Genomic DNA, 57,671 nt, shown 5'->3' with positions numbered 1-57,671 from the left:
TCGATGAGGCGGCGGTTGTCGCGCTGGTGCAGGCCGATGGAGGGCTCGTCGAGCACGTAGAGCACGCCGACCAGCCCCGAGCCGATCTGGGTGGCCAGGCGGATGCGCTGGGCCTCACCGCCGGAGAGCGTACCGGCGGAGCGTGAGAGGGTCAGGTAGTCCAGGCCCACGTCCAGCAGGAACTGCAGGCGCGCGTCAATTTCTTTGAGGACCTGCTCGCCAATCTTGGCTTCGCGGGCGCTGAGCTGCAGACCACGCACGAAGGCGAGCGCGTCGGCCAGGGACAGGTCGGTAACCTCGGCGATGGACTTGCCGCCGACCTTCACGCCGAGGATGGTCGGGTTCAGGCGCGCGCCGCCGCAGGAGGGGCAGGCGACCTGGCGCATGTACTGTTCGTAGCGGTCGCGGGCGAAGTCCGATTCGGTTTCTTCGTGCTTGCGCTTAATGTAGGCCTTCACGCCCTCGAATCCGGAGGTGTAGCGGCGTTCGCGGCCGAAACGGTTGCGGTAGGAGACCTCAACCTTGTAGTCCTTGCCGTCCAGGATGGCGGCGCGGGCCTTGGCGGGCAGGTCCTTAAAGGGAGTGTTCAGGTCGAAGCCGAGCTCCTCCCCCAGGCCGGCGAGCAGGCGTAGCCAGTATTCGGTGGTGGCCTTGCCCTGCGACCAGGGGGCGATGGCGCCCTCGCCGAGGGTCAGGTCGGGGTTGGGCACGAGCAGGTCGGTGTCGACCTCCAGGCGCGAGCCGATGCCGTCGCAGGCGCTACACGCGCCAAACGGCGAATTGAAGGAGAAGGAACGCGGCTCGATGGTGTCAATCTGCAGCGGGTGGTTATTGGGGCAGGCGAGGTTCTCGCTGAAGGAGCGGGTGCGCTCGGGGTCGTCCTGCTCGCGGTCCACGAAGTCGATGAGCACGCGGCCGTCGGCGAGCTTGAGAGCGGTTTCGACGGAGTCAGTCAGGCGCTGGTGAATACCGTCCTTAATGACGATGCGGTCGACGACCACCTCGATGGTGTGCTTGTACTGCTTGGCGAGCTTGGGCGGATCGGAGAGCTGCACGGTTTCGCCGTCCACACGGGCGCGCGAGTAGCCCTGGGTGAGCAGGTCCTTGAAGAGGTCCACGAACTCGCCCTTGCGTGCACTGACGACGGGCGCAAGAATCTGCAGTCGGGTGCGTTCGGGGTATGCCTGCAGGATGTCCACAATCTGTTGCGGGGTCTGCCGGGTGATTTCCTCACCGCAGACCGGGCAGTGCGGGTGGCCGATGCGCGCCCAGAGCAGACGCATGTAGTCGTAGATTTCGGTGATGGTACCGACGGTTGAGCGCGGGTTCTTGGAGGTGGACTTCTGGTCGATAGACACCGCCGGCGAGAGGCCCTCGATGAAGTCTACGTCGGGCTTGTCGACCTGGCCCAGGAACATGCGGGCGTAGGAGGAGAGCGATTCGACGTAGCGGCGCTGACCCTCCGCAAAGATGGTGTCGAAGGCGAGGGAGGACTTACCGGAGCCGGAGAGGCCGGTGAAGACGACCATCGCATCACGCGGGATGGTGAGGTCTACGTTCTTGAGGTTGTTTTCGCGGGCACCCTGAACCCGGATACTGGTCAGATCGTTCGCTTTGAGTGCGGTGCTACCGTGTGCTGGGCGGGGTGTCATCGAAAATCCTTTCGTCTTATCTTCGAATTTAAATTCTACACCTTAGCGCCCTGTAGCCGGCGGGATTAAGTTGCCGGCGTACGGGGCGTAAGGGTGCAGTGCGAAGCCGCACGGCGAGCCCGAAGCATCCGCAAAAACGCGCGGAAGGAGGGGCGTCGCGCACGCACGAAGAGACATTCCAAATTCGCGTGGCGGCGAGAGCGCGCCGGGGCCGAGCTACCAGCCGCGGGTGCCCCACTCCTCCAGGTGCGGGCGCTCGTCACCGAGTGTCGTGGAACGACCGTGGCCGGGCAGCACGATTGCGTCATCATCGAAGCCGCCAAAGAGCTTTTCGAGCACGTTGGAGAAGAGCTCACCGAATTGCTGCGGGGAGTCGGTTTTGCCCACGCCGCCGGGGAAGAGCGCATCGCCGGTAAAGAGTAACGTGACGGGGGTGCCGTCCTCCCACGCGGTTTCGAGCACGTAGACGATGGATCCGGGGGTGTGGCCGGGCACATGCAGGGCGCGCACCACGGTGTCGGAGAGGTAGAAATCGAAGACCTCACCACCGTGCAGGCGCTCCTCCACTTCGAAGTTCTCCTGCTCCTTAATGGCGTCGGCATCGGCATCCCCGGCGGAGGTGATTGCGCCAGTGAGCTTCTCGAGCTCGGCAATGGCGCGAATGTGGTCCCAGTGGCCGTGGGTAACCAGGATGCCGGTCAGGCCGATTGCGCGGGGTTTGAGGGCATCAAAGTCTTCTTCCTTCTCCATGACGCGCACGCGGCGGTCCTCGGCATCGGTGAGTTCCAGCTGCGGGCAGTCCTGAAGTAGTGCATCGAGGGTGAAGGCGTAGAGCTCCTCGGCTTCTGCGGCCGGGTCGATGAGTACCTGTTCGCCCGTGGCGCGCATGGTGATGAGGTAGACGCTATTGTCCATCTCGGAAACACTGAGCGCGCGCACGGTCAGTTCGGGGTTCTCGAAGATGAGGGTGGATTCGGGGTATGTAGTCATACTTCCAGTGTAGGGGGTGTTCCAGTTTAGGAGGTGCCGGGGTACTCCCCTGCGGGATGCGCCTCGGCGGTTTCTTGGGTGCGCTCGACTTTGAACGCACAGCCTTTGCCCGGGACGGGTGCAGCTCGGATGAGGTTCCGGTCGAGGCACCGCATGAATTTTAAAAGTTAAACAGAGAAGCGACCGTGCATCGATACACAGTCGCTTCTCATGACACCCAGGGGTATCTATCACTCACTCAAACACAAGCAACCCGAGGACTTTGGAAATCTCACGATTACTTGATGCATCCATCATAGCGGAGTTTTTTCACCCTGTCCGGCGAGTCATTTTGGTACGGAACGCCAATTTAAGTGACCGGAGCCTCACTGTAACCGTTCTGTAATAATTCCACCCGTTTTTTAGGATATACATACGTACCAATTTTATTTTTCTGCTCCAATAAGTGAGCCATATCACTGAAAAAAATTTTTAGCTTTCCCTCAATTTGACACTCAGGTGCATCTTTCTCAGGGGGTCCCGCTGAGACATTTACGAGGGTTGAATACCCCGTTTTCCCTTGATATTCCGCGGAATATCAACCTAAACCTAAAGAAACTTTCTAGTTGAAGCAACTACTTTTCACCTCGTTTTGACCACATCCCTTCGCATTGCCCGCCACAAAACAGCCCACAAAAGCCTCTAATGGGAAATCTTATTGGTCTGCTCCACTCCTAAAAACACCCAGTTGGCCAACGCTTTTATAAACAAAGGCTTCATCATCCACCCTTCCATGGACCCGAAAGTGCAACCTCGAAAATTTTCACAAAAAAGAAAAAATACTAGTCAAAGCCATATTTTCACAAAATGCAGGTGTATGACTCGCTTAAAAATCAACCTCCAGAGGGTGTTTAACGAAAGATAAGGCTCAAGCAAATATCGAGGAGGAAAAATAACACATACAGACCAATTTAAGATTTACAGACCCCGAAAGGGCCCCTCATGGCAACCCCTTACAGTCCGTATATCACCCCGTAAATAAACCCTCCAGCTCATAGTGAGGGTGGTCTTCAAGCCACCTAGCGGAGCTCTCCACAGACGACGAGCGGCGAAAACAACCGACGAATCAGCATCACCGACGGGGCTAGATCACCCCCCGGCAGACCCCATATCGGCACACGGCGCGCAGAAAGGCGGCGCCCCTCCCCCGCTCTAGGGAAGGAACGCCGCCTCTTACCAGCTATAGATTAGCTGAAACAGCCGTCTTAGGACAGGCCGACCATCACGCCGTTCTCGTCGAAGCCGATGCGCTCAGCCGCGGGGCTCTTGCTCAGGCCCGGCATGGTGCGCATGGTGCCGCAGATTGCGTAGACGTAGCCGGCACCGGCAGCCAGGCGAACCTCACGCACGGGCAGGGTCCAACCGGTCGGAGCGCCCTTCAGCGATGCATCCGAAGAGATGGACAGGTGGGTCTTCGCGATGACCACGGGCAGGTGCGAGTAGCCCAGCTCCGCAAAGCGCTTGAGCTGCTTAGCGGCGGCCGGAGCAATCGAGATGCCGTCCGCGCCGTAGACCTTGGTTGCGACCTTCTCAATCTTGGTCTCGATGGAGTCCTCAAGATCGTAGGTGTACTTCAGGTCCGAAACGTCGTCGCAAGCCTCAGCCACAACGTTCGCCAGGTCGATAGTACCCTTACCGCCCTCGGCCACACCGTGGTGGATGGCCACGCGAGCGCCGGCCTCCTCGGCGATACGGCGAATCGTCTCGTGCTCGGAATCGAAGTCGGTCGGGAAGGCGTTAATGGCCACGACCGGCTGAACACCGAAGTCGCGCACAATCTCGATGTGCTTCTTCAGGTTCTCCGCGCCCTTCTCCACATCGGAGGGGCTTTCCTGCAGCATGCCCTCGGGCAGGGGCTTGCCCGGAACGATCTTGTACAGGCCGGAGTGGGACTTCAGGGAGCGCACGGTCACGACCAGCACTGCGGCGTCCGGCTTCAGGCCGGAGACGCGGCACTTGACGTTGAAGAAACGCTCAGCACCCATGTCGGCGCCGAAGCCAGCCTCGGTAATCACGTAGTCGGAGTACTCCAGGCCCACGTAGTCAGCAACCACGGAGGAGTTACCGGTTGCGATGTTGCCGAAGGGGCCGGCGTGAATCAGGGCCGGGGTGTGTTCCAGGGTCTGCAGCAGGTTCGGGTTGATGGCGTCGGCCAGAATCACGGACATTGCGCCGTCAGCCTTCAGGTCGGCCGCGGTGACGGGCTCGCCGTCATAGTTCAGGCCAATCACGATCTTTGCCAGGCGCTCGCGCAGGTCCTTGAAGGAGGTGGCCAGCGAGAGAATCACCATGATTTCGGAGGCGCTGGTGATGTCGAAACCGGTCTCGCGGACCACACCGTCCATGCGCTCGCCCAGGCCCACGACGATGTTGCGCAGGGAGCGGTCGTTCATGTCGATAACGCGGCGCCACTCGATTGCGCGCGGGTCGATGCGCAGCTCGTTGCCGTGGTGCAGGTGGTTGTCAATCATGGCGGCGAGCAGGTTGTGGGCCGCGGTGACGGCGTGGAAGTCGCCGGTCAGGTGCAGGTTCAGCTTCTCCATGGGAACGATCTGGGAGTAGCCACCACCTGCGGCACCGCCCTTGATGCCGAAGGTCGGGCCCATTGCGGGCTGACGCAGAGCCAGCGCAGCCTTGCGGCCGGTCTGTGCGAAGCCCTGTGCGAGGGAGACGGAGGTTGCGGTCTTGCCTTCGCCAAGCGGGGTCGGGGTCACCGCGGTCACCACGATGTACTTGGAGCCGCGCTTGCGGGCGGTCTCTGCGTTGGTGCTTTCGTCGAGCAGAACCTTGGCGACGTACTTGCCGTAGGGTTCGAGGCGATCTTCGCTGATGCCGCTCTCTGCTGCGATCTTGCTAATCGGCCACAGATCGGCAGCAAGCGCGATTTCGAGGTCGGAGGGGAAAGGCTTCTTCGTCATTGTCATCCTTCGAGTTGTACGAATCATGCTCTTTCATTCTATGTGTTAGCTCACGCATTTGTCCCTCACCTCGCCGTCCCGCGCATCAAGAAAGTGGTTTTTAACGAAAGTCATCCCCGCCTCCGGTACCCTACGCTCACATGGGGTGGGCAGGGTCGGATGCGGGGATGAGTAACGCGTACATGCCGGATTGCCGGTACAGGAACCGGCTCTACGACCAGCTATTACGGCATGGTCAGCAGCACCTTGGTGGCGGTGCGCTGGTCCATTGCCTCGTAGCCCTTGGGGGCCTCGTCGATGGGCAGGACCAGGTCGAAGACCTTACCGGGCTCAATTTCGCCCTTGTAAATCAGGTCGATGAGGGTCGGCAGGTACTTGCGCACGGGGGCGGGGCCACCCTCCAGGTGCACCTGCTTGCCGAAGAGAGCATCGGTACCGATGGAGCTGTCGTGCGGCACGCCCACGAAGCCGATGTAGCCGCCGTGGCGTACGCATCCAAGAGCCTGGTCGAAGGACTGCTGGGTGCCGACAGCCTCCGCCACGCCGTGTGCGCCCACGCCGTCGGTGAGCTCCATGACCTTGGCGATGCCCTCTTCGCCGCGCTCCTCCACGATGTGGGTTGCGCCGAATTCCTTGGCGAGCGCCTGACGTTCGGGGTTGCGGGACATGATGATGATCTTCTCCGCGCCGAGCTGCTTAGCGCCGATAACTGCACTCAGGCCGACCGCGCCGTCGCCGACGACGACAATGGTCTTGCCGGGGCCTGCCTGCGCTGCGTCTGCTGCGTACCAGCCGGTGCCGAGCACGTCGGAGGCCGCCATGAGGTGCGGGATCTGCTCCGCGGTGGGGGTTGCGGGGGTCTTGACGAGGGTGCCGTCCGCGAAGGGTACGCGAGCGTATTCTGCCTGGGTGCCGTTGGAGCGCATACCGATGAAGGCGTCGCCTGCTGCGATTGCCTTCAGGCAGCGGGAGGGGTAGCCTGCGGTGCAGGTTTCGCATTCGCCGCAGGAGATGCAGAAGGAGCCTACGACAAAGTCGCCGGGGGCTACGGTGGTGACCTCGGAGCCTACTTCGACGACCTCGCCGATGTATTCGTGGCCCATTGCCCGGTGGTCGACAGGCTGTGCGCCGCGGTAAGACCACAGGTCGGAGCCGCAGATGCAGGAAGCCGCGAGCTTGATGATGGCGTCGGTGGGTTCGAGCAGGGTCGGCTTGTCGACCTCGTTGACGACGACCTTACCGGGGGCTTCCATGACGACTGAACGCATGATGTTCCTTCCAGGATTTGGGGATAGTGGTTCCACAGTACGCCCCGCACCCCGATATATCAACAGTCTTTTATGCTACGGGGTGAAGAGTTTGTAGCGAGGTGCCCACAGCTGGAACCAGGGTGCCGCTCCCCCGCTTCCCTAGCGCTTGCCCACTGCATCCTGGCAGGTTAAATGGCCCGGTTAAACGGCGGAACCCCCGCGCATCCACAGTGGACACGCGGGGGTTCCGCTCGGTTTGTCAAGCCTTATATCTCAAGGCAAGAAAGGGTGCTTAGAAGTCCCAGTCCTCGTCCTCGGTGTTCACGGCCTTACCAATCACGTAGGAGGAGCCGGAACCGGAGAAGAAGTCGTGGTTCTCGTCAGCATTCGGGGACAGTGCCGAGAGGATGGCCGGCGAAACGTTGGTCACGGTAGCCGGGAACATTGCCTCGTAGCCCAGGTTCATCAGGGCCTTGTTGGCGTTGTAGTGCAGGAACTTCTTCACGTCCTCGCTCCAACCCACGCCGTCGTACAGGGAGTGGGTGTAAGCGATTTCGTTCTCGTACAGTTCGTACAGCAGGTTGAAGGTGTACTCCTTCAGCTCTGCCTGACGCTCCGGGGTCTCCTTGGCCAGGCCACGCTGGAACTTGTAGCCGATGTAGTAGCCGTGCACAGCCTCGTCACGAATAATCAGACGAATCAGGTCGGCGGTGTTGGTCAGCTTTGCGTGCGAGGACCAGTACATGGGCAGGTAGAAGCCCGAGTAGAACAGGAAGGACTCGAGCAGGGTCGAGGCGACCTTCTTCTTCAGCGGGTCGTCACCGGTGTAGTAGGCCAGAATAATCTTGGCCTTCTTCTGCAGGTGCTCGTTCTCAGAAGCCCAGCGGAATGCCTCGTCAATCTCCTTGGTGGAGGCGAGGGTCGAGAAGATCGAGGAGTACGACTTCGCGTGCACGGACTCCATGAACGCGATGTTGGTGTACACGGCTTCCTCGTGTGCGGTCACGGCATCGGGCAGCAGGGAGACGGCGCCGACGGTGCCCTGGATGGTGTCCAGCAGGGTCAGACCGGTGAAGACGCGCATGGTCAGCTGCTTCTCTTCGTCGGTCAGGGTCTTCCAGGAGGGCACGTCGTTGCTCAGCGGCACCTTCTCCGGCAGCCAGAAGTTACCGGTCAGGCGGTCCCAAACCTCGAGGTCCTTCTCATCCTCGATGCGGTTCCAGTTGATAGCCTCAACGACGTGGTCGACGAGCTTCACCTTTTCGCTCATGATAATTCTCCGATTCTTGGGGGCGGTGACGGCTCATCTGGGCCGCGTCGGGCTCCGCGCGAGTCACCCTGAATCGCGCGGAGCCGCGGGCCGGCCGCCCCGCCCCTCTAGTAGTTATGGTGTGTCAGCTCAGGCTGAATGTCTCCAACATTCGAGCCTAGAGCATGCAGGATACGCAGCCTTCAACCTCGGTACCCTCAAGAGCCATCTGACGCAGACGGATGTAGTAGATGGTCTTGATGCCCTTACGCCATGCGTAAATCTGGGCGCGGTTGATATCGCGGGTGGTTGCGGTATCGCGGAAGAAGAGGGTCAGCGACAGGCCCTGGTCCACGTGCTGGGTTGCCACGGCGTAGGTGTCGATGATCTTCTCGTAACCAATTTCGTACGAGTCCTGGTAGTACTCCAGGTTGTCGTTGGTCATGTACGGTGCCGGGTAGTAGACGCGGCCGAGCTTGCCTTCCTTGCGGATCTCAATCTTCGAAGCAATCGGGTGAATCGAAGAGGTCGAACCGTTGATGTAGGAAATCGAGCCGGTCGGCGGAACAGCCTGCAGGTTCTGGTTGTACATGCCGTGCTGTGCGACGTCGGCTGCCAGCTGAATCCACTCCTCGCGGGTGGGGATGTGGTGCTTGGCGAACAGCTCGCGGGTACGCTCGGTCTGCGGTGCCCATTCCTTCTCGATGTACTTGGCGAAGAACTCACCGGAGGCGTACTTCGAGTTCTCGAAGCCCTCGAAACGCTCACCGCGCTCCTTAGCGAGCAGCATGGAGGTGCGGATTGCGTGGTAAGTCACGGTGTAGAAGTACATGTTGGTGAAGTCCAGCGCCTCTTCGGAACCGTAGAAGACGTGCTCGCGTGCCAGGTAGCCGTGCAGGTTCATCTGGCCCAGGCCCACGGCGTGGCTCATCTTGTTGCCACGCTCGATGGACGGCACGGAGCGGATATCGGACTGGTCCGAGACGGAGGTCAGCGCGCGGATTGCGGTCTCCACGGTCTTGCCGAAGTCGTCGCCGTCCATGGTGAGGGCGATGTTCAGCGAACCGAGGTTGCAGGAAATATCCTTACCGACGGTCTCGTAGCCGAGGTCGGCGTGGTAGGTGGACGGCTCGGAAACCTGCAGAATCTCGGAGCAGAGGTTCGACATGATGACCTTACCGGCGATGGGGTTCGCGCGGTTGACGGTGTCCTCGAACATCACGTACGGGTAACCGGACTCGAACTGAATCTCCGCGATGGTCTGGAAGAACTCGCGAGCGTTAATCTTGGTCTTGGTGATGCGTGCATCGTCGACCATCTCGTAGTACTTCTCGGAGACGTTGATGTCGGAGAAGGGCACACCGTAGATGCGTTCCACATCGTACGGGGAGAAGAGGTACATGTCCTCGTTCTTCTTGGCCAGCTCGAAGGTGATATCGGGGATCACGACACCCAGGGAGAGGGTCTTGATACGAATCTTCTCGTCGGCGTTCTCGCGCTTGGTGTCCAGGAAAGAGTAGATGTCGGGGTGGTGTGCGTGCAGGTACACCGCGCCGGCGCCCTGACGTGCACCCAGCTGGTTAGCGTAGGAGAAGGCGTCCTCCAGCAGCTTCATGACGGGGATAACGCCCGAAGACTGGTTCTCAATCTTCTTGATGGGCGCGCCGGATTCGCGCAGGTTGGTCAGGGCGAATGCCACGCCGCCGCCGCGCTTGGAGAGCTGCAGGGCCGAGTTGATGGAACGACCGATGGATTCCATGTTGTCTTCCATGCGCAGCAGGAAGCAGGAGACCAGCTCGCCGCGCTGCTTCTTGCCCGCGTTGAGGAAGGTCGGGGTGGCCGGCTGGAAGCGGCCCGAGATAATCTCGTCCACGATCTCCTCGGCCAGCTTCTCGTTACCCTCTGCCAGCAGCAGCGCCACCATGCAGACGCGGTCCTCGAAGCGCTCCAGGTAGCGCTGACCGTCGAAGGTCTTGAGCGCGTAGGAGGTGTAGAACTTGAAGGCACCCAGGAAGGTCGGGAAGCGGAACTTCACGGCGTAGGCGCGCTTGAACAGGTTCTTGATGAACTGGAAGTTGTACTTCTCGAAGAGCTCAGGCTCGTAGTACTGGTTCTCGATCAGGTACTCAATCTTCTCTTCCAGGTCGTGGAAGAACACGGTGTTGTTGTTGACGTGCTGCAGGAAGTACTGACGTGCTGCCTGGCGGTCGGCGTCGAACTGAATCTTGCCGTTCTCATCGTAGAGGTTCAGCAGAGCGTTCAGCTCGTGGTAGCTCATACCCCGGAACTTCTCGGGTACGGTGTTGCCGGTGTGGCTCGCACCGAGCGTCTCTAGTGCTGAGGGCAGTTTTGCGTCCAAAATGCTTCCAATCCTTCGTTGACTTTTTCTACATCTGCTTCGGTACCCATGAGCTCGAACTTGAAGAGCACGGGCACGTTGCATTTCTTCGCGACGATATCTGCCGCGATGCCGAAGAGCGGGCCAAAGTTAGTGTTGCCGGATCCAATCACACCGAGCATGTTCGCGCGATTCTGATCCACGTTTAGGAACTTTACCACCTGCGGGGGAACATTGCCTGCGCCTTCGGGCTTGCCGTAGGTGGGAACGATCAGCACGAAGGGCTCATCAAGCACCAGGGTGTCTTCGCCGGTGCGCAGGGGCAGGCGGAGACGGCGAGCACGAAGCTTCTCCACGAACTTGTGGGTGTTGCCGGAGATGGAGGAGAAATACACGACGAGTGGCGCGGATGCGTCCGCCAGAGCCTCGGTCGCTCGACCCTCAGAGGAGTTACGCGCATCCATGAGAATCTTGCGGATTTCTGCGTGTTCATCTGCGGGGTTGGGCGTGAGGACGGTACTCAACGTGAGCTCCTTACTTCGTATGTGCCGGTATGGCTGTGTGACGCCGATTCCGTTTATGTGGGTTTCGGCTGGATTTACGCTTCCAAAGCGTTGATCTTATCGGGACGGAAACCGGACCAGTGCTCCTCGCCTGCGATGACGACGGGGGCCTGCAGGTAGCCGAGGGACTTAACCATCTCAAGGGCCTGAGTGTCTTCGGTGATATCAACCTTGGTGTAGCTGATACCCTTCGCGTCGAGGGCGCGGTAGGTCATGTTGCACTGAACGCACTGGGGCTTGGTGTACACGGTCACTACCATGAGAGTGCCTCATACTTTCTCCCGCTCAGGCGGGTTTATCTTGTGAATGATTCTGGCGTGTTTTCCTAGGGGCTCCACCGTCGTACCTCTACCCTGCCGGGGCGGTGCCGCCCGTCGTGCGGGGGCGGATCTGTTGCCTCGCGGTTCTGCGGGGAGGGCCCCGAGGGGCCTAAGCGGTGGAACCGAGTATTAATACTACATCTAGTGCCAAGAAATTTCTGCACCACAAGATGATGTGGTGCGCGGGTCGTGTTTCGTTCGATAAACCCACAGCCGAACCCACTTAATGGGGTGCCTCGCGGGCTTATCCACACCCGCCCGGTGGTGGAGTTCGCCGGATTTTCGGGGACCTCGCGGGGTTATCCACAGGTGGGGTTTAAGTTGGGTGGCATTTTGGTTGGCCCTCCCCGTTCGTTTCTTAGGGTGCTTTTAACCCCTCTGACGTTTTAAGACGTCCGGGGCCGTATTCCTCGGGCTTGATTTAAGCGCAGGTTTAACACTCGCCCATCATGACGCGGAACGACGGGGTTTTAAAGACGAACAGGTTTTCTTAATGAGCCCTTAATCCGGGGGCTGACCGCGACGAAGGGGTGTGATTAAAGCTGTACAAAAGATTTTTAACTCTTCGCGACTGGCCGGTGTGTCGTTGGTTTAAGTTGGTTAAGCCTTAAACACCCCACAGCCCCGATGGACGAACCGGAATCTTCGGGGCAGGGTCCGGGGCGGGCTTGGAGCCTACAGAGCTCAGTACGCAGAGAAGGCCGACCACCCGTGCTGGAGTGGCCGGCCTTCGCCGTATATAGGGTATGCGTGGGCGCAAAAGCGCGCAGCTGTGCGTCTAGAAGTCGATGATTCCCAGATCGCGGAGCTTCTTGCTGAGCGTCACGCCGTCGGTGGCTTCAATCCACAGGGGCGAGCGCATCATTTGCTCGGCGCGGTGATCGCTCCACACGCGGCCCGAGGCGAGCACGGACTCCCCCACCGTCAGGTTACGAATCACGATGGCCGCCACGTTGTCCGGGTAACGCACCGCGAAGCCGTTATAGATGTACGGGTCGCGCTGCCCGTCGTCACCAACCAGGATCCACTTCATCTGCGGGAACTCCTCAACCAGGCGCTGCAGGGAATCCACCTTGTGCTTGGTGCCGGACCGGAACCAGCGGTCGGGGGTCGGCCCCCAGTCGGTAAGCAGGAACGTGCCGCGCGGGTAACCGTTACGGCTCAGGAATCGGCGCAGGGTCGGGGTAATGTTCCACGCACCGGTGGACAGGTACATGAACGGCGCGTTCGGCTCACTACGGCGAATACGGTCGGTCATGACGGCCATGCCGGGGGTCGGGATGCGCGCGTGCTCGTCGAGCACGAAGGAGTTCCATGCGGCTACGAGGGGGCGCGGCAGCATGGTCACCATGACGGTGTCGTCGACGTCCATGATGACGCCTAGCTTCTGCGACTCCGGCACGATGTAAACGCTGGTGGCTACGGCGCGCGACCCGGGCACGTACATGATGACCTCGTGCATGCCGGGTTCCAGGTCAATCTCAAGCTTCACGTCGAGCACGCCGCCGCGGTCGGTGTACGCCTCGTACTTGGTACCGCCGATAACGATGGTGACCGGGGCATCCGACATAGCGATCGCGGTGAAGGCACGCCAGCCTCGCATGGGATTAGCGGTGTCTTGGGTACCCTCCACGACCTGCAGGAGTCGCTCAAGGTCGACCGTGTTGTAGAGGGCTCGGGCGATGATACGAACCCAGCCCGGGTTCCCCTCGGATGCAACTCGCCCGTACCCCTCGCTGGGAACAAGAATCGGCTCGCGGCCGGCGGCGATAGCGCGCTTCTCACGCCAGCGGTGCAGGCGGTCGGCCACGCGGTAACCGATATTAACCGCCTCGTCAGCGGCGTCATTGACTAGGTTGCGCAATTCGTTATCCCCTCAGACTCTTACCCCACTAGTGTAACTGAGCCCGTCCCCTCGCGGGCCGAGCCCAGCACGTCGATACCTTTAAATACGCGGGTGAGGACGAGACCCCGCTGTGATATGCGCATTATTTGGGGTGGCGGGGCCGTTCAGGTTCTTGTAGGACCCACGCGGGCGTTATCCTGGAAGGTATGATCCACTCACAGCCTAACCGCCGACTTTTTGTGCTCGGCACCGCTATGCTTCCGCTCATCGCAGCCTGCTCGAACAAGTCGAATAACGACTACGACAGCACGAGCGGCAACTTTACTCCCTACCAGGCCGGTAGCGATAGCCCCTCCGTTACTCCCCGACCTGTAGCCACGAACTCGCCGACCCAGTCCGTCACCGGTAACCCGATTGATAAGCCGCGCGAGTGGCCCGGCGTGGGCAACGCTCTCGTGGGTGAGGGCAAGTACATCGCGTGGACGGTTGACGACGGTGCCAGCCCCGAGGCTATTCGCGGCTATGCCGAGTTCTCCAAGCGTACGAATACTCGCCTGACCTTCTTTATTAACGCCTCGTACGTGGGTTTCAAGAACAACGTTGATATTCTCCGTCCGCTGGTTCAGAGCGGGCAGATTCAGATTGCGAACCACACCTACAACCACACCGACCTGACCACCCTGGACGCCGAGGGCGTGAAGGAGGAGTTGCAGCGCAACGAGGACGAGATTATGAGCATCTTCGGTGTCTCGTCTAAGCCCTACTTCCGCCCGCCGTACGGCCGTTATAACGAGGCCGTGCTGAAGGCCGCCGGTGAGATTGGCTTTACCCGCCCGGTCATGTGGAACGGCACGACCGGCGACGAGGCAAAGACCAGCGCCCGCGTAATTTACATGCGTTCGCTGCGCTATATGCTTCCGCAGCAGATTGTTCTGGGCCACCTGAACTACGAGACGATTATTCCGATTCTGGATAAGATCAAGGGCCTGCTGGACGAGCGCGGCCTGACCCCGGTCACGATTCGTGACTACTACGGCGACGCCTCGGAGGAGGAGATTAAGGCCGCGGCTCCCAGCCCGACCGCAACCCCCGAGCCGAGCGAGACTCCCTCCGCGGAGGCAACAACCGAGGCTCCCTCGCCGACCCCCACCCCCACTCCGGCCCCAACCCCGCGGTACGAGGATGAGGTAGCCGCAACCAGGACCCCCTCGCAGCCGGCCGCCACCACGCGCGCATCCCAGCCGGCTCAACAGCAGCCGCCCCAGCCCGCGGCTTCGCGTTCGACCACGGCCTCGGCCACTGCGGGTGCCCCCGCCGCGGCAAACCGCTAGGCCGGTTCGGATCGGGTGATTCCGAGAGGTGCACTCGAGGCTGTGATTATTGGAAGCCCCTTCTCTCCCTGCGCGGGAGGGAAGGGGCTTCGCCGTGCCCGCCGCTGCCGGTTTTCTTTCCCCGACTCGCTGAACATCGGGCGGGTAGCGCAGGAATAAACAGGGTGGTCCGTGCGTTGGGTGAGCATACAGGGCGGCAGCGTGCCGCATCCGAGTATGAAAGGAATAGATAACATGCGTATTGATATTTGGTCCGATATTGTGTGCCCCTTCTGCTACGTGGGCAAGCGTAACCTGGAGCAGGCGCTCGCCGAGTTTGAGCACCGTGACGAGGTTGAGGTGGTGTGGCATAGTTTTGAGCTGGACCCGTCGGCTACGGAGCATCCTGCCGGTTCGCTGCCTGAGATGATTGCCGGTAAGTATCAGATGTCGTTGGAGCAGGCGATTGCGAGCCAGGAGTCGTTGGCGGAGCGTGCCCGCGAGGTGGGTTTGGATTTCAATTGGCGTCAGGCACGCTACGGTAACACGTTTGATGCGCACCGTGTGATTCACTATGCGGCGGAGCAGGGCTTGGCGTCGGCGGCGCAGGAGGCGTTTAAGCTGGCGTACTTTACGCAGGGCCGTTCGGTGCAGGATCACGAGTCGATTCTGGATATTGCTTCTGAGATTGGCCTGGATACTGCCGAGGTTGAGGCGGTGCTGAAGAGCGACCGTTACGCGGCGGATGTGCGTGCCGATGAGCAGTTGGCGCGCCAGCTGGGCATTAACGGTGTGCCGTTCTTCTTGATTGAGTCGAAGTGGGCGGTCAGTGGTGCGCAGCCTGCGGAAATGCTGGTGCAGGCGCTGCGTCAGGTGTGGGAGGAGACTCACCGTGTTGAGTTTTTGAACCCTCTGGCGGGCGCGGCTGGTGACGCGGCAGGTAACAATGCTGCGGAGGCGGGCCCCTCCTGCGATATGAACGGTAACTGCTCCTAGCGGCGGCTCTGGCTAGAGCTCTGACTAGAGCTGTCCGGTCGGGGCGCTACTCTCCCAGCGCCCCTAACTGATGTAGACACCTTAATAGAGCGAAGCCCCCTTGTGCCGGTTCTTGCGTGAACCGGCATGAGGGGGCTTCGCTATGCCTGCAGGTTGCATCTTCCCTTGTCAGATTGTTTGATGCGGTCCAACGTTGTCCACAGACTGGGTGGTTTTCCTTTACACTGGAGTGTGTGTTCTACGGTGAACACGCTTATCCACTCACTTTATAAAGGAATATTGTGTTGAAAATTCACACCGCGACCGCTGGTGTTCTTGCGGGTGCTCTGCTGCTGACCGGTTGCTCTTCGTCTGTTCGCGTTCCGAAGCCTGTGCCGTCTGTGTCTTCGTCGGCTTCTGCTTCGGTTAGCCCCTCGGTTTCAGCTACTCCTAGTTCTTCTCCGACGCCGAGTGCGTCCGCGACTCCTTCGGAGTCTCCTACCCCGACGGTAACCCCGTCTCCGGTTCCGACGACTGAGGCTCCCGTGCAGGCACCGGCTACTGAGGCTCCTTCTGCGGAGGCGCCGGCGGCTCCGGTTTCTGAGGCGCCGGTAGCTACGGAGGCGCCCGCGCAGCAGGCGCCCGCGCAGGCTCCGGCGACTGAGGCTCCTGCTCAGCAAGCTCCCGCGCAGCCGGTTCAGCAGGCTCCGGCGCAGTCGAGTGTTTACTACGAAACATGCGCTGATGCTCGTGCGGCTGGTGCGGCGCCGTTGCATCGTGGTGATCCGGGTTACCGCCCTGGTCTAGATAAAGACGGTGATGGCGTGGCGTGCGAGCCGAAGAAGAAGCACTAAGCTTCTACCCCCAGGTATAGCGGAGCCCCCTCGTACTATTTCTAGTACGAGGGGGCTCCGCCGTGCCCGGAAGGCCCACGTCAGTTGGCGTGAACTCAATCGGGGCTGAGGCAAGTAAGCTTAGCCGGTCGGCGCTACGGCAACCTAACCGTAGTAGTCGCGAATCGTAACAGTCGTGAGCCCCATACGGTCCATCAGGCCCCTAATCTCATCCATCACCGAAATCACCCCGGGGTGATTCAGGTGACCAATAATGATGCGTTGCGCATCCACGTACTCCTTCGCAAAACGAAGCACCTCCTGCGAGGGAATATTCGAAGAATCAGCTAGGGAGCCATACCACAGCACCGGGCGCGTGAAACCGCACGAGGCTGCAGCCGCCAGCACGCGCGCATCATAATACCCGTACGGGGGGCGGAAATACGGCTTCGACGACACCCCAAAAAGCCGCTGAATCTTCTCATCATTGCGCGTCAGCTCCCGAACGATCTGCTCATCGCTGAGTTTGGTCAGCGCGGCGTGACTATACGTGTGGTTCGCAATCTGCAGTTGCCCGCTCTTCACTAGCGGAAGCAACAGGTCACGATGCTGCTCAAAAGAGGGGTACTGACCGTTGATAAAGAAGGTGAGGCGCGTGCCGGTGCGGCGAGCAAACTCGGCGTACGCGCGCACCACATCAGGGTTGGCGCCGTCATCAACCGTCCAGGCGACGTACTTGCCCTCACCAACAAGCCCCGTCTGCGGTCCATCCCAGGGGCGGGGCTTCGGCACAGGGTTACCGGGGGCCTGCGTGCTGCCGGAACTCGGAGTAGTGGAAGGGGTCGCGGAACCGCTCGGCGCGGCGGAGGAGGTGACAGCAGGGCTACCGGATGCGGAGGGACTCTCCGACGGGCTCGCGGTGGGTTGTCCCGTTGCGTTGCTTGCCTCGGCCTTAGCGGAGCAGGAGGTGAGGGCGAGCCCCAAAGCGCCCAGGCCTAGGGGTCCCATGCCCAGGAGTACGCCGCGGCGGGTCGTTGCGGAATGGACGGTGTTTCTATTGGCCCGATGTACCTCGAATAGCATCGGATTTTGAGCGGTGTTCATGCTCCCAGTGTAAAATAACAGCCCCTATAGGTATCTGAGAAATCGAAAGATTACGTTAAAACCCTTAAAGAGATGTTTATTAATGTTTTATGCGTAAACCTTCTCTTGGACTATCGGAACCCCCAACCGCCGCCGCCAGAACACCGTCAGAACGTGCAACGCCTCAAACCCGCGTACCCCACCGACCGTATTCAACGTAGCCCTAGAACCCCACTCAACCCCGGCGCAGCATCCGGTTCGCTAGACCCCGCTTCCACAACGAACTTCCGCGACAAAGCCCCCTGCACTATTCAGCACAGGGGGCTTCTATCACTTCAGCGTTGATCAGCTCGGGCACCCGCGGCACAGCGTGCAGGTTGCCCTCGGTTAGCGCGGCTGGTAGGTGCGGGCACGCTCCGCACGCGCACGGCGCGCCTCGGCATCCCGAAGAACCGGAACCATAAGACGCACCAGCTGCTTAATCCCACGCATCACCAGCTCAATCCACAGCGCCGCAGACAGCACACCCGCCGCACGCGGGTGACGGCGACGCACCCACCTCAGCGACAGCAGCGAAAACACGAAATACGCCGGGTACAGGAGAGCCTCACGAAAACGGTGAGCCTGCCGAACAACGGGATTCTGAGAAAGCTTCTTCATACCACCAGTATATCCAGCCGCACGGCACGGCCACGCCGGAGCACCGACTAGGCCCCAGACTCGCCCTCCAGCTCACCCGAAGGCTTAACCGACGCACCCTCCACTGGTGCAGAAGCCGCGGCGCTACCCGACAGCTCAACCACGGAGTCCTCCCCCACCAACTGTGAGGGAGAGGAGCCCTCGGGGCCCGACAGGATCGTCACGTTCATGCGGCGCAGCGCATCCGTATCGGTAATCGTGTCGTCGTTATCAATCAGGTACACCCGGTAGCCGTCTGCGGTCAGGCGACGCATCAGCTCCAAGAGCATATTCTGCGCCACCTCATCCACCGCGTACACGCGCGTCACGTCCAGGGCGATCTTCGAGCCCTCCATCGGGGCGTCCACAATCTCGCGAATCACGCGCTCCACACCCGCGAAACGAATACGGCCCTGCAGCTGAATCAGGCGCATGGCCTCGGGGCCGGAACCAATCTGGTAGTCCGCGCGCAAGGCCGAGCGCGCCACCGTCGGCACGTTCATCACGTGCATGCCCATGTCTTCGGAGAACTTCTCGAAGAGCTCCACACCGCGCACGCTATTGCCGTGCTTATCCAGGCGCGGGGAGAACGTCGCCACACCCAGCTGACCCGGAACCGCGCCAATGATGCCGCCGCCCACGCCGCTCTTCGCCGGAACGCCCACCTGGGTTGCCCAGTCACCCGCGGAATTGTACATGCCGCACGTGAACATGACGCTCAGCACCTGACGCACCACGCCCTTCGGCACAACCTGCTCCCCCGTCACCGGATGCACGCCGTAGTTCGCGAGGGTCGCGGCCATCAGCGCCAGGTCCTTGACAGTGACCATGAGCGAGCACTGGCGCGTGTACCCCTGCACCGACACCTCCGGGTCACCCGTCAGGATGCCGTGGCCGCGCAGCATGTGCGCAATCGCGTAGTTGCGGTGCGCGTGCTCCAGTTCGGATTCGTACACGCGCTCATTCACCGACAGGCGGCGGCCCGCAAAGGCCGACAGACCCGAAATGACGCGCTCCATGCGCTCACCCTGCGTGGCCCCCGGAGGGCCCACCAGCGAATGGGTGGTGATAGCACCGGCGTTAATCATGGGGTTCAGCGGCTTGCCCGAACCGTCCTCCAGGGACAGCTCGTTGAAGGGCTCGCCCGAGGGCTCAACGCCGACCTTCGCCAGCACATCGTCAAAGCCGCGGTCGGCCAGGGCCAGCGCGTACACGAAGGGCTTGGAAATCGACTGGATCGTGAACTCCACGTCGCTGTCACCGGCGGCGTACTGCTCGCCGTCCACCATCACGATGGACGCGGCCAGCTTATCCGGGTCCACGGCGGCCAGCTCGGGAATGTAGTTCGCCAGCTCCCCGGAGGTATCGGAGACGACCGTCGTCAGGGACTCGGTGAGGTACGTGGCGATGGGTGAATGCATGGTCTCCTCCGTGATGCTGATTCGGTGTTCGGGGTACGTTCCCGGATGCGCCGGAGAACCCGGGCATACCCCATCTACGAGTGTATCTTTTGCCGCCAAAAGCTACCAACTACTGCCGAGAATGACGACGGAGTGGACAGCGTGGGCTAACGCGCGGCGCCCGCGCGCACGACCGGGTTCTGGGTGCCGGGGACGTAAAGCCGGCTAGGGGTGGCGGACCGACTGCGGCTCCTGGCCGCCCAGCTCGGCGGTCTCCAGCTGGAAGGTCGAGTGCTCCACCGACACCTCAAAATGGCTCGCCACGCAGGAGCGAATACAATCCAGAATCGCCACAGCAGACCCGTCGCGGAAGCAAGAATCCGCAACCACCACGTGCGCGGTCACGACCGGCAAACCCGTCGCCACCATCGAGGCGTGCACATCGTGCACCTCCACCACACCGTCGACGCGCAGCATGTGCTCGCGCATCGCATCCAGGTCCAGGCCATCCGGGGTGAACTCCATGAGCACCGCCGTGGTCTGCTTCATCAGGCGCACCGCACGCGGCACAATCAGCGCCGCAATGAACAGACCCGCAAGGGCGTCCGCCCGGTAGAAGCCGGTCAGCCAAATCACGATAGCCGCCACAATCACACCCAGCGAACCCAGGGCGTCATTGAGCACCTCCAGGAACGCGGCACGCATATTGAAGTTCGCGTTTCGGCCAGAGGCCAGCACCGCAATGCCGATAACGTTCGCCACCAGGCCGACCACGCCGAAGACCAGCAGCTCGGCGCCGGGCACCTCCGGCGGGGCGAACAGGCGATGCACGCCCTCTACCGCCGTGTAGATACCCACGGCCAGTAGCAGCACCGACTGGCCCAGGGCCGCCAGCACCTCAATGCGTCGGAAGCCCCACGTGTGGCGCGAGGTTGCCGGACGCGTCATGAGCGAAGCCGCGGTGAGCGCCACCAGCAGCCCGGAGGCATCCGTAATGGCGTGCGCCGTATCGGTCAGCAGGGCGAGACTTCCGGTGACCAGCGAGCCAACCGCCTGCGCCAGCACGATAACGAGCGCCAGGGTAAAAGCCACCAGCAGGCGCGGACGCATCGAGGCGGCCTCCTCCGGGCTGTGCATATGAGAGTGGTCGTGGTGACCGCCGTGGTGAGAGTGTGTGTGCTCTCCCATTAACCTTCTCCTTGGGGGTTGTGGCCGGTGCGGGGTCGCCGGGGCGAGAAGACCGGCACGGACCGGCGGGCGACGCAACCGAGTGAGGGTTCGTCGCCTCCAAAGTGAAACCGCGATGCAGAGTCTAGAGATAGCAAAATCGCCCGACTCTTACGAAGCGGGCGATTAGCACCTCAAACGAGGTTTCCGTGGAGATAAGGGGACTCGAACCCCTGACCCCCTGCATGCCATGCAGGTGCGCTACCAGCTGCGCCATATCCCCATATTCTGTTACGTTCCTCAACGAGGCAACATGAATATATTACACACACCTCAGAGGGCTACGCAAATCGAGGACGGCTCAAATTCAAAAAATTTTCCAAAAACTTTAGGGGCTCCGAGCCGCCCCGCCCGAGGCCCGCAAAGCACCGCGAATACGGCGAAGGGGCGGGCCCGTGCGCCCCGCATGTGCACCACATGCAAGGCGCCAAACCCGCCCCTCACTCAAACGCTACAGAACGCGCACCGCGAAAACGTTGCGCGTCGAGCGACAGCCCGAAGGCCTAAGCCTCGTCCTGCGCCGGGATGATGCGCGCGGCCTCTTCCTCGGACTCAGCCTCGATATCGAAGGGAGCCTCGTTCTCAACACCCAGCTCGATGCGCGGGGCCTGAGCCCACAGGCGATCCAGGGCGTAGAACTCGCGGTCCTCCTCGTGCTGAACGTGAACCACGATATCGCCGAAGTCCAGCAGAATCCAACGACCCGAGGAGCGGCCCTCGCGGCGCACCGGCTTCAGGCCGGCCTGCTCGCGCAGGGCGTCCTCCACCTCGTCAGCCACGGCGTTCACCAGGCGCTCGTTGTGAGCGGAGACCACCAGGAAACCGTCAATCAGGCCCATGGCGTCGGAGGCATCCACAGCGAACAGGTTCGTTCCCTGCTTCTCCTCCGCCGCGCGGGCGGCAATGCGCAGAGCCTCAACCGAGGACTGTGCAGCAGTCATATCTTCCTTTCTTGCCGGTCATTCCCACCGGCAGCACCCCGCGGGGTGCGTTCTCACGGCCTACTTCGGGCCAAAAATCATAATCAAGCCGACAACAACCAGGGCCAGCAACAGAACCATCCACAGCCAGGCCAGGGAGGTCTTCTGGGCCGGCTTCAGCACCTCGTGCTCCGACTGGTTCTCGGTAACCTTCTCGGCGAAGGACTTATCGGAGTCCTTCTTCTGAGCGCCGCTGTTCTGAGATCCACTGTCCGCGCGCTCCACCGATGCCACCGGTGCGCTCTTCGACTCGGCGGACTCCTCTGCGGCGAGCTCGGCCATCGCCACGGAGTCCTCGGGATCCTGGCGGTCCACCATGCGCTGCAGCAGTTCCTCCACCTCGTCCGGGCTCAGGGCCACGGTCGGGTCGCCGTCCACCGAATCCACGGTGTCGCCAGAAACCGAGCCGTCCAGAACGCTCAGGTCCAGGCCCTGAGCGTTCACGGCGCTCACGCGGGTGGGCAGGTTGGAGGATGCGTCGTCCTTCTGCGCCTCGGCAGCCTCGGGCTTCTGAGCTTCCTTGGGCTCCTGGGCGTCCTTGGGCTCGGGGGATTCCTCGTCCTCAGCCGGCGCGGAGGCGTAGCCGACGACGCTCTCGTCAACCTTCGGCTCATCGCGCACGAGGTACTCGTGCATCTTCGGCTCGGGCTCCTCCTCCTTGACCACGGTAATCACCGGAATGGAAGAGGTCAGCGGGCTATCCACCGCCGAGGGACTGGTGGCATCTACACGGTTCTTCGCGATCTCGTCGGGACGCAGAACGCGCAGGCTACTGGTCAGAGGGGCCGGCTCGTGCAGCTTCTCCTCGTCGTTCGCCTCGGTCTCAATCTTGCCCTGAGCCGCCAGCGCCGCGAAACGACGCTGAACCGCCAGAACCTGCGGATCAATCGCGCCGGTGTTCACCACGGAACCCATGTTCTCAACGGGCTTCGGGTTCTCCCCGCGGCGGTGTGCGCGCAGGTACTCGGCGACTTCCTCACGGTAACGGGCGAGACGGCGCGGACCCATCACCTTAGTCGGCGGCGGCACCTCAATGCCGTCTTCGGTCACGTACGTCTCGTAGAGGTACGCTTCGTCCTCGCTATAGGGCTTCGAACCCGCAGCTTCACTCATGTGTTCCCTCATTATTCGTCGATTCGGGTGACTGCTCCGCCTCATCCTTAACTCGAGGCAGGCCGTCACGGTAGGCCGTCAAAGCGTCCTTCTTATACAGCCCGTACTTCGCAATGTACTGCACCACGCCATCGGGTACCAGGTACCAGATGGGGGCGCCCTCAGCCGCGCGGCGGCGAATATCGGTCGAAGAAATCGCCATCGCGGGGATCTTCAGCGTCGTAATATGACGCCCCTCCGCAAGGGGAGGATCCAGCGTGTGATCGGGGCGGGTCACGCCCACGAACGTCGCGAGGTCCCACAGCTTATGGGCATTGCGCCAGGTCATAATCTGGCTAATCGCATCCGCCCCGGTAATGAAGAACAGGTCAGCATCGGGGCGCAGGCTGCGCAGCTCGTTAAGCGTATCAAAGGTGTACGTGGCGCCGCCACGGTCAATATCAATACGGCTCACCGTAAAACGCGGGTTCGACGCGGTCGCGATCACCGTCATCAGGTAGCGGTGCTCGGCATCGCTCACGTGCCGCTCCCCCACCTTCTGCCAGGGCTGACCGGTCGGAACGAACACGACCTCGTCCAGGTCGAACACCGCGGCGACCTCGCTGGCCGCCACCAGGTGCCCGTGATGAATCGGGTCAAACGTTCCACCCATCACGCCCAAACGCACCCGTCCAGGGATGCGAGGGGGAATCGATTCGGAGCTCGGGGCACCGAAATCAAGCTGAATAGGCTGATCACTCACAGAAGCCGTCCTTGCTGGGGACAGAGACCGCACCGGAAAACAACGCGCCCACCGGTGAGGATACGGGCAAATACACGGATGCACGCGCGCCACTCGGCGGGCCCACGCGGGACGCCGGATGCACGTGCGTACACCCATCTATGCTACCGTCTCGGCGCTAAAAACAACGAAATGACGGGGGTGAGCTAAGCCGCGGGTGGAATACCCGCGACCCGGCTCACCCCCGTCGCCACGATGTGGACTCTACCTAGTCCTCGGTGCCGGGCATGTCGATATTCTCGTCGACCTTGCCCTCCTTGAGCTTCTTGCGGTACTCCACGGACTCGGTCCAGACTCCGGCCACGCGCTCGGATTCCAGCTCGGCACGAGCCGCAGCCTTCGCATCCATGCGCTCCTTGTACTCCACGCGCTTCTGAGCGCGGGTCGGGCGGATAATCTCCTCCAGGCGAGCGTCGGTACCGCGCGGGGAGGAGAGCAGCTCGGCGCCACCGATCATGGTCGGCTCCCAGTCGAAAATCACCGAGTTGTCGCTCTCGCCAATCACCACGGCGTCGCCGGCGCGGGCGCCAGCCTTGAACAGCTCGTCCTCAACGCCCAGGCGGGCCAGGCGGTCCGCCAGGTAGCCGACCGCTTCATCGTTGTTGAAGTCGGTCTGCTGAATCCAGCGCTCGGGCTTCTCGCCAATCACGCGGAACAGCGGCTCCAGATTGCGCTCCTCGCGACGAATCACGAACTCCTGCTTCTTCTTGTTGCGGAAGCCCTTCGGACGAATCACGGGGGTTTCGACGGTCACACGCTCGGCCTCCTTCTCGGCGGCGGCGCGGGCGGCGCGGTCCTCCTCAACGAGCTTCGCCATCGCGAAGATGAGAGGCTTCAGGCCCTCGTGCGAGGCGGTCGAAATCTCGAAGACCTTGAAGCCCATCTCCTCGAACTCGGGGCGCACGAACTCGGCCAGTTCACGGGCCTCGGGCACGTCAATCTTGTTCAGCACCACGATCTGCGGACGCTCGTGCAGCGGCACGGTCACACCCGCGGTCGGGTCGACCTCGTAGTTCTGCAGCTCGCCGCGAATCACCTCGAAGTCGCTGATCGGGTCGCGGCCGGGCTCCAGGGTCGCGCAGTCAATCACGTGCACGAGCGCCGAGGAGCGCTCCACGTGACGCAGGAAGCGGTGGCCCAGGCCACGGCCCTCCGAGGCGCCCTCAATCAGACCGGGCACGTCGGCCACGGTGTAGCGCACATCGCCGGCCTGAACCACGCCCAGGTTCGGAATCAGGGTCGTGAACGGGTAATCCGCAATCTTCGGGCGTGCCGCGGAGATAGCGGCAATCAGCGAGGACTTACCGGCCGAGGGGTAACCCACCAGGGCCACATCCGCGATGGACTTGAGTTCCAGCACGATGTCGGCCTCTTCGCCGGGGGTGCCCAGCAGCGCGAAGCCGGGGGCCTTACGCTTCGTCGAGGCCAACGCGGCGTTACCCAGACCGCCCAGACCGCCGCGCGCGGCGATGTACTCGTCGCCAACGTGCAACAGGTCGGCCAGGACATTGCCCTCGCGGTCCTTCACCACGGTGCCCTGCGGCACGGTCAGAATCAGGTCCTCGCCATTAAAGCCGTGGTGCATATCGCCGCGGCCGATGTCACCGTTCGGGGCGTGCTGGTGCGGGCTGTGGTGGTACTCCAGCAGGGTCGTGGTCTGGTTGTCGACGCGCAGAATCACCGCGCCACCATTACCACCGTTACCGCCGTTCGGGCCGCCCAGCGGCTTAAACTTTTCGCGTCGCACGGAGACGCAACCGTTGCCTCCGCGACCGCCGGAAACATGCAAGACCACGCGGTCCACGAATTCCGCCACGGGTTCTCCTATCTTGGAAAGTCTTCTCTTCGCCGACGCCTCAACGCCCGGTGGGCGGATGCATCGGCAGGCGCAGCCGGGTTGGGGCGCGCCTCCTCGCGAGGACCGCACAGCGTGCGGGCTGCTCGCGGAATGGGAGTTATAGCGAGAGGGGGTAGACTCGCGCCTACCCCCTCTGCCCTAGCGGTGAGTATTACTCAGCTGCAGCCAGGATGTTAACGACCTTGCGGCCCTTGCGGGTACCGAACTCGACGGTGCCTGCTGCCAGAGCGAACAGGGTGTCGTCGCCACCGCGGCCAACGTTCAGGCCGGGGTGGAAGTGGGTGCCGCGCTGACGAACAATGATCTCGCCTGCGTTGACGGACTGGCCGCCGTAGCGCTTAACACCGAGGTACTGGGGGTTCGAGTCACGACCGTTACGGGTGGAGCTTGCGCCCTTCTTGTGTGCCATTCTGTATTCCTACCTTAGGGTTGAATTCCGGTTCGCTTCGATTACGCGTTGATAGCGGTAATCTTGACGGTGGTCAGCTCAGCGCGGAAGCCCTGACGCTTCTTGTAACCGGTCTTGTTCTTGTACTTCTGAATAACGATCTTCGGACCGCGCAGGTCCTCGACCTTCTCAGCAACAACCTTGGCGGAAGCCAGGGACTTTGCGTCAGCGGTGACCTTGTCACCGTCGACGAGCAGCAGCACGGGCAGCTCGATGGTGCTGCCGGGCTCGCCTGCAACACGGTCAAGGGTAACGAGGTCGCCGACGGAAACCTTCTCCTGGCGGCCGCCAGCGCGTACAATCGCGTATGCCACTATGGGACTCACTTTTCTCGACAACTTGCTTCTTGAATCTCACTCGAATGAGCAGCCTGCGCTTTCATTGCTGTGCGCCCTCCCCCGCCGGTCGAATAACCGCGAAAAGGAGGAACGGCCCGTGCGTTCCGACGGGATTGCCCGCCGGAGCCAACACGCGAGGCTCACCGGTGGTGTCTCTCTCCCGCACGTTCCAACCTCGGCCGAGTACTCGACCGAGCCGAAGACGATGCGGGTGGGAGCGGTGTCTCCCGCTGGCCCTGCGTCGATAGGGCTTCACTGAGATAAACACCAGTCCTTAAGAATACGGCATGAGGGACGGGCCGCGCAATAGAGTCGTCTCATCGAAATGTGCGGATGCGGCGTGATGCTCCTCAACCCCGCCTCCCGGCGCACTCCCCCGGCACATTCTCGGTAGGCTCCCCTCACGCGCTCCCCCGGCGGGCGAACGGCGGGCGAACGGCGGGCGCGAAATAACAAAGCTGAAACGACGAAGACCCCGGCGGGCATGGATTTCTCCACCCGTCGGGGCCTTCGTCAGCTGCGGCTACGCGTGAGCCGCGGGGCTAGTCGTCCTTGCCCAGGCGCTTAATGTCGGCGGCGGCAACACCGATGCCGAGCATCGTCGGAGCCGAAGCCTCCTCGATGGCCGGGGCCACATCCGCCACGGATGCGGAAGCCACCACGGAACCGTGAGCGCTCTCGGCGGTATCGACGGTCACGACCTTCGAACCCACGCCGGCGCTCGAAGCGGCGCGGCGGGTGCGGCGCTTGCGCGGGGCCGGAGCGGACGACACAACCGTTGCGGGCTGGGCCGGCTTCTGCTCCGCCTTCTCCTGCTGCGGCGCGGCGGGCTCAGCCGAGGGGGTGCCAATCACACCGGTCACAACCGGGCGGGTGCCCTGCTCGCGCTGACCGTTCTGTTCGGCCGATTCGGCGGCGCGGCGTGCGCGGCGACGCGATGCGCGGGGAGTCTCGCGGACGTCCTCGATGCGCAGGTCCTCACGCTCAGCGCGCTTCGACTCAGCCTTCTTCGACTCGGAACGCTCGGCGCGCTCCGCACGCTCGGAACGACGCTTGGAGGAACGCTCCTCGCGATCCGGGCGGGAAGACTCGCCCTCGGGGCGAGCGATGCGGCCGGCCTTCTGCGAGGCACGGGCCTTCGCCTCACCCGCGCGAATCGCCTCAAAACGATCCGAGGAGCGGCTGAATCGCGGATCCAGCTCGGGATCAACGTGGTGATCCAGCACGCCGGCATCCGAACCCTCCACCGCTGCGATTGCGGTATCATCCAGCTCACGACGCTTCTCGGAGCGGTTCTTACGGGAGCGGCCCGAGCGGGACTTCTTCTCCTCGTGCTGAGACTGTTCCTCGTCCTTCTCCTTGGCGGCCGCTTCCTCCTCCACGCGGTCGAAGGCGCTGGCCAGCTGCTCCAGGGAGAAGCCGCCCTGCTCGCCAACCCACTGGCCGTCGGTTACCTCGGCGACCTTCTGCTCGCGTTCGGCGACCTCGGCGTGGGCCTGCTCGCTCGCCTCAGCGATACCCTGAATCTCCTGCTCCAGCGAGAGCTCAGCGGTCTCGGCGCGGCGCGAACGCTTGCGGCGCTTACGCTTCTTGCGGGTCGAGGTGGTCTCCTCCGAACCGCCCTCGTTCTGGACGGAGGCGGCTGCCACGGCGGCCATCGCGTTGCGGCGCTCGGCCTTCTTCGACTCCAGGGCGTCCTGCTTCTGCTGGTCGCGCGAATCCTCGCGGGAGGCCGAACGGGCACGCTTGCGCTCGTTACGGTCGTGGCGGTGAATGAAGTCGGAGGCGCCACCGCTGCGGCCGCTCAGCGGCTGATCGTGAACAATCAGACCGCGGCCGGCGCAGTGCTCGCAGGGCTCCGAGAAGACCTCGAGCAGGCCGGTGCCTAGACGCTTGCGGGTCATCTGAACCAGACCCAGCGAGGTCACCTCGGTCACCTGGTGCTTGGTGCGGTCACGGCCCAGGCACTCAATCAGTCGGCGCAACACCAGGTCGCGGTTCGACTCGAGCACCATGTCGATGAAGTCAATCACGATGATGCCGCCAATATCGCGCAGACGCAGCTGACGCACAATCTCCTCGGCCGCCTCCAGGTTGTTCTTGGTGACGGTCTCTTCGAGGTTGCCGCCGCTACCGGTGAACTTACCGGTGTTCACGTCCACCACGGTCATGGCCTCGGTGCGGTCAATCACGAGCGAGCCACCCGAGGGCAGGTAGACCTTGCGATCCAGCGCCTTAGCCAGCTGTTCGTTGATGCGGTAGTGGTCGAAGAGGTCGTCCTCGCCGTCCCACTTCTGCAGGCGCGAAACCAGGTCGGGTGCCACGTAGGTCACGTAGGCCTCGATGGAGTCCCAGGCGTCCTGACCCTGAACAATCATCGCGGTGAAGTCCTCGTTGAAGACGTCACGCACGGTCTTAATCATCAGATCGGGCTCCTGGTAGAGCATCTCGGGGGCCAGCACCTTGCGGGAGTTGGCCTTCTCCTGGATCTCTTCCCACTGCGCGCGCAGGCGGTTAATGTCGTGGGTCAGCTCCTCCTCGGAGGCACCCTCGGCCGCGGTGCGCACAATCACGCCGGCACCCTCGGGCAGCTTGTCCTTCAGAATCTTCTTCAGGCGCGCACGCTCGGTGTCGGGCAGCTTGCGAGAAATACCGGTCATGGAACCGCCCGGCACGTACACCAGGAAGCGGCCCGGCAGGGAGACCTGGCTGGTCAGGCGAGCGCCCTTGTGACCAATCGGGTCCTTGGTGACCTGCACCAGCACCGAATCACCCGGCTTCAGGGCGTTCTCAATCTTGCGGGGCACACCGTCCAGGCCGGTGACGTCCCAGTTGACCTCGCCCGCGTAGAGCACGGCGTTACGGCCGCGTCCAATGTCAACGAACGCAGCCTCCATGGAGGGCAGCACGTTCTGCACCTTACCCAGGTACACGTTGCCAATCAGGGAGTCCTGCTGGGTCTTCGACACGAAGTGCTCGGCCAGTACGCCGTCCTCGAGCACACCAATCTGGATGCGGCCATCCTTCTGGCGAACCAGCATCTGACGGTCCACGGACTCGCGGCGAGCCAGGAACTCGGCCTCGGTCACGATGTGGCGGCGGCGGCCCAGGGAACGGGACTCGCGGCGACGCACGCGCTTGGCCTCCAGACGGGTGGAGCCGCGCACACCGGTCACGGTGTTGGATGCGTGGGAATCGGCCAGGCGCGGTGCACGCACCTTGGTGACGGTCTCAACGTCATCCTCGACACCGCCCTCAATCTCGATGTCCTCGGTACCGCGGCGGCGGCGGCGACGACGGTGGCTGGTGACCTCTGCCTCCGCGGCGGCCTCCTCGCGGCGGCGCTCCATGCGGTCCTTGCGCTTCTGCTCTTCGGCGGCGGCGCGGCGGGCCTCACGCTCAAGCTTGGCGGCTACGGCGAGCTCGCTCAGTTCCTCGGGCTCGGGGGCCACGAACAGCGGCATCGCGCCCATGGGGGTGCGCGAGCGCAGCTCCTGCAGCTTTTCGCGCTGCAGGTCGCTCAGGGTCTTAACGGGTTCGGCGGGTTCGGCGGGTTCCTCGGGTGCCTTCTCCTCGGCGGCTTCTTCGACGGCGGAGACCTCGGCTTCGAGCACCTCGGCCACGCCATTGGTTGCGGCGGGCTCCGCGTCTGCGGAGCTGGCCTCGGCGTTCTCAGTCTGCTTCTCGGCGGCCTCCTCTGCCTCGGCCTCAACCTCGGCTTCCGCGGCGGCTTCGCCCTCAACAAATTCGGCTTCGGCGGTCTCTTCTGCGGCTTCTTCGGCCTTCTCCGCCGTGGTCACCTTCTCGACCTTGGCGACCTCTTCGACCTTGGCGGTCTTCTCGACGGTCTCGACCTTGGCCACCTTCTCAACCTTGGCGACCTCTTCAACCTTCGCCACGCGCTCCTGGGCGGCGGGAGCCTCCGCCGCCTCAGCCTCGGCGGGCTGCTCTTCAGCTGCCGCGAACAGGCTGTTCAGGGTCGAAGCAACCTCGGCCTCGGACACCGCGGGAGCGGCGGCCTTCGGCGCGGGGGCGTGCTTAGCCTTAGCGTTACGCAGATTGGTCAGGCCCGTGGCGATGGCTTCGTCCAGGGGAAGCTCGGGAGCCTTCTCCTTCTTCGGACGTCCCGGGCGGCGACGCTCGGCGGGAGCGGCCTGAGATTCGGAGCTCTGGCGAACATTCTTACGCAGAGTTTCGCGGGTTTCTGCGGAGGCGTTCTTCTCCTCCGCGAGGGCGTTCAGCGCCTCAAAAACCCCAAGTTCGACGTTCTTCTCGTCAGACATTAATCTTCTTTCGTCATACCCCGCTCCGCATCGCGAGGATTTTTGACAGCGCGCATACAGCGCAAAGCCTAGTTGCCGTCACCGTGGCTCAAGCCTCTCCCTGCGAGCGCGCATACGTAGGGCGCAGCCCGGGCGCTATCTCTTTCAGCGCCGTCATTCGTGGGGGCGAGCGGGCGGAACGCAACGCGCACCGCAACGGTCACAGCCACCCCGCGATCGAGCACGGCCACGCCCTCCCTGGGCGTCCTGCCGGTCTTCGGGATTCTTCGCCGATGCGGTCCGGTCCGCGCGGTGCGACAGTCATGCTCCGCGGCTTACGGCCGGCGCTTACGGGTACTCTCCCTCGATGCGGTGGTGGGGATCTTCTGCGCGTGCGGGGCGCACAAGACACCGTCTTTCATTATACCCGTACGAGGCCCCCTCGAGGCTACCCGGGATGCGGGCTTAAGAGGCGGGCGGAAAACCCGGCGAGGCGCAAGAAAGCCGGACGGCGCGCGTGCATCATCCGGCTTCGTTCAAAAATTTTGGAGACACCCGCGCGAAGCGGGGTGCGCATAGGGCGGAACTCCCCCGGTGACCCTGCGGGAATCGCCAAAGAGAGAGGTTAGTCCAGGCCCAGCTCGGCGTCGCGAGCCTCGCGTGCCTGCTGCGCCAGCTTCGGGTCGGTCGGAAGATACTCCGGGCCCGAACCGGTCGCAAAGGGAACCCCCAGGATAAAGACGAAGGGCGAGAGGACCAGCAGGATAACCCACAGCAGCGAAAAGTGACCGGCGGTCAGCAGCAGAAGGGCAATCAGGAAAATTACGGCGGCGCCACCCATCGTGGCCATTCCGGCAGTCTTCACGGTTCTCCTCAGTGGGCAAAGGAACGTACCCGTCCATTATACGCACGAGGAACCGCACGTGCGGGGCCCCTCCCCTCGCAGAGGCTGAGGCGGGCGCGCATCCGCTCCGCCCTATTCGGTGCAGCGGGCGCAGTAACAGGGTGCAGAAACGGGGTGCAGAAAAGCCCCGGCAGCCGGGCTACCGGGGCTTTCCCTTCGGCTCCAAAACCGAGGGGTTACTGCATCATGCCCATGATGACGTCGAAGAAACGAATCACGATGATGCCAAAAATCAGAATCAGCCACAGGCCAATCGCGAACCACGACCAGGCGCGGGCGCTTTCGCGAACCGACGGCGAGGCGGGAATGACGCCAGCCGAGATGTTGCGCACCGTGGTCTTCACGAAGAGGGTGATGGTCATGACCCACACGATCATGCAGAACAGGCAGAGAGCGTTGATATGGAAGGTCGTCTCAAACCACAGCCACATGATGAAGGCCGCCGCGGCACCCAGGCCGATGTTCAGGCAAATCCAGAACCACCGCTTGAACTGTGCCCCGGCCAGAATCGCCGCGCCAATCGTCACCACGATGGAGAAACCGACCAGGCCGATAAAGGGGTTCGGGAAGCCGAAGGCCTCGGCCTGCGGGGTGCGCATGACCGTGCCACAGCTGAGCAGGCCGTTGATGTCGCAGACCGTGGTGTGGCCGGCGTCAACGTAAATCTGCAGGCGCTCGTACACCAGAATGGCAGCGGAGGCCAGGGCGATGAGACCGGCACAAATCAGCCAGCACCCCAGTCGGCGATCCATGGAGGTCGTCGTTCCCTCCGCTCCCTCCAGCCGACCGGTGTGTTCGTTCTCGGCCTGGGGCGGTTCGGTGGTACTCGATGCGGCGGTACTCATGCGACTCCTTGTGGTAGTTGGTTGACCGTGGTGTGTCACCGTGGTTTGTCCGGAATATGCCGTGCCCCATTCTGCTCGCGGTCCCGGAAGGACCGGAGGCGAGCTCGGGTCGGGTGGTTTCGTCCCGCTGGGCGGGCCCGAGCCGAGGCTTCGGGAACGGGCGATATCCGGTGGTGCACGGAGGCACCCCGGATTCGGCATCTCAACTATCCTAGCCTCTTCCGGCGGTAATCAGTACGTCATCCGACCAATTATTTCGCGATACCGCGCTTTTTTGGCCCGTTCGGGGTCAGACGTAACCGTTTGTTCTCTCTCGCTTCTTTCCCGGGGTCTTCGGGGATTTGGGCCGTCCGGCGGTTAGCCGGGCTAGTCCTCCTCGGAGTCCTCGTCGCCGAAGAAATCCTCGGTATACGAATCGCCCAGCGGCAGGCCCAGCGAGTCCTCCAGCGAAGAACCCTGCCCGGGCTCGCCGCCCAGCTCGGCCATGATGTCGTTCAGCAGCTCGTCCGGCTCAGCCTCAGAAGCCGCCGCAGCAGCAGCCAGGGTCGCCGCGGAGGCGGCACCTGCAGAACCGGCGTACAGGCCCGCCTCGGCGGGCAGCTCGTTCGGCAGTTCCTCGGCCTCGGCACCGGGGGTCTTCGCCTCCTCATGCGCCGCCAGCAGGGTACGCGCCTCACCAATGACCGTAATCGAACCGGTAATCAGCACACCCGCCGACTCCTGCTCAAAGAGGGCGTTCTCCATGGCGGTGGCAATCGCCTCGTCCAGGTGCTCAAACACCTCAATCGAGTCCTCGTCAATGCCAGCGTCCAGGGCGAGCTCGTGCAGGCGCTCAGGGGCAATCGCGCGCGGCGAATCCGAGGCCGACAGGTACAGGCGGAACGTACCGTCCGAGGCGTCCACGTACTCCTCGCGCATGGTCTCGAACATGCCCAGGGCGTCCTTCTCCCCCAGGATGCCGACCACGGCGTGCAGGTGCGAAAGCTTGAACGCCTCGGTTAGCGCGGCCGCGGAGGCGCGCACGCCGTGCGGGTTGTGGCCAGCGTCCAGGATGGTCAGCGGCTCGGTACGCACCACCTCCAGGCGGCCCGGCGAGCGCACCGATTCGAAGGCGGCGCGCACGACGTCCTCGGGCAGCTGACGCTGGCCGCCGAAGAACGCCTCCACGGCGGCGAGAGCCACCACGGCGTTCTGCGCCTGATGCGCGCCGTGCAGCGACAGCGGCACGTCCGGGTACTCCCCCGCCAGGCCGCGCAGGGTCAGCAGCTGACCGCCGACCGCAAGCTCGCGAGAGACCACGCCGAACTCCACTCCCTCGAAGGCGAAGGATGCCTCCTTCTCGCGGGCGGAGGCGAGCAGTACGTCGGCGGCCTCGGGCTCCTGGACGGCCGAGACGAGGAAGCCACCGGGCTTGATGATGCCGGACTTCTCGGTTGCGATTTCGGCGAGGGTTTCACCGAGCATATCGGTGTGGTCCAGACCGATCGGGGTGACCACGGAGACCACGCCGTCGGCAACGTTCGTGGAGTCCCAGGTGCCGCCGATGCCGACCTCAAGCACCACCACATCCACCGGCTCGTCCGCGAAAATCGCGAAGGCGAGCACGGTAATGGACTCGAAGAAGGTCAGGGCGGGCTCGCCGCGGGAGGTCATCTCTGCGTCCACAATCTGCAGGTAGGGGGCGATTTCCTCCCAAATGCGCACGAAGGTGGCGTCCGGCACGGGCGCGCCGTTGATGCAGATACGCTCGGTGACGCTCTCGAGGTGCGGGCTGGTAAAGCGGCCCACGCGCAGGTCGTGGCCCAGGAGCAGGGCCTCAATCATGCGGGCGGTGCTGGTCTTGCCGTTCGTGCCGGTAATGTGAATCACCGGGGCGGCGCGGTGCACGTCGCCGAGGATTTCGACGGCGCGGGCTACCGCGTCCAGGCGCGGTGCCATCTTGTTTTCGGGGGCGCGCGCCAGCAGCTCGCCGTAGACCCGCTCCACGCCCTCGGGATCGGGAATTGCGGGGTAATTCTTCTCGCTCATTGTTCTCCTCACTGGGATAGCCGGTTGCGGCACCGGCCGAGTCCCCGCCGTGCGGCGGGATAGACGACGGGCCGCCCCGCCCGTGAAGGGGCGGGACGGCCGTACGGTTCAGGCGTATTAGGCCTTAGCCACGCTGATGGACAGCTCGGGGCCTTCGGTCAGCTGCAGGGACACGGCGAGGGTTTCGCCGGTCACCAGTGCCTCGTTGGCGCGCAGGGCTGCCAGGGTCTCCTCGGGTGCCTCGATGGAGAGGTTGATGCGGTCCGCAACATTCAGGTCGGCGTCCTTACGTGCCTGCTGAATAGCGCGGATGGTATCGCGGGCGATACCCTCGGCAACCAGCTCGTCGGTCAGCTCGATGTTGAGGACCAGGAAGCCGCCGGGCAGAACGGCCGCGGCGGTGTGCTCAGCGCCCTCAGCGTCGGCGTCGACTACGGTCACCAGCTCGTACTCGCCCTCTTCCAGGGCCAGACCGCCGTCCAGAGCCTTCACGCCGACCAGGACGGTACCGTCCTCGGTCACGGTCCAGTCACCGGACTTGGAGGCCTTGATGGCCACCTGCACCTGCTTGCCCAGACGCGGGCCAGCGGCGCGAGCGTTCACCTTCAGCTGCTGGGAGATGCCGTAGTCAGCCGGGTCGACGGTGTCGGCGCTGACCAGGGTCACCTCGCGCAGGTTCAGCTCGTCCTCGACGATGGTCGCGAAGTACTCCGCGCCCTTCTCGCCGAAAGCGGTGCCCAGGGCTGCGAACTGCTCGGGGGCGATCGCCACGGTCAGCTGCTGCAGCGGCTGGCGCACGCGAATCTTCTTCTCCTTGCGCAGTGCCGAACCGGCAGAGCAGACCTCACGCACGGTCTGCATGAGAGCCAGCAGGTCAGACTCGTCGGCGAAGGCGGATGCCTCGGGCCAGTTAGCCAGGTGCACGGAGCGTTCACCGGTCAGGCCGCGGTAGATTTCCTCGCTGCTGAGCGGCAGCAGGGATGCGGCAACCTTCGACACGGTTACCAGCGCGGTGTAGAGGGTGTCGAATGCGTCGGTGTCCTCGTTGAAGAAGCGCTCGCGGGAGCGACGCACGTACCAGTTGGTCAGCGCGTCGGCGTACTGGCGCAGGTACTCGCAGGCGTTCCAGATGTCGTAGGAGTCCATCGCCGCGGTGACCTGTTCAATCATCTCGCGGGTCTTGCCGAGGATGAAGCGGTCCATCACGTGCTGCGAGTCGTACTTGAGCTTGGCGCTGTAGCCCTCACCGTTGTTGGCGGCGTTGGCGTACAGGGCGAAGAAGTGGTAGACGTTCCACAGCGGCAGCATAACCTGGCGAACGCCCTCGCGGATGCCCTGCTCGGTCACAATCAGGTTGCCGCCGCGCAGAATCGGCGAGGACATCAGGAACCAGCGCATCGCGTCGGAGCCGTCGCGGTCGAGGACCTCGGAGACATCCGGGTAGTTGCGCAGCGACTTGGACATCTTCTGGCCGTCTGAGCCGAGCACGATACCGTGGCTGATGACGTTCTTGAACGCGGGGCGGTCGAAGAGCGCGGTCGCCAGTACGTGCAGCACGTAGAACCAGCCGCGGGTCTGGCCGATGTACTCGACGATGAAGTCTGCCGGGTAGTGGTTCTCGAACCATTCCTGGTTCTCGAAGGGGTAGTGCACCTGTGCGTAGGGCATGGAGCCGGAGTCGAACCAGACGTCGAGCACGTCTTCCACGCGGCGCATGGTGGACTTGCCGGTCGGGTCGTCCGGGTTCGGGCGGGTCAGCTCGTCGATGTACGGGCGGTGCAGGTCGGGCTCGCCGTCCTTGTTCAGGGGCAGGCGGCCGAAGTCTGCCTTGAGCTCTTCGAGGGAGCCGTACACGTCGATGCGCGGGTAGTTCGGGTCGTCCGAAACCCACACGGGAATCGGGGAGCCCCAGAAGCGGTTACGCGAGATGGACCAGTCGCGTGCGTTCTCAACCCACTTACCGAACTGGCCGTACTTCACGTTTTCCGGGATCCAGTTGATCTGCTTATTCAGCTCGTACATGCGGTCCTTGAAGTCGGTGACCTTCACGTACCAAGAGGTGATTGCACGGTAGATGAGCGGGGTGCGGCAGCGCCAGCAGTGCGGGTAGGAGTGCACGTAGGACTTCTCGCGAATCAGCACGTCGTCTGCCTTGAGGGCGTTGATGATGGTGCGGTTCGCGTCGAATGCCTGCACGCCCGCGATTTCTGCCAGGGCGGTGGAGCCGGATGCGGTGGGCTCGGCGAAGAGGTTCAGGAACTTTGCACCTTCGTCGAGGGAGAGGATCACGGGGATGCCGTAGCCCTCACAGACCTTCTGGTCGTCTTCACCGTAGGCGGGTGCCTGGTGGACGATACCGGTACCGTCGGTGGTGGAGACGTAGTCAGCGACCAGGATCTGCCAGGAGGTTTCGGTGCCCCACTTTTCGGCGTCTGCGAAGTAGTCCCACAGCGGGGTGTAGCGCACGTGCTCGAGCTGGGAGCCGGTGTAGCGTGCGGTGACGGCTGCGGCGGCGTCCTCGGCGGGGTTGTCGCCTTCGTAGCCGAGGTCCTTGGCATAGGAGCCGAGCAGCTCGGAGGCGAGCAGGAAGGAGCGACCCTCGAACTTACCTGCGCCGGGTACGACGGAGTATTCGATCTCGGGTCCGGCTGCGAGCGCCTGGTTGGTGGGCAGGGTCCAGGGGGTGGTGGTCCAGGCGATTGCCTCGACGCCCTCGAGCTCTGCGGCGACCTTCTCATCGGCACCGAGGGAGGTGTCTGCGGTGATGCGGAATGCGACGGTGACGGTCTGGTCCTGGCGGTCCTTGTACACGTCGTCGTCCATGCGCAGCTCGTGGTTGGAGAGAGGAGTCTCGTCCTTCCAGCAGTAGGGCAGCACGCGGAAGCCCTGGTAGGTCAGGCCCTTGTCGTAGAGGCGCTTGAACGCCCAGATGACGGATTCCATGTACTCAACGTTCAGGGTCTTGTAGTCGTTTTCGAAGTCGACCCAGCGTGCCTGGCGGGTGACGTACTTTTCCCACTCGTTGGTGTACTTGAGCACGGAGGCGCGGGCGGCATCGTTGAAGTTGTCGATGCCCATTTCGAGGATTTCGCGCTTGTCGGTCATGCCGAGCTGCTTCATGGCCTCGAGCTCTGCGGGCAGGCCGTGGGTGTCCCAACCGAAGCGGCGTTCTACCTTGTGGCCGCGCTGGGTCTGGTAGCGGGCGACGAGGTCCTTGGCGTAGCCGGTGAGCAGGTGGCCGTAGTGGGGCAGGCCGTTGGCGAAGGGAGGGCCGTCGTAGAAGACGAACTCGTTCTCGCCGTTTTCGCCTGCGGGGCGGTTCGCGATGGATGCGGCGAAGGTATTGTCCTTCTTCCAGTAGTCGAGGACCGCTTCTTCGAGTGCGGGGAACTTGGGCGATGCGGTGACGCCGCTTCCTGCGGCTTCGAAGGCACTCGCCTTGGGATATACGTTAGACATTGGGTGCGCCCTTATCTTGTTGTTCTCATCGTTGAGGCAACGGGCGCGGTACGCGGGTGCGTGCACTCGTCGCCTCTCAGCCGGTGAGGGTTGACATGACGGGTGCAAGGACGCCTGGGCATCACTAGACTGCCGGGCTGTGCCGGGGCTTAGGATGCGGCGCGGTACCACCTTGCTTACTGAGTTAACCAGCTCAACGCACCGAACCCTTCCGGGGCTGCGTGGCGTCGCGTGTCCGCGATGCCTAGCCACCGGAAGAGCGGCGCGTTGGGCGGGTATCAGTCGCTTATTACAGCTATATCGGGCTTAACCGTCCGGTTCTACTGGGACTACATCTCTTCCGCTAAGACGCCCTCGCCGCAGCGATTGACGGGCGCCCGCAGGTGCGGTCCGTTCTTCCGAATTGCTCGCCGGTGATGGCCGGGTCGTTGCAAACACTAATAGTTTATGTGGCTTTTGGTTCCGAATGCAACCCCGATCGGTGTGGGTTTGAACGCCTTCATTCCCCTACTATCCCCACAGGATCCGGGGAATAGACGGGTCACTCTTCCGCGAGTTTCCGAGCCCCGAGGGTCCTTAATAGACCCCCGCGAGCCGCGCACTCGAATGTGTCACCCAATGTATGTTTTTGCATCGACGCATTGTGGCTTTAAGTTGGTTTTGAATTTTGGCATCGAATTTTTGAAAGCACCTTTCGGGCGACCACAAGATATTGGGTTGAGAAGAAGACTCGTCCACTAGATATTCATCCCGCGAATTTTTTCACCCCTCCACTCCCGGTGTGGGAACTAATTTTTGCGACCCACGGGGTGATGTATAGCGAGTGAATAGAGTGCATATTCGGGGATTGCAGAGCGATTTCCCTTGGCTAATTAGCCCGTTTTCTTCGCCCATTCGATAGATTCCAGACCCTCCCGAGGGAGAGTTGCGCGTCCCACTCACCCTGTCTCATTGCCAGAAATTTAGTCACTCCCCCAGAGGTTCCAGGTCTTAAATGTGATATAAATCATGTTCTCCAATGTGCTTCGCACCCACCTGTCACCTCCCCTACTCCTGTCATCGTGATGCAATCTCGACACCTTGGAATCGGCTACCGCCATCTGGATTCAAAATTCCCCCAGGGATTACTAAGGCTCAATTTCATGCATTTTGAACTCAATTAATATAAAATAATCCATATATGCATCAATGATGATTCTAGGGCTTCTGTCATGAGGAACCCGTCAAAGCTAACCGTTCCAGACCTGCACGAGCTGGATTAGTGCAAACCGTAACGGCGCACATCCCGCGGTTTCATCGTTGATTCATGCGTGCGCTCCGTCCCAACGGCAGAGCACGCCCAAGGCACCTTCCGGCCTTCCGGTTACGCAGCCGGGTTTGTCCCGCGCGAACCACGACTATCACGAATACGACCATGCACCCGCCCCGGGTGCCCCGAGCCCATCTCGGGCTAGATTCAAGGAGTTCACCGATGTTCTCACCCTCTTCGAGCGCCCGTTCCAACACCGTTAGCCCTTCAGCTCCCCTAGCCCGCCGCACCCTCCTGCTGGGCGGTCTTGCGGCCCTCACTGCCGGGTGCGCCGCCAGGGTCCATCCGCTCAGCGAAGAAGCCAAGCGGAAGCTACCCGCTGCCTCCCCCTCCGCGAGCGCCTCTGCCTCGCCCGCAGCGAGCACCTCGGCGGCCCCTTCAAGCGCCGCGACAAACGACGCGACGAACGGGACGAACGACGCGAACGCTGACGCCCCGCGCGTCCCGGAATCTGAGGATGCGCTCGTCAAAGGTTGGGAAAAATATCCGGGCCCTTTGAAGTTGACCGGCCAGTACACCGGCGAGTATCAGCCGGCCACTTCATCCGCCCCGGCGCAGAACGTGCCCAAGCCCCTCAAGACTGTCCCCCACCGTGACGAACCGACTTTCGAGGGTGCCTACGAGACGTTGCGTGCGTACTATAGCGCCCTCATCACCACGCTTAAGGATGGACGCTACGCGTCTCAGGCGGTGGAGCTGATCCATCCAGAAGATCGAAGTGCAATCGCTGAGATTAACGCGGTCAAGGAACTCTACGAGCAGAAGGGCTGGTACATGGAGTTCACCTGTAGCATTTCGATGCAGAAGACGGAGCCGGTGGGCGCGGTGAAGGACGGCGACGGGTACGTGCTGATTCATGTTGATGCCGAGTACTCAGCCACCGCCGTTCACCAGCCCGACGGCACCGAGCGAAAGGTCCCGGCCATCGCCCAGACTTCCACGCCACACGTCATGCTCTTCGCCGAGGGTAAGTGGTGGAGGATTAGCGTCCCCTACATGAACGAGCGTCTAGGAACCGGTTCGGATTCTTCCGGCAGCTCCGGCGATTCTCACGGACCCGCCGGTGTCTAGGGCCGCTTGATTCCGGGTGATTCTCATCGGGTAGGTTCAGCATCTGTTCCTCCCCGAGTTCGGGTTAGCGTGCACTTAAAGATAACGTTCAGGGTTTTTTGACGAACCTTTCAAACGGGTCACTTATAGTCGAACCCGGATGCTCCCCCGCGTTCCTCGCACCGAGGTTTTGGGGCCGAGCATCCGGGTATATCCGTACCACGCACCATACGACAGGACCCCCGCAATACCGGCGTACACACAAACGCCGCACCACGCGGGCCTACATCAGGAGGCCACGATGTCTTTCCTCAATCAAGCACCCAGCCGACGCAATATCCTTCTGGGCGGTATTGGCCTTGCCGCTCTTGCCCTGGCCGGATGCGCCAAGGATGTCCGTCCGCTTGCCGACGGGTCGGCTTCCCCCACTGACTCGCCCAGCGGTTCTCCCAGCACCTCTCCCAGCTCTTCCGACAGCGCGTCCGCTTCGGCTTCCTCCAGCGCCTCGGGCAGCACCCGAATCATCCCCGAGGATGAATACCTCAAGGATAGTGACAAGTACCTCGGTCCCCTGAAGTACGAGTACAAGGAGCTGTCGAACAAGTACGTCGAGGCCACCGATACCTCCCCCGCGAAGAACGTCCCCACCCCGGTCATCGATCAGACGGCGCGGCGCACCAACACCCTCGAGGGCGCCTACAAGACCCTGTGCGCCTATCAGAGTTCTTACGTCTACCTCATGCGTACCGGCACGATTGAGTACGCTATCAACCTCATGAACAAGGACGACACCAAGCTCAGCGCCGAGCTTCTCAACGTCCACACCCTGTATTCCAAGGGCGGTTGGGTCAAGGGCTACGAGAACAAGATGAGTATTCTCTCGGAGTACAGGACGCGCGCTTACGCCTCGACTGAGCTGAGCGCGGTGTCCTTCCCCTGCGAAGACTGGGCGAGCGAGTTTACGACCTATCAGAACGGCTCGAGCCAGGTTCAGGAGGCAAGTACGATTCAGGTTCCCGTGATTCTGGTCTTTGACCAGGGTAAGTGGAACGTGACCAGCGCGGAATTCTTCAGGTCTGAATACAGCGAACGCTTCAAGAAGATTTTCGCTGGTTCCGGTGGTTCCTCTTCGAGTTCCTCCGGTGGCTCATATTCCGGTACCGGAGTCTAGACCGAGCTGGCCGATTTGCTTCCACGCTATGAGGGCGGGGCGGGTATCAATTCAACTGATACCCGCCCCGCCCTTCGTCTGGACCTTTAGCCTGTGCCTTCCGTCTGCGCTGGTGACGATTGTGACGCAACCAATTGCACGGCCAATTATGCCGAGCGAACGGAAGCCCGTGTTAATCCGGCAGCCGGCCCACGCGCGCGTTCCGAACATGACGATAGCCCCGCATCCCTGGCAACTAGGAAAACCAGGGACACGGGGCTATGCCTTGATGCCTCACGCTCCTCCCCCGCGGCGGGCATCGCACCGGGAGTACAAACGGAGCATAAACGCAGCGGAACGTTACGAGGTGGCACGCTCGCGCAGACGCTCGTGAACCTCGCTCACGAAACGGTTCTGATCATCGCGGGCGTAGTACACGACCTCGCCAATCACGGTGATGGCGGGCGGCTTCACTCGGGCGCAATCGGCCTTCGCATTCTCCAGGGTCGTCACGGTAACCCGCTCGTTCTCGGAGAACCCGTTTTCGATGGTCGCCAACGGCATCTCGCCCTCAATCCCACGAGAGAGCAGAGACGCCACCGTATCGGGCAGGGTGCGCACGCCCATCAGCAACACCACGGTGCCGGAGGCACGCAGAGTTGCCTCGACCGCAGCCAGGTCATCCTCGGAAAGACCCGAATGGCCGGATACCACGGTGAAGATCGAGGACACGCGGCGCAGGGTCACCGGGATACCGGCACGTCCGGGAACGGCGATAGCGCTGGTGATACCGGGGATCACCTCGGCCTCCAGGCCCGCCGCGATGCACGCATCCAGCTCTTCGGCGCCACGACCGTACACGTACGGGTCGCCGCCCTTCAGACGCACCACGGTCTTACCCGAAAGCGCGTAGTCAATCATGAGTTGCTGGATGCGGGACTGCGGAACAGCGTGCTTACCGGGCACCTTGCCCACATCGACGATGAGGGCGTTGGGGGCGTACTCGCCGTACTCCTGCGGGGCGAGGTGATCCAGCAGGACCACGTCCGCCTCACCCAGAGCACGTGCCGCACGCAAGGTCAGCAGGTCGACGGCGCCGGGGCCGCCACCGACAATGTAGACCTTGCCGGGGTGCTCGGCGCGCTCACCGGGCAGGGCGATACCGCGCTCGGTCACGCTGTCATCCAGGCTGTGACCGGGCGCCCCGCCCGCGAGCACCTCGTCAATCGTGGCGAACTCGCGGGGCGGGAACGGCGGAATCTTCGGGCCCATACTAGGCTGCCGGAACCGGGTTGAGGTCACTGGGCTTACCCACGGGAATCTTGGTACCGGTCACCAGAACGGTGTTGGACTCGCCAGCCTTGACAGCCGCAATCTCCTCGGGGGTTGCGGGGCGAATCTGCTCGCGCTCCAGCACGAACAGGTGCGATGCCTCGTCGCTGCCGTTGGGCTCGTTGATGAAGGCGCGGAAGCGGCGCAGACGACGCTCGTCCTTCAGGGTTGCGGCCCACTCGTCCTCGTAGGAATCCACGTGACGCTGCATGTCGCGCTCGAGGTCCTCGCACACGCCCAGGGAGTCCTCGATGAGGACGGACTGCAGGTGTGCCAGACCGTCGCCGTGCTCCTCATCCAGGTCCTCAAGCCAGCGAGCGGTACGCTGCAGCTTGTCCGCGGTACGGATGTAGTACATCAGGTAGCGGTCGATGTAGCGCACGACGTCCTCGCTGGAAGCGTCCTTGACGAAGAGGCGGCCGTGGGCGGGGGTTGCGCCACCGTTACCACCCAGGTACAGGTTCCAGCCGTTGCTGGTTGCAATCAGACCGACGTCCTTGCCCTGAGCCTCGGCACACTCGCGGTTACAACCGGAGACACCGAACTTGAACTTGTGCGGGGAGCGCAGGCCACGGTAGCGGTTCTCCAGGTGGACTGCCATACCGACGGAGTCCTGAACGCCGAAGCGGCACCAGCTCGAGCCCAGGCAGGACTTCACGTTACGCAGGGACTTACCGTAGGCCTGACCGGATTCAAAGCCAGCGTCGACCAGACGTTCCCAGATGTAGGGCAGCTGCTCGAGGCGGGCACCGTACATACCGATACGCTGTGCACCGGTAATCTTGGTGTACAGGCCGAACTCCTCGGCAACCTCGGCGATGACGGCCAGCTTCTTGGCGGGAATCTCGCCGGCGGGAATACGCGGGACGACGGAGTAAGTGCCGTCCTTCTGCATGTTTGCCAGTGCGCGGTCGTTGGTCTCCTGCAGACCGCCGCGGCCGGAGTCCAGCACGTAGGAGTTGCGGAAGGAGGAGAGGATCGATGCAACGGTCGGCTTACAGATGGCACAGCCGTCGCCGCCGTGACCGAAGCGAGCAATCACGGAGTCGAAGTCGTCCAGGTTGGTCAGACGCACGGCCTCGGCCAGCTCCGCACGGGAGAAGTCGAAGTGCTCACACAGGGCCTTGGAGACGGTCAGGCCCATCTTCTTCATCTGCTGCTCGAGGGTCTTCTGCAGCATGGGCACGCAGGAACCACACTGGGTACCGGCGGTGGTGCAGGCCTTCAGGGATGCCACGTCGTGGTTACCGTCAACGATGGCCTCACGCACGGTGCCGAAGCTGATGTTGTTGCAGGAACACAGGATTGCGTCGTCGGGCAGTTCGGTGTCGGGGATGCCGTCGCCGCCGCCAGCTGCGGTCAGGTAGACGTTCGGCTCGGCGGGCAGCTCGCGACCCAGCAGGGGCTTCAGGGAGTCGAAGGGAGCGGTGTCACCGACGAACACGCCGCCCAGCAGGGTCTTGGCGTCGCCGCTGGTCACGATCTTCTGGTACATGCCGCGAGCGGGGTCAGCGAACAGAACCTCGAGGCAGCCCTCGGTGGTACCGCGGCGGTCACCGAAGCCGGCCACCTGAACGCCGGAGAACTTCAGCTTGGTGGCGATGTCGAATTCCTCGACCTTTGCCTCTTCGTTGTCGTTGAGCAGGTTGGCTGCCACGGCGTCGGCCATAGCGTTAGCCGGTGCGACCAGACCCCAGGTGCGGCCCAGCACGCAGGCAACCTCACCGATAGCCCAGATGTGCTCGTCGGAGGTGTGGCAGGCGTCGTTGACGACGATACCGCCGCGCTCGCCAATGTGCATGTCGGCGGCGCGAGCCAGCTCGTCATTGGGGCGAATACCGGCACCGAAGACCACCATGTCGGCGGGCAGGGTGCGGATGTTTGCGTCCTCGGAGGGAGAGTCTGCGATGGAGACGGAGATGACGTTACCGTCGGCATCCTTGTTGATACCGGAGATGAACACGCCGGTCTCAATATCAATGCCGGTTGACTTGATCTGGGCGTTCACGGCGTAACCGCCGCCCTGGTCCACCTCGACGGAAAGCAGCCAGGGAGCCACGTCCAGAATGGTGGGCTCCGCGCCGAGTTCCTTCAGGCCCTCAGCAGCCTCGAGGCCGAGCAGACCGCCACCGACAACGATGCCGCGGGGTGCGCGGCCCAAGGTGGACTGCAGGCGGTTGACCTCGGAAACCATGTTCTTCACATCGTCGACGGTGCGGAAGACGTGTGCTGCATCCGAGTTGAGAATGGGGATGCGAACCGCGCGGGAACCGGTTGCAAAAATCAGAACGTCGTAGGGGTACTCGTTACCCTCGGTGTCGGTGACGACGCGGCGGTTACGGTCCAGCTTCTCGGCATGGCAGTTGTTGACCAGGTTGATGTTCTCAGCGTTCCACAGCTCCGGATCGCCGAGGGTCAGATCCTTCTCGGGGTCCTTGAAGAGCTGCTCAATGGCAACGCGGTCGTAAGGGGTGTAGGGCTCATCGTTCAGCACGGTGATGGTGTCTGCGGCACGACCGGCTGCCTCTGCACCCTCGTGGTATGCGCGAACAAAACGCCATGCGGCGGGTCCTGCACCGACAACGAGAATGTTGCGGGGGGTGTTCGACATAGATTTTCCTTTCCTAGTTTGCGATGCGATAGCTCTGCATCCTCGCCGTGGGCGGCGATTATGTCCCTGGGATTCGTTCCGTAACTTATTTGCGGCGCACATGCCGCAACACGGAAATCCCGGATTTGCCAAGATAAGGGGGTCGTACCGACGGAGCGCAAGGCCCCGCGAAACCTCTTATCTTCTGCAACTCCTGAAAATTACGAAACATTTTTATGTGGGATTATGTTGTTTTCTTCAGGTGCTCAAAAGCGATTCCGAGCTACGACTTTCATCGTACATGGTAGCGCAGGGTACGGATAGCCAAAATCAGCATTTTGTGAGAAAAATTCTGAAAAACTTCCGCGAAATAACAGCCCAGATGAGGGCATACATACCTCCGGCGGCAGCGGATTTAGGTAAGGCTAATCTATAAAATTTAGGGTTGTATTTTAGGGTGAAAATAACCTTTAGCTTTCTCGCGCGCCCCATTTCCCAATGTGGGTTTCATAGGGTAAACTCCAAACAAAGAACACGTGAATCGCAATTACGCCCAAACCGTGATTGATCTCGCCTCCGCGCGACACACACCGTTTCGAAAGGAAAACCCCATGGCCGATAACTGGGTCCGCATCTGCGCCGAATCCGATCTTGAAGAGAACTGGGGCGAAGTCGCTCTGGTCGACAACCATCAGTACGCTATCTACAAGACCAAGCACGGCATCTACGCCAGCGATCACCTCGACCCGCACAGCCAGGCACTCGTTCTGGCCCGCGGCATTATCGGCGAGAAGAACGGCCACTCCACCATTACCTCCCCCCTCTACAAGGAGGTCTACGATCTGACCAACGGTGAGTGCCTCTCGGACTCCTCCTACTCCCTCAACGTGTACCCCGTTGAGGTCCGTGACGGCGATGTCTACCTGCTGGCCAACTAATTCGGACGGCTCATAGACAATTCAAATTGACGAAAGGCCCCCGCTTCCTCTGAGGAAGCGGGGGCCTTTCGCGCGGAACGAGCCCAAATAGTTCTTAGGCGGCAAGCGCCTCATCCATGCGATCGACAAAGCACTCTGCCACCACCCTGGCGGATGCAGGGTCCTGTACGTTCACCAGCGGCGCGGCGACCTTCACCGGCAGGCCGGTTGCCTCAGCATCACGGCGCATCTTACCGGCAAAGAAACCCTCCGCCAGCAGGTAGGTCGCGGCGAACTCCGGCTTATACTCGGCCACCACCTCGTGGAACTTCGGGTCAATGGAAGCGATAAAACCGTGCTGAATCTGGGTTCCCAAGGCCTCGGAGAGCAGCTCGGCGGCACGCTCCATATCGGCGCGGCCATCGGCGCGGGAGGAGCCGGCGGCACCCTGCACCACGACAGAACCGTTCTCGGGGGTCCAGCCAGCCTCTTCAAGGCGGGTCCGAGCCAGGCGAGCCAGACGGGAATCGGGACCAAGAGACTCGGCGATCACGATACGTTCGATACCGCTCGCGCGGGCTGCCCGGCGCAGGTCCACCTGAGTATGGAACCCGGTGGAGAGCAGAATCGGGACAATAACGCAGGGCTCGTCCTTGGGCAGAGCCGCCGCAGCATCATCCACGCTGGGCGATTCGACATCAACATAAGCCTCGTGCACGCGGTATTCCACGCCGTCAGTACGCTGGTCCAGCAGGGAACGCACCTGTTCGCGAATCAGGGCGATGGCTTCACGGCCGGCAGCGGAGTCGGTACCGTGAGAGGTCGCGAGAACATTCAAAACAGTCATGCTCCCATTGTAAAAAATTCCCGGGGCAAAATACCCGGCCCACACAAATCTATGAGCCGCAAAAGCCCCCGCTGCCCCACTCAAATCGAGCGAGACAGCGGGGGCTGGCGAGGCAAACTCGAGGCCCGAATGCAACTGAGGTGACAGCACTGCTGAGCGCCCACACCCCGCGAGTCACCGGCGGCAACCGGAATTTACGCCCCGTCACCCTCAGCTCCTGAAAGCCTTATTTGCGGCGCGAGGAATGGGCCCAGGTCATACCCAAAGAGCCCAGAACCATTCCACCACCGATGGCCAATAGTACGGCCAGTGCGGATGAGGAGGCCATCATGCCATGGGCCAAATCGGCTTCTGAGGCCTTCACCCCGTCGCGGCCCTTCTGCTCGGAACGCACCTGCGAGGAGGAACCATCCAGCGTCGAAGACCGTCGCGATTGGGTAGCGGGCTCGGTTTCTGCGGGCGCACTCGTACGAGCGGTAGCCTGCTCGTCCTGTGCATCGCGTGTGCGGTAGCCTAGCGCAGATGAAGAAGAGGCAGCGGGGCGGGCAACGGCCTCCGTCCCCTCTTCGACAGAGATGGTGGGGTCCTTCCGGTCCCCGGCCAAGGCGGTTGCAGAACGTACGCCTCGGATCTTCGTCTTATTCCCGTCAGCCACTTTCACGGCATTCTGTTCCTCACCGCTCGAGGCCGTTGAGGGGGCCGCAGAAGAGGTGCCAGCCACTGCTGAGGATGAAGAATCCGAGGAATCATCAGTGGAGGTGTCGCCGCTTTCCCCCTGGGAACTTCCGGTAGCGCTACTCCCCCGAGAGACGGTGAAGCGTACCGTGCTGACCTGGACATCTCCACCGCTGGTGGCGTCTATTGCCACTACCAAGTAGGTGCGGCCGGTCTGCAGGGAGGCGCCGGGTACACCCAGCACCGCCTCAAAACTTCCGGAGGAGAGGTCCGAAGGGTTCACCCTCACAATAGCTAGGGCGTCACCCACCGTATGCCCATCACCGTCGAGCTCCATGAGCATCAGGTCATACCCGTTGTCATTCGTTGCAAAGTTCTTGCCGCGCACCGTAACGGGCTTTACCGAATCGCTCGAGTTAACCTGGGAGTTCTGGATTGTCAGGCGAGGACTGTCTCGGTGATTCTGCCTATTTGCCTGATCCTCTGTCGTTTCGGAGTTAATCAGCTGAATATGCTCCGGTTCCTTTGTGACGTTCGGGGACTGGGTCACCACCGGCTGAGGAGTGGGGGCTACGGTAGAAGGAATATGCGTGGGGCTGGGCTGCGGCGAGGGAGACTCCGGGGTTTCTTTCTTCTCTACCGGCGTGGAGTCGGTTGCTGAGGGGCCCTTCGAGGACGCATCCTCGCCGTGGGGCGGGGTAACTCCCGGCTGAGTAGAATACCGAGGATCGGAGGGGACCTCCACCAGGGTGTCGCGATCTAGCGTCAGAAAATCTACGCGCGTGATGCCGTAGGCCGCATCCGTCAGGGTGATGACGTAGAACGTTCCCCCAGCGGGCAAATCAAGCAGAAGCGCTACTTCCCCGGGGGAACCCCCTTCGGTCGGGAAGACAAAACGGTGGGTGCATTCCTCCGTCGAGGTGCACGAAGTAACTTCTACCAGCACGCTCTCGGCAGAGACCCCTTGAGGGAAACCCGACCAAACGAGCAGGGCAGCACCGTTCTCACGGTGAATGGTCAGGTGGATATCGCCCTCGTTAGGGCCATCGAAGTCGACGTTCGATTCCCCCTCGCGACGTTGCGTTATGGGGTCGTCCGAGTCGCCTACTCCAGCGACATCGTGTAAAGAGGGCGTAGGGTCGGCAACAGTATCGGCGGCCATGGATGGGGCAAGCACCCCACTCTGCAGTCCCGCAGCAAGGGTCGCAACGGCAACTACACGGCGTTTTATAGATAATGTGCTCATGCAATGTGTCTTTTCGTGGTGTTTAACGAGGTGCTCCCATCCCCGATTATTCTTCCAATCCCACACGGGGTAATCGACCGAGCCCTGGACAGAGTATCTATCCGGTGGCATCCACGCCATATGACCACTGAGATGTGGGGTCAGGGTAAGGAGGAGTCCACGTCTATATATCGGCTTCCTCAACCCTACCATGAACTCCGAGGTTTATTCACTCAAGGGTATTTTGACTCCCCTAAACGCTGTCTTTACGCTCGGGGAGTCAAGAAGTCCCGTAGGTATTTACCGACGGAACACCCGAGACAGGGAGAAGGCATTCCTCCGAATGGCCATCCATACGGCGCCCGCCACCAGGCCCAATCCCACCAGTCCTACGGTCCAGAAGGTCACCCTATAGTCGGAGGCCTCCTCCATAACGTGTTCCGAAGAGGACGCCGCTTTCACACCTTCCTGCTGCCCCGCGGTCGACCCGGAGTGCACCTGAGAGGTGGAGGCGTTAACCTCAGCGGAACGGGAATTACCCTCCGTCTGACGGGTGGGGGTTAGTCCCTTGGCGCCATCGGTAGGGGTCACGGGCTGCGCGGCAGATGCCGATCCGCTCTTTACGGAGGCACCACCCTCCCCATTCGGCGTTACGGTATCGGACCCCGCGGCATATGCCGAGGTCAGGGGTGACTGCCCGGTGGATGCATTGGTCTGGGGCGCCATAGTGCGCACTTGCGCCAGAGCCTGAAGTCCCTGCTGGCGGCGCTCGGCACGCGCCTGGCTCTCACGGGTTGCGGTGGAATCGGCCCCGCTAGAACGGGAAGCGTTCGAGCTACCGTCGGTTGCGTTAGAAGAAGCATGAGAGGAGGCGCTCGCGGAGTTGTCGCTCTTCGCGGTAGTGGACGTTGAAGTAGTGCCCGTTTCATCGCGGCGGGTGGCGGAGGAATCCGCGGTATCCTGCGATTCCCCGGCACTCACCTTAAACCGAACCGAGGCCACGGCGGTGTCGTTGTTCTGCTCATCGACGTACACCAGGTACGCGGTATAGACCGAACCGGTCTTGAGAAGCGACCCCGGAACGCCAACAGCCACCTCGAGTTCTCCTCCGGCGATGTGTGCAGCGTCCACGTGGGTGTACGAGACGGCATCGCCTCGGGGATTACCCTGCATATCGGTCTCAAGGACCACCAGGTCGTACCCGTTCTCTCGGGCGGGCAGGTTCTTTCCGACAACGGTCACGGGCTTCGTCTCTGCGTCAGAACGCAACTCGGCGTAACGAACGTTCAGCGTTGGAGCGTTCAGGTTCGCGGTGTCTCGGGAGGCGGTCAGGCCTCCGGGTACCTCGCTCACAATCTGAGTGCCGCGCTCCAGACCGCCTGCCGCTTTCGGGGTGGGCGAAATCGAGGGCTGCGGATGACGGGCCTCTTCACGCGCTTTAGCCAGGACTTTCTGCGTTTCGTCGTCAAGACGGATTCCCGACGAGTCACTGTCGACGCCCCCGTCACCGGCAGGAACGGTATGGGGAATAAGCGAGCCGGCAGTAATTTTGAACTCCCCGTATCCCTCATCGAAGCTGTCCATGTCGAGGACGGAGATGGTGTAGTAGCCTTCCTTCGGCGTGCTCGGTAGCGTGAGCGTCAGAAGGGTAGAGCCGTCCTGGGCTTTCACTGCGCTCAGCTGCTGGGGAGTGTAGGTGGCTACCTCTCCGGATGCTTTACCGGAGACGGTATAGTACTGAACGGCCACGAGATAGCGGCTCGAATCGCTGATGTACTTCTCTTCGTAGAGAGGTTGCAGGTTGAGGGTCACCCGGTTCTGTTCCACAGAATGAATTAGAACCTCAAGCGTATCGAGTTCAATGTCGAAATCTTGCGAGGGACAATTCTGAGGATTCTCCGAATTGAGAATAGTAATAATGCACTGCTGATCGACAGAAAAATCGGTTCCCTCCACCGCGGAAGCATTGGGTAACACAAACACACCCGTAGTAGCTAAAACGGAAAGCGTCAGGGCGCGGAAAGTTCGAGGTCGTTGAGTGATCATGATAGTGCCATTTCAATCGAAGCGGACGCACAACCTGCTGATAAGGAGTAGCTCACCACAAGCCCCTCCAACGCAATAATTATGCGTGCCGGTACATCGGTTACATCCCAGCCTAACACGAGTATTAAGATTTTAAATTCATTGCATTTGCGTGCTTATTTTTAGGCAGTATATGCACCTCAGAGTAAAACACTGTATGGCCATCCCATAAAACATTGTTATCGAAAAATGCGAATGTTTAGAGGAAGGGCCGAAAACCCCGCAAACAATTATTTCAATCGCTATAAAAGCCCAGGTGCACGACATATAGTGTCCAATCCAAGCCCTGAACACAGGCCGCTCACGGTGTTATAACGCATAAACGTTCGCGCCGGGGGTCCGCAAATCCACCTCCTATAAACAATCAAAATCATTTACATGCCGTACAAGATTTGACAAAAGTCCATTGCATAATGCGACACACATCTCACATAATGCAAAGACGCCCCGCGGTTAGTGATGCTGTGCATCACCACCACGGGGCGCCTTTCGAGGTAAATTCTCTGCTCCCCCCGCGCCTATGCGTTCGCGTCCATCGTCTCAGTTGCCACCGCTTCAGCAGAGGCCTCCGCCTGACGACGATATCGGTTCACCACCACGGCGCTACCCACGAAGACAACCGAACCGGCCAGCGCAATCCCCAGCGGCACGGTACCCTCCGGCAGGGGTACATCTTCCGAAGCGCTTGCCTCCAGTTTCTGAGAATCGGAACCACCGCGAGCTTTCGTGCTTCGCCTATAGAACCCGTCGGAGCTCAGGCGAGAACCTTCCCGTGCGGCAGGGGCAACGCTCTCAGCGCTTCCCACTGAGGCCTGATACCCCATCAGATTCACGATGGTGCGTCCGCCAATAAAAGCTGCGTATCCCGACATGACCGGGGTGACGTTCGATGCGGTAGCGGGGTTACTCGTGACCGCATGAGCCTGCGGGGTTGCCCGCGCAGCCGAGGCATGGGCATGAGCAACATGATTCAGAGCGACACCTGTCGAAGGAATAGGAGGAACGGTTTCCCCAGCGATTCCTCGAGCCGACGAAGATTCAACCGCAGAGGGTGAAGCATCACTCGGTGAGGAGATATCTGCCGGCAGCTGCTCACTCGAAGAATGAACCACAGTGCGCCTAGGCTGATTGTTGGCGTCTGCAGTTGAATCCGCCGAGCTTGCGCGCTGAATAATACTCACGCTGAAAGCAGAGGTTGCCACGAGCCTCAGCTCATCGGGAGACTCTCCCCCCACCGCCACCACCCGGTACCGCTTACCGCCAACGAGTGAGGTTCCGGGGACCTTCAAATCAGCCGAGAACGCGCCATCCCTGACCTGCTCGGGGCTCACGTGGGTCGTGGCCAGGGGTGCGCCCACAGCTCCCCCGTCGGCAGGCATCTCGAAGACCATGACGTCATAGCCTAGGGAGCTCTCCCCTACGTTCTTGACGCGCGTGCGAATCGTCTGAAGATCGCTTGAGCCTCGTAGCTCCGCGGTGGAAATCTCAAGAATGGCCTCGCGGGTTTCCGCGGGAACCTGATTCGAGGAGCGGTTATGCACCAGGATACGGTCGCCCTCGGGCTTGGGCGTGTCAGAAACGTCGGTGGTAGATTCTGAACTACGGGGCTCCTCCACATCACCGGGTTTCTCAGATGCAGCAGCGGAGGGAGCCGGCGAGGCGCTCTCCGAGGTAACCGGAGCCGGGGCCGGAGCGGCCGTGGGCTGCGGACGCTCCTCTCGCTCATCCTTCGAAGGCTCGGGATTCGGCACAGGATGGGGCACGGGGCTCACCGCATCGATGGGCGCACGCTGCACACCCGGGGTATCGGGGAAGAAAAGATTCTGACGTGAGGCGAGAAGACCCTCAACACTCTCGCCGTATTCGGGGCTCAGCTCAACGAAAGAGGAGTTGCCGGTCTGAAGGTCGGTAACCTCCACCATGTAGGCCTGTTCAATATTTAGGCGCTGATGAATACTCACATCGAGATAGCCCTCATCATTCTTTGACACGGTCAGCTGCGAGGCGGGGACCATCATCGAGGCAACTTCCAGACCCTCCATAGTAACTGCCACCAGGCGCACCTGCACGTGGTCGAGAGACTTCACCCCGCCCAGACCAATCAGGATGTAATCCTCACTCTGGCCTAGCAAATCCATGATGAAAACATCAACGTTCGTAGCGTGGGGTTCAGGAGTGTTCGCAGAGGGAGTCGCACCATGCGGCTGTGCATGGGCGGACGATACGAAGGAAGCGGGGGCCAAGGTTGCAGGGGCCAGCGCACCTCCCAGCCCGAGGGCTGCAGATGCTACGAGGGCCGCGCCGCGAGCAGTTCGCTGCGTGGTAAACATGGTCACCTTTTTCGTGAGTGAGTAAGTGAGCGATAGGTTGTGCAATCCCCCACGCTCAGAAGTTCGGAAGTGAGAGCGGGGAGGCGGCCTCTCTTATCGGTGACCATGTGCGTTTCAGAACGCGTTTTGCCCCGCGAGGGCGGAGCATAGAGAGTGGCAGTACCGCCGGTTAATGCACTCTAAATTATAGGTATAACCTTAGAAAAAGTTAAAGACGAGGGGACGCCTCTTTTGTGACAAAGAAGCATCCCCTCGTCTTATCTCACGTTATGGCTTGTGAGAGGGTATTTATCAGCAATTTAGGAACGTGAAGTGAGTTGCACATCACGGCGGCCGCGGCGGGTCAGGAAGGCGCCCGCCACCAGAGAGAGCGACCCTACCGCACTAATCGTCAGTATCCCGGAGGCGCCCGTTGCAGCCAGCTGCTCACGCTCACCCTTGGAGGCCGAAGCCGTAGCCTTCTGAGGCTTCTGTCCGGCACGGTCGGTAGCCCCGCCGGTAGCATCCTCGGTAACCGGAGCAGATTCGTGCGAAGCCGACTCGTGGGATACAGGAGCCTCGGATGCGACAGCCACAGGAGCGGACTCCTTCGACTCTTCAGCCGGTGCCGGGGCGCTATCGGAGGGAGTAACCGAGGGCTTCTCCTCCGTCGGCTTTTCAGCAACAGAGTCACCGTAGCTCGGCTCCTCAGTTGCCGGAGCTTCGGTCTGCTCGGCAGGCAGCGAGTCGGAAGGACGCGAAGCATCCACGCCGTCACGCTCCACCGTGAAGCCGCCGGTCACGATCTGCACGGTTCCTCGGGAATCCTCGTAGACTGCGCTTACACGGTAGGTCGTACCCGGCTTCAGGGCGTTGCCCGGCACCTGAAGCTGCGCGGAGAAGGAACCATCCTCCACACGAGCTTCCCCGGAGGCAATGGCCTCACCGGCGGTTCGGCCGTTAGAATCCAGCGCGTGCACCTGCAGGGCCACGGGACCGGAACCTTCGAGACCTTCACCGGTGAAAGTGAGCGTCTTTTCCGAGTCATTCTCGGGGACTGCGGTCTCTTCCACGCGCAGGCGAGCACCCACGGCCACGGATGAATGATTCGTCGATTCGGCTGACTCCTGCTCCTCCGCGCGATCTGCCGAGGCGTCGCGCACCCGGTCGAACTGAGTGTTACGCGGCAGGTCGTAGTGGCGCCGAGGGTCGGTTTCCGGGAGCACGGGGTCCTGTTCCTCAGCGGGAACAATGGAAGCCTCAGAAGCTTCCGGCTCGGAGGTCGCGGGGCGAGGGGCCGCCGGGGTCTCTTCCGCCTGCGCTTCAACCTCTTCGTCGGCAGGCTCCGCGACTGCAGTCTCAGCAACGCTCCAGCCATTGGTGAAGGGAATCTCAACGCTCTGAGCTGCTAGGCCTCGGGAAGCTGAAGGGGCAATTTCAACGTTCAGCACGTAGCGCAGATCGGGATGCACATCTTGCAGAACGGCTAGGCGCGCACCGGGTACCTCGATGCCGTCCAGAAGCGTGCCGTTGACAACATCGGCCCGTGCCGGGGAGGCGGCCAGTACGTGGCGATTGCCCTGCTCATCAACGGCGTAAATCGAGGTCATGATCTCGAAGGCCTGCGCATCGCCCAGGCCGGTGGCCTTGTAGACGATTAGGTTCTGTTCCTGCGGAATTTCCAACTGACCCGACAGGATCTGGGCGTTGAGCGGCTCATCCTGGGTATCCGCAGGCTGCACCTCCAGGGGCGTCCAGGAATTGTAGGAGGTGTCTTCGACGGAGTAGCCGAGATCGGGGTTGACGACGGCGGTCGCCACCACATACTGCTGGTTGGGGTCGAGGATTCCCGCCGGCAGGGTGAGCTGAGTGCTAAAGCTACCCTCGTGCACATCGGAGGCGGGGACGAGAGTCATGGTCACCGCGCGGGCGCGGCTCAGAGCAGCCAGGGGGTACTTGCGGTACTCACTGACGTACACGGCGATGCCGTGCTTCTCAACATCTTCGCCCAGAAAACCACTACCGCTGACGGTGATGCTCTGGGAACGCGCGGGGTTGATGGCAGCACCCTGTTCGACCTGCACCGAGGGGCGCACATCGCGGTCAGAACGCTGGGCGCGGTTCTGCTGAACGCTAGAGGAGGAAGGGCCGCCCGCATTGTGCACTGGAATCGCGGCCTGGGCCGCACCGGTGCCGGCGGTCAGAACGGAGGCCGCAATGGCGGCCGTTGCTCGGGTCTTTGAGTGAGCGGGATCGGGCATGAAACACACCTTTTCTGTGAGTGTGAACGATACCCTTTACGCGACAACGACGCCTCAATTCCCGGCGGGAAGATGTACGGTTGATTCCTTCGCGAGGTTGGTAGCCTTGCGATAGGGGTCTCCTCGGCATGGGCGATGGGCTCCGAGAGGTAAAACTCTCAATCTCCATCTGAGGTGGAAGTCTGCGCGAGGGGAATCGCTCTATTTATCGGTAGTTCCACACTATCAATAGAAAAAGCCTCTTGAGGCCCAATACGCTTTACGAGCCAACTATTTTTTTATGCAATGAACCACAAAACGGGTTTTTTGCCCAAATCTCCCCCACTAATCATCCGCAAAACATATCGACTAGGTAAAATACCTCAACTCTCCCTTCAAGGTGAGGGTTTGAAGCGAACGTAAATAGGTAGACTCTACAGTGCTATATGTGCACATTTATGCACATATAGTTATTTTCTTTCGGGTGTAAGGTTTTTGAGGTCTCGCATCAATCAGTAGCGCCAATCCCCTATTCACCGGCGATGCGAATGACTCTCTTGCCACGCGTGTGACCGGCCTGCAAATCGCGGTAGGCCGCACGGACATCCTCAATCGTGAACCCGTACACGCGATCCAAGCGAATTGACACCTTCCCATCGGCGACCAGCTCGGCTAGGGTCTCGAAGTCCCCGTGTTCCGAATGGCGGGGGCCCGTAAACTGTGCTCCCCTAATCATGACCTTGGGCGAGGGAACGAGGGTTCCAATGTCCTTGCCCTTCAACCCCAGCGAAAAGGCTAGGGTCACGTAGTCGCCACCGTAGCAGTCCAGGAACTTTGTCACGCGACCCTCGGCCGCCTTGAGCACTCGTTCCCCCACGCCCTCGCCATAAGCAACCGGCACGGCCCCCAACGACCTGATAAACTCGGCATTCGCGGCCCCTGCAATGCCAATGACGCGTGCACCGCGAGCCACGGCATACTGCACGGCGACGGACCCAATTCCGCCCGAAGCCGCGGAGATAACCACCGTATCGCCCTCACCCACGCCAATATGGCGGAAGGCGCCTCCCACGGTCAGGGCCGCGACACCCATTGCGGCCGCGTGCTCAAAATCAATGGAGGCGGGCTTAGGCGCAATGTCGCCGATGTTCACACAAATTTCCGTGGCCAGAGATCCCCGTTTGGTGCCCAGACCGGGGGCACTAACGATATTCGAGGCTTTCACTTCCGGGACGCTCGGAACCGATAAACCCCCACCCCCGCGAGCGCGGGAACCCTGTCATGAACAAATCGACACCGGTCTGTCCGTCCATTGCGGCTGCAACGTTCCGTGGAGCGCCGCATCGTGCGCCCTCACTATTCTGAACACACAGAAACGTCCTCGCGGTCTCCCGAGATTATTTTAATCCCGAGGAAACCGCGAGGACGTTTCATACGGCGTTACGCGAAAGGATCAGCCCTAGAGGCTGCGGCGACGCAGAAGCATCAGCGCAGCACCGGCGATCAGCGCTGCGGCGCCGACACCGGCAATACCTGCGACACCTTCAGCGCCGGTGTGAGCCAGCTGCGGCTTCGAAGAGCTATCCGAAGTGGTGCGACCGGCGGTATCGCGAGCGCTCACGGTGTGGCCACTCTGGGAAGAAGCGGTCACCGGGGTGTTACCAACCTTGGCCTTGGGGGCCTGCGAGGAGGGAACGCGAGTCTCGGTCACGGTCACGGAACCGTCCTCGCTCATTTCCGCGGTGAAGACGCTGGTGGTGCCGTCGCCGTTATCGCGAACGGTGGTGTTATCGTCGTTGCTTGCCGCGGGCACCGTGGGGGCCGGGTGGTCCGCATCGCTCACGGAGGCGGTGGTGACAGCCACCTGATGTACCAGGCCGTTCGGGTCGCTGGTAGCCACGAGCGCGTACACGTAGCCGGGCAGCAGACGATCGGCACGCACGGAAAGCTTAGCGGTGAAGGTACCCTCCATAATCTCGGATGCGGGCACATCCTGAACGGCCAGAGCCTCACCGGTGATGTTGCCGTCGGCATCCAGGCGGTAGATGGCCACCTGCACGCCGCGGGAAGCAGATTCGTGGGTGAATCCCGCGCCGTTGACAGTCACCACGTTGTACTCGTCGTTCGGGTCCAGGCTTGCGCTCTCGGTGGTGAGGGTCGCGTTCTGGGGTTCAGGTACTGCCGGGGTCTCGGGAGCCGGAGTCTCGTCCGCCTTGGGAGTCTCTGCCTTGGGGGTTTCCGGGGCGGGAGTCTCG

General features: G+C 61.9%; 39 protein-coding genes and 1 tRNA gene (1 of these 40 running past the window's edge). 6 read left to right on the top strand and 34 right to left on the bottom strand.

Features of this window, described 5'->3' with window-relative positions; translation table 11 throughout:
- From uvrA to HMPREF2874_RS02040, 9 genes are all read right to left on the bottom strand, one after another.
- On the bottom strand, positions 1-1,652 hold the 5' portion of the coding sequence (gene uvrA, locus HMPREF2874_RS02080) for an excinuclease ABC subunit UvrA (protein ID WP_070648771.1). It extends 1,237 nt beyond the left edge of the window; only the first 1,652 of its 2,889 coding nucleotides appear in the window; its start codon is at positions 1,650-1,652; its stop codon lies off the left edge, out of view.
- Between the two features lie 216 nt (positions 1,653-1,868).
- Positions 1,869-2,642, bottom strand: coding sequence for an MBL fold metallo-hydrolase (locus HMPREF2874_RS02075; protein WP_070648770.1), 774 nt, complete (start codon positions 2,640-2,642; stop codon positions 1,869-1,871).
- 1,244 nt (positions 2,643-3,886) lie between these two features.
- Positions 3,887-5,599: a formate--tetrahydrofolate ligase gene (locus HMPREF2874_RS02070; protein ID WP_049343008.1), complete on the bottom strand. Its 1,713-nt coding sequence runs from the start codon at positions 5,597-5,599 to the stop codon at positions 3,887-3,889.
- A gap of 224 nt (positions 5,600-5,823) precedes the next feature.
- Positions 5,824-6,867 carry a zinc-dependent alcohol dehydrogenase family protein gene (locus HMPREF2874_RS02065; protein WP_049347328.1) on the bottom strand — a complete coding sequence of 348 codons (1,044 nt, stop codon included), beginning with the start codon at positions 6,865-6,867 and terminating at the stop codon, positions 5,824-5,826.
- Positions 6,868-7,141: 274 nt separating this feature from the next.
- Entirely contained in the window at positions 7,142-8,119 is a 978-nt protein-coding gene (gene nrdF, locus HMPREF2874_RS02060; RefSeq protein WP_049343010.1) for a class 1b ribonucleoside-diphosphate reductase subunit beta, read from the bottom strand.
- A gap of 157 nt (positions 8,120-8,276) precedes the next feature.
- Positions 8,277-10,457: a class 1b ribonucleoside-diphosphate reductase subunit alpha gene (nrdE, locus tag HMPREF2874_RS02055; RefSeq protein WP_070648769.1), complete on the bottom strand. Its 2,181-nt coding sequence runs from the start codon at positions 10,455-10,457 to the stop codon at positions 8,277-8,279.
- Positions 10,430-10,960, bottom strand: coding sequence for a class Ib ribonucleoside-diphosphate reductase assembly flavoprotein NrdI (gene nrdI / locus HMPREF2874_RS02050; protein ID WP_049332502.1), 531 nt, complete (start codon positions 10,958-10,960; stop codon positions 10,430-10,432). The genes nrdE and nrdI overlap by 28 nt, the downstream gene beginning before the upstream one ends.
- A 74-nt stretch (positions 10,961-11,034) precedes the next feature.
- A complete protein-coding gene (nrdH, locus tag HMPREF2874_RS02045) occupies positions 11,035-11,259 on the bottom strand; it encodes a glutaredoxin-like protein NrdH (RefSeq protein WP_049343012.1) in 225 nt (74 codons plus the stop codon).
- An 838-nt stretch (positions 11,260-12,097) separates the two neighbouring features.
- Positions 12,098-13,183, bottom strand: a complete 1,086-nt coding sequence (locus HMPREF2874_RS02040) for an App1 family protein (RefSeq protein ID WP_049343013.1) — start codon at positions 13,181-13,183, stop codon at positions 12,098-12,100.
- A 188-nt stretch (positions 13,184-13,371) separates the two neighbouring features.
- On the opposite strand from HMPREF2874_RS02040, the gene HMPREF2874_RS02035 reads away from it, so the two are divergent.
- The 3 genes from HMPREF2874_RS02035 to HMPREF2874_RS08955 all read left to right on the top strand — a co-directional run bounded on the left by HMPREF2874_RS02035 (position 13,372) and on the right by HMPREF2874_RS08955 (position 16,304).
- A complete protein-coding gene (locus HMPREF2874_RS02035; protein ID WP_070648768.1) occupies positions 13,372-14,496 on the top strand; it encodes a polysaccharide deacetylase family protein in 1,125 nt (374 codons plus the stop codon).
- A 234-nt stretch (positions 14,497-14,730) separates the two neighbouring features.
- Positions 14,731-15,471, top strand: coding sequence for a DsbA family oxidoreductase (locus tag HMPREF2874_RS02030; protein WP_049347321.1), 741 nt, complete (start codon positions 14,731-14,733; stop codon positions 15,469-15,471).
- 281 nt (positions 15,472-15,752) lie between these two features.
- Entirely contained in the window at positions 15,753-16,304 is a 552-nt protein-coding gene (locus HMPREF2874_RS08955) for an excalibur calcium-binding domain-containing protein (protein WP_083309813.1), read from the top strand.
- 144 nt (positions 16,305-16,448) lie between these two features.
- On the opposite strand, the gene HMPREF2874_RS02025 is transcribed toward HMPREF2874_RS08955, so the two are convergent.
- The 16 genes from HMPREF2874_RS02025 to ileS all read right to left on the bottom strand — a co-directional run bounded on the left by HMPREF2874_RS02025 (position 16,449) and on the right by ileS (position 37,687).
- Complete coding sequence (locus HMPREF2874_RS02025) at positions 16,449-17,387, bottom strand: polysaccharide deacetylase family protein (protein WP_141754203.1); 939 nt, start codon at positions 17,385-17,387, stop codon at positions 16,449-16,451.
- A gap of 366 nt (positions 17,388-17,753) precedes the next feature.
- Positions 17,754-18,026 (bottom strand): hypothetical protein, encoded by a 273-nt coding sequence (locus tag HMPREF2874_RS02020; protein ID WP_070648766.1) that lies wholly within the window; start codon positions 18,024-18,026, stop codon positions 17,754-17,756.
- Between the two features lie 47 nt (positions 18,027-18,073).
- The gene (locus HMPREF2874_RS02015) at positions 18,074-19,465 is read right to left on the bottom strand and encodes a glutaminase (protein ID WP_246823747.1); all 1,392 of its coding nucleotides are present in this window, start codon (positions 19,463-19,465) and stop codon (positions 18,074-18,076) included.
- Positions 19,466-19,669: 204 nt separating this feature from the next.
- Positions 19,670-20,632, bottom strand: coding sequence for a cation diffusion facilitator family transporter (locus tag HMPREF2874_RS02010; protein ID WP_083309812.1), 963 nt, complete (start codon positions 20,630-20,632; stop codon positions 19,670-19,672).
- 189 nt (positions 20,633-20,821) lie between these two features.
- A tRNA-Ala gene (locus HMPREF2874_RS02005) sits at positions 20,822-20,894 on the bottom strand.
- Between the two features lie 280 nt (positions 20,895-21,174).
- Positions 21,175-21,612: a ribosome silencing factor gene (gene rsfS, locus HMPREF2874_RS02000; RefSeq protein WP_070484021.1), complete on the bottom strand. Its 438-nt coding sequence runs from the start codon at positions 21,610-21,612 to the stop codon at positions 21,175-21,177.
- A gap of 60 nt (positions 21,613-21,672) precedes the next feature.
- The gene (locus HMPREF2874_RS01995) at positions 21,673-22,764 is read right to left on the bottom strand and encodes a sulfite reductase subunit alpha (protein ID WP_070648765.1); all 1,092 of its coding nucleotides are present in this window, start codon (positions 22,762-22,764) and stop codon (positions 21,673-21,675) included.
- Positions 22,757-23,506 (bottom strand): nicotinate-nucleotide adenylyltransferase, encoded by a 750-nt coding sequence (nadD, locus tag HMPREF2874_RS01990; protein ID WP_049347435.1) that lies wholly within the window; start codon positions 23,504-23,506, stop codon positions 22,757-22,759. Before nadD ends, HMPREF2874_RS01995 begins: the two co-directional genes overlap by 8 nt.
- A 247-nt stretch (positions 23,507-23,753) precedes the next feature.
- The gene (gene obgE / locus HMPREF2874_RS01985; protein WP_070648764.1) at positions 23,754-25,361 is read right to left on the bottom strand and encodes a GTPase ObgE; all 1,608 of its coding nucleotides are present in this window, start codon (positions 25,359-25,361) and stop codon (positions 23,754-23,756) included.
- Positions 25,362-25,554: 193 nt separating this feature from the next.
- Complete coding sequence (gene rpmA / locus HMPREF2874_RS01980) at positions 25,555-25,812, bottom strand: 50S ribosomal protein L27 (protein ID WP_049332527.1); 258 nt, start codon at positions 25,810-25,812, stop codon at positions 25,555-25,557.
- Between the two features lie 41 nt (positions 25,813-25,853).
- Positions 25,854-26,165 (bottom strand): 50S ribosomal protein L21, encoded by a 312-nt coding sequence (rplU, locus tag HMPREF2874_RS01975; RefSeq protein WP_005505764.1) that lies wholly within the window; start codon positions 26,163-26,165, stop codon positions 25,854-25,856.
- Between the two features lie 566 nt (positions 26,166-26,731).
- A complete protein-coding gene (locus tag HMPREF2874_RS01970; RefSeq protein ID WP_070648763.1) occupies positions 26,732-30,472 on the bottom strand; it encodes an Rne/Rng family ribonuclease in 3,741 nt (1,246 codons plus the stop codon).
- A gap of 604 nt (positions 30,473-31,076) precedes the next feature.
- Positions 31,077-31,316: a hypothetical protein gene (locus HMPREF2874_RS01965; protein ID WP_049332532.1), complete on the bottom strand. Its 240-nt coding sequence runs from the start codon at positions 31,314-31,316 to the stop codon at positions 31,077-31,079.
- Between the two features lie 215 nt (positions 31,317-31,531).
- Positions 31,532-32,200 (bottom strand): vitamin K epoxide reductase family protein, encoded by a 669-nt coding sequence (locus HMPREF2874_RS01960; RefSeq protein WP_049344173.1) that lies wholly within the window; start codon positions 32,198-32,200, stop codon positions 31,532-31,534.
- Between the two features lie 366 nt (positions 32,201-32,566).
- Positions 32,567-34,228: a bifunctional folylpolyglutamate synthase/dihydrofolate synthase gene (locus HMPREF2874_RS01955; protein WP_070648762.1), complete on the bottom strand. Its 1,662-nt coding sequence runs from the start codon at positions 34,226-34,228 to the stop codon at positions 32,567-32,569.
- Between the two features lie 117 nt (positions 34,229-34,345).
- The gene (gene ileS / locus HMPREF2874_RS01950) at positions 34,346-37,687 is read right to left on the bottom strand and encodes an isoleucine--tRNA ligase (protein WP_070648761.1); all 3,342 of its coding nucleotides are present in this window, start codon (positions 37,685-37,687) and stop codon (positions 34,346-34,348) included.
- 1,471 nt (positions 37,688-39,158) lie between these two features.
- Here ileS and HMPREF2874_RS01945 point away from each other — a divergent pair.
- Together HMPREF2874_RS01945 and HMPREF2874_RS01940 are read left to right on the top strand one after the other, a co-directional pair.
- The gene (locus HMPREF2874_RS01945; protein WP_070648760.1) at positions 39,159-40,067 is read left to right on the top strand and encodes a DUF6318 family protein; all 909 of its coding nucleotides are present in this window, start codon (positions 39,159-39,161) and stop codon (positions 40,065-40,067) included.
- A gap of 280 nt (positions 40,068-40,347) precedes the next feature.
- Complete coding sequence (locus HMPREF2874_RS01940; RefSeq protein WP_070648759.1) at positions 40,348-41,217, top strand: DUF6318 family protein; 870 nt, start codon at positions 40,348-40,350, stop codon at positions 41,215-41,217.
- Between the two features lie 339 nt (positions 41,218-41,556).
- On the opposite strand, the gene cobA is transcribed toward HMPREF2874_RS01940, so the two are convergent.
- Entirely contained in the window at positions 41,557-42,468 is a 912-nt protein-coding gene (gene cobA / locus HMPREF2874_RS01935; protein ID WP_049344182.1) for a uroporphyrinogen-III C-methyltransferase, read from the bottom strand.
- 1 nt (position 42,469) lies between these two features.
- Positions 42,470-45,139: a nitrite reductase large subunit NirB gene (nirB, locus tag HMPREF2874_RS01930; protein ID WP_070648758.1), complete on the bottom strand. Its 2,670-nt coding sequence runs from the start codon at positions 45,137-45,139 to the stop codon at positions 42,470-42,472.
- A 590-nt stretch (positions 45,140-45,729) separates the two neighbouring features.
- Here nirB and nirD point away from each other — a divergent pair.
- A complete protein-coding gene (nirD, locus tag HMPREF2874_RS01925; protein ID WP_049331302.1) occupies positions 45,730-46,056 on the top strand; it encodes a nitrite reductase small subunit NirD in 327 nt (108 codons plus the stop codon).
- Positions 46,057-46,150: 94 nt separating this feature from the next.
- On the opposite strand, the gene HMPREF2874_RS01920 is transcribed toward nirD, so the two are convergent.
- From HMPREF2874_RS01920 to HMPREF2874_RS01890, 7 genes are all read right to left on the bottom strand, one after another.
- The gene (locus HMPREF2874_RS01920; protein WP_070648757.1) at positions 46,151-46,882 is read right to left on the bottom strand and encodes a sirohydrochlorin chelatase; all 732 of its coding nucleotides are present in this window, start codon (positions 46,880-46,882) and stop codon (positions 46,151-46,153) included.
- A 226-nt stretch (positions 46,883-47,108) separates the two neighbouring features.
- On the bottom strand, positions 47,109-48,719 hold the full coding sequence (locus tag HMPREF2874_RS01915) for an enoyl-CoA hydratase (protein ID WP_168165147.1): 1,611 nt from the start codon (positions 48,717-48,719) through the stop codon (positions 47,109-47,111).
- Positions 48,720-49,082: 363 nt separating this feature from the next.
- Positions 49,083-50,609: a hypothetical protein gene (locus tag HMPREF2874_RS01910; RefSeq protein ID WP_141754201.1), complete on the bottom strand. Its 1,527-nt coding sequence runs from the start codon at positions 50,607-50,609 to the stop codon at positions 49,083-49,085.
- A 776-nt stretch (positions 50,610-51,385) separates the two neighbouring features.
- Positions 51,386-53,197 (bottom strand): hypothetical protein, encoded by a 1,812-nt coding sequence (locus tag HMPREF2874_RS01905; RefSeq protein WP_070648754.1) that lies wholly within the window; start codon positions 53,195-53,197, stop codon positions 51,386-51,388.
- A gap of 299 nt (positions 53,198-53,496) precedes the next feature.
- Complete coding sequence (locus HMPREF2874_RS01900) at positions 53,497-55,437, bottom strand: prolipoprotein diacylglyceryl transferase (protein WP_070648753.1); 1,941 nt, start codon at positions 55,435-55,437, stop codon at positions 53,497-53,499.
- A 508-nt stretch (positions 55,438-55,945) separates the two neighbouring features.
- Positions 55,946-56,569 carry a zinc-binding dehydrogenase gene (locus tag HMPREF2874_RS01895; protein WP_246823746.1) on the bottom strand — a complete coding sequence of 208 codons (624 nt, stop codon included), beginning with the start codon at positions 56,567-56,569 and terminating at the stop codon, positions 55,946-55,948.
- 306 nt (positions 56,570-56,875) lie between these two features.
- The coding region (locus HMPREF2874_RS01890; RefSeq protein ID WP_141754200.1) for an LPXTG cell wall anchor domain-containing protein at positions 56,876-57,671 on the bottom strand (796 nt) is incomplete at its 5' end.

The organism is Rothia sp. HMSC068F09 (genome assembly GCF_001812775.1).
GTDB classification, from domain to species: Bacteria; Actinomycetota; Actinomycetes; order Actinomycetales; family Micrococcaceae; genus Rothia; species Rothia mucilaginosa_A.
The sequence above is the reverse complement of the archived record's forward strand: the minus strand, read 5'-3'. Positions and strand labels throughout refer to the sequence as shown.

What these genes read in the sequence shown, in the direction of transcription:
- HMPREF2874_RS02065 (WP_049347328.1), bottom strand. Translation starts at nt 6,867, where the DNA reads ATGCGTTCAGTCGTCATGGAAGCCCCCGGTAAGGTCGTCGTCAACGAG.
- rpmA (WP_049332527.1), bottom strand. Translation starts at nt 25,812, where the DNA reads ATGGCACACAAGAAGGGCGCAAGCTCCACCCGTAACGGTCGTGACTCG.
- HMPREF2874_RS01955 (WP_070648762.1), bottom strand. Translation starts at nt 34,228, where the DNA reads ATGAGCGAGAAGAATTACCCCGCAATTCCCGATCCCGAGGGCGTGGAG.
- rsfS (WP_070484021.1), bottom strand. Translation starts at nt 21,612, where the DNA reads ATGACTGCTGCACAGTCCTCGGTTGAGGCTCTGCGCATTGCCGCCCGC.
- HMPREF2874_RS02010 (WP_083309812.1), bottom strand. Translation starts at nt 20,632, where the DNA reads ATGGGAGAGCACACACACTCTCACCACGGCGGTCACCACGACCACTCT.
- HMPREF2874_RS02015 (WP_246823747.1), bottom strand. Translation starts at nt 19,465, where the DNA reads ATGCATTCACCCATCGCCACGTACCTCACCGAGTCCCTGACGACGGTC.
- ileS (WP_070648761.1), bottom strand. Translation starts at nt 37,687, where the DNA reads ATGTCTAACGTATATCCCAAGGCGAGTGCCTTCGAAGCCGCAGGAAGC.
- HMPREF2874_RS02030 (WP_049347321.1), top strand. Translation starts at nt 14,731, where the DNA reads ATGCGTATTGATATTTGGTCCGATATTGTGTGCCCCTTCTGCTACGTG.
- nirB (WP_070648758.1), bottom strand. Translation starts at nt 45,139, where the DNA reads ATGTCGAACACCCCCCGCAACATTCTCGTTGTCGGTGCAGGACCCGCC.
- HMPREF2874_RS01920 (WP_070648757.1), bottom strand. Translation starts at nt 46,882, where the DNA reads ATGACTGTTTTGAATGTTCTCGCGACCTCTCACGGTACCGACTCCGCT.
- HMPREF2874_RS01995 (WP_070648765.1), bottom strand. Translation starts at nt 22,764, where the DNA reads ATGAGTGAAGCTGCGGGTTCGAAGCCCTATAGCGAGGACGAAGCGTAC.
- HMPREF2874_RS01945 (WP_070648760.1), top strand. Translation starts at nt 39,159, where the DNA reads ATGTTCTCACCCTCTTCGAGCGCCCGTTCCAACACCGTTAGCCCTTCA.
- HMPREF2874_RS01905 (WP_070648754.1), bottom strand. Translation starts at nt 53,197, where the DNA reads ATGTTTACCACGCAGCGAACTGCTCGCGGCGCGGCCCTCGTAGCATCT.
- HMPREF2874_RS01900 (WP_070648753.1), bottom strand. Translation starts at nt 55,437, where the DNA reads ATGCCCGATCCCGCTCACTCAAAGACCCGAGCAACGGCCGCCATTGCG.
- HMPREF2874_RS02020 (WP_070648766.1), bottom strand. Translation starts at nt 18,026, where the DNA reads ATGAAGAAGCTTTCTCAGAATCCCGTTGTTCGGCAGGCTCACCGTTTT.
- HMPREF2874_RS01960 (WP_049344173.1), bottom strand. Translation starts at nt 32,200, where the DNA reads ATGAGTACCGCCGCATCGAGTACCACCGAACCGCCCCAGGCCGAGAAC.
- HMPREF2874_RS02075 (WP_070648770.1), bottom strand. Translation starts at nt 2,642, where the DNA reads ATGACTACATACCCCGAATCCACCCTCATCTTCGAGAACCCCGAACTG.
- nrdH (WP_049343012.1), bottom strand. Translation starts at nt 11,259, where the DNA reads ATGGTAGTGACCGTGTACACCAAGCCCCAGTGCGTTCAGTGCAACATG.
- HMPREF2874_RS01915 (WP_168165147.1), bottom strand. Translation starts at nt 48,719, where the DNA reads ATGGCCGCCGATACTGTTGCCGACCCTACGCCCTCTTTACACGATGTC.
- cobA (WP_049344182.1), bottom strand. Translation starts at nt 42,468, where the DNA reads ATGGGCCCGAAGATTCCGCCGTTCCCGCCCCGCGAGTTCGCCACGATT.
- nirD (WP_049331302.1), top strand. Translation starts at nt 45,730, where the DNA reads ATGGCCGATAACTGGGTCCGCATCTGCGCCGAATCCGATCTTGAAGAG.
- HMPREF2874_RS02025 (WP_141754203.1), bottom strand. Translation starts at nt 17,387, where the DNA reads ATGAACACCGCTCAAAATCCGATGCTATTCGAGGTACATCGGGCCAAT.
- HMPREF2874_RS02035 (WP_070648768.1), top strand. Translation starts at nt 13,372, where the DNA reads ATGATCCACTCACAGCCTAACCGCCGACTTTTTGTGCTCGGCACCGCT.
- HMPREF2874_RS01940 (WP_070648759.1), top strand. Translation starts at nt 40,348, where the DNA reads ATGTCTTTCCTCAATCAAGCACCCAGCCGACGCAATATCCTTCTGGGC.
- HMPREF2874_RS02070 (WP_049343008.1), bottom strand. Translation starts at nt 5,599, where the DNA reads ATGACGAAGAAGCCTTTCCCCTCCGACCTCGAAATCGCGCTTGCTGCC.
- nrdF (WP_049343010.1), bottom strand. Translation starts at nt 8,119, where the DNA reads ATGAGCGAAAAGGTGAAGCTCGTCGACCACGTCGTTGAGGCTATCAAC.
- HMPREF2874_RS01970 (WP_070648763.1), bottom strand. Translation starts at nt 30,472, where the DNA reads ATGTCTGACGAGAAGAACGTCGAACTTGGGGTTTTTGAGGCGCTGAAC.